51 protein-coding genes and 4 pseudogenes (2 of these 55 cut by a window edge) are annotated in these 55,055 nt (G+C 72.7%); 27 read left to right on the top strand and 28 right to left on the bottom strand.

All coding sequences use genetic code 11. The features are described 5' to 3' along the window. The 3 genes in view from ACQY0Z_RS30235 to ACQY0Z_RS30225 are tightly spaced (at most 24 nt apart) and all read right to left on the bottom strand, a layout consistent with a single transcriptional unit that may run on beyond the window. On the bottom strand, positions 1-328 hold the 5' end (the start) of the coding sequence (locus ACQY0Z_RS30235) for a helix-turn-helix domain-containing protein (RefSeq protein ID WP_439813127.1). The gene continues 1,196 nt to the left of window position 1, outside the view; 328 of the gene's 1,524 nt are visible here — the first part of the coding sequence; it begins with the start codon at positions 326-328; the stop codon falls past the left edge of the window. Further along, entirely contained in the window at positions 325-642 is a 318-nt protein-coding gene (locus tag ACQY0Z_RS30230) for a helix-turn-helix domain-containing protein (protein ID WP_254588219.1), read from the bottom strand. Before ACQY0Z_RS30230 ends, ACQY0Z_RS30235 begins: the two co-directional genes overlap by 4 nt. Positions 643-666: 24 nt before the next feature. Next, the gene (locus ACQY0Z_RS30225) at positions 667-1,116 is read right to left on the bottom strand and encodes a cytidine deaminase (protein ID WP_254588220.1); all 450 of its coding nucleotides are present in this window, start codon (positions 1,114-1,116) and stop codon (positions 667-669) included. A gap of 173 nt (positions 1,117-1,289) precedes the next feature. Between ACQY0Z_RS30225 and ACQY0Z_RS30220 the strand changes: the two genes are divergently transcribed. Next, a complete protein-coding gene (locus tag ACQY0Z_RS30220) occupies positions 1,290-2,042 on the top strand; it encodes a DUF4328 domain-containing protein (protein ID WP_254588221.1) in 753 nt (250 codons plus the stop codon). A gap of 37 nt (positions 2,043-2,079) precedes the next feature. Here the strand turns inward: ACQY0Z_RS30220 and ACQY0Z_RS30215 are convergent, their stop codons facing one another. After that, positions 2,080-2,292, bottom strand: a complete 213-nt coding sequence (locus tag ACQY0Z_RS30215; protein WP_189900709.1) for a hypothetical protein — start codon at positions 2,290-2,292, stop codon at positions 2,080-2,082. A gap of 26 nt (positions 2,293-2,318) precedes the next feature. Beyond that, positions 2,319-2,627, bottom strand: a complete 309-nt coding sequence (locus ACQY0Z_RS30210) for a transglycosylase family protein (RefSeq protein ID WP_381728835.1) — start codon at positions 2,625-2,627, stop codon at positions 2,319-2,321. A 214-nt stretch (positions 2,628-2,841) separates the two neighbouring features. On the opposite strand from ACQY0Z_RS30210, the gene ACQY0Z_RS30205 reads away from it, so the two are divergent. Beyond that, positions 2,842-2,997, top strand: coding sequence for a hypothetical protein (locus ACQY0Z_RS30205; RefSeq protein ID WP_189900705.1), 156 nt, complete (start codon positions 2,842-2,844; stop codon positions 2,995-2,997). 59 nt (positions 2,998-3,056) lie between these two features. On the opposite strand, the gene ACQY0Z_RS30200 is transcribed toward ACQY0Z_RS30205, so the two are convergent. Both ACQY0Z_RS30200 and ACQY0Z_RS30195 read right to left on the bottom strand, forming a co-directional pair. Further along, positions 3,057-3,506, bottom strand: a complete 450-nt coding sequence (locus tag ACQY0Z_RS30200; protein WP_439813126.1) for an SRPBCC family protein — start codon at positions 3,504-3,506, stop codon at positions 3,057-3,059. Next, the gene (locus tag ACQY0Z_RS30195) at positions 3,503-3,946 is read right to left on the bottom strand and encodes a DUF1330 domain-containing protein (protein ID WP_254588223.1); all 444 of its coding nucleotides are present in this window, start codon (positions 3,944-3,946) and stop codon (positions 3,503-3,505) included. The genes ACQY0Z_RS30200 and ACQY0Z_RS30195 overlap by 4 nt, the downstream gene beginning before the upstream one ends. Before the next feature lie 227 nt (positions 3,947-4,173). On the opposite strand from ACQY0Z_RS30195, the gene ACQY0Z_RS30190 reads away from it, so the two are divergent. The 5 genes from ACQY0Z_RS30190 (at position 4,174) to ACQY0Z_RS30170 (ending at position 11,728) form a co-directional block, all read left to right on the top strand. Then, entirely contained in the window at positions 4,174-5,265 is a 1,092-nt protein-coding gene (locus ACQY0Z_RS30190) for a hypothetical protein (protein ID WP_439813125.1), read from the top strand. A 63-nt stretch (positions 5,266-5,328) separates the two neighbouring features. Further along, entirely contained in the window at positions 5,329-7,446 is a 2,118-nt protein-coding gene (locus ACQY0Z_RS30185) for a DUF4139 domain-containing protein (RefSeq protein ID WP_347224721.1), read from the top strand. Between the two features lie 7 nt (positions 7,447-7,453). Beyond that, a complete protein-coding gene (locus ACQY0Z_RS30180; protein WP_347224722.1) occupies positions 7,454-9,028 on the top strand; it encodes a mucoidy inhibitor MuiA family protein in 1,575 nt (524 codons plus the stop codon). Between the two features lie 203 nt (positions 9,029-9,231). Beyond that, a complete protein-coding gene (locus ACQY0Z_RS30175; protein WP_189900696.1) occupies positions 9,232-10,152 on the top strand; it encodes an AurF N-oxygenase family protein in 921 nt (306 codons plus the stop codon). A 46-nt stretch (positions 10,153-10,198) separates the two neighbouring features. Continuing rightward, the gene (locus tag ACQY0Z_RS30170) at positions 10,199-11,728 is read left to right on the top strand and encodes an FAD-dependent oxidoreductase (protein WP_439813124.1); all 1,530 of its coding nucleotides are present in this window, start codon (positions 10,199-10,201) and stop codon (positions 11,726-11,728) included. 46 nt (positions 11,729-11,774) lie between these two features. Here the strand turns inward: ACQY0Z_RS30170 and ACQY0Z_RS30165 are convergent, their stop codons facing one another. Next, positions 11,775-12,263 (bottom strand): hypothetical protein, encoded by a 489-nt coding sequence (locus tag ACQY0Z_RS30165; protein WP_381728468.1) that lies wholly within the window; start codon positions 12,261-12,263, stop codon positions 11,775-11,777. A gap of 214 nt (positions 12,264-12,477) precedes the next feature. On the opposite strand from ACQY0Z_RS30165, the gene ACQY0Z_RS30160 reads away from it, so the two are divergent. Next, positions 12,478-13,557: a DUF475 domain-containing protein gene (locus ACQY0Z_RS30160; protein WP_347224725.1), complete on the top strand. Its 1,080-nt coding sequence runs from the start codon at positions 12,478-12,480 to the stop codon at positions 13,555-13,557. A gap of 12 nt (positions 13,558-13,569) precedes the next feature. Here the strand turns inward: ACQY0Z_RS30160 and ACQY0Z_RS30155 are convergent. Next, positions 13,570-13,764: pseudogene (locus ACQY0Z_RS30155) on the bottom strand (ketopantoate reductase C-terminal domain-containing protein); the annotation flags it as partial. Positions 13,765-13,793: 29 nt separating this feature from the next. Between ACQY0Z_RS30155 and ACQY0Z_RS30150 the strand changes: the two are divergent. Continuing rightward, positions 13,794-14,231 carry a CGNR zinc finger domain-containing protein gene (locus tag ACQY0Z_RS30150; RefSeq protein WP_439813392.1) on the top strand — a complete coding sequence of 146 codons (438 nt, stop codon included), beginning with the start codon at positions 13,794-13,796 and terminating at the stop codon, positions 14,229-14,231. A gap of 68 nt (positions 14,232-14,299) precedes the next feature. Next, a pseudogene (locus ACQY0Z_RS30145) lies at positions 14,300-14,503 on the top strand (ABC transporter ATP-binding protein); the annotation flags it as partial. 65 nt (positions 14,504-14,568) lie between these two features. Here ACQY0Z_RS30145 and ACQY0Z_RS30140 read toward each other — a convergent pair. After that, a complete protein-coding gene (locus tag ACQY0Z_RS30140) occupies positions 14,569-15,015 on the bottom strand; it encodes a DUF2809 domain-containing protein (RefSeq protein ID WP_254588296.1) in 447 nt (148 codons plus the stop codon). A gap of 169 nt (positions 15,016-15,184) precedes the next feature. Here ACQY0Z_RS30140 and ACQY0Z_RS30135 point away from each other — a divergent pair, with 169 nt between their 5' ends. The 4 genes and pseudogenes from ACQY0Z_RS30135 to ACQY0Z_RS30120 all read left to right on the top strand — a co-directional run bounded on the left by ACQY0Z_RS30135 (position 15,185) and on the right by ACQY0Z_RS30120 (position 17,497). Continuing rightward, positions 15,185-15,601, top strand: coding sequence for a DoxX family protein (locus ACQY0Z_RS30135; RefSeq protein ID WP_189900685.1), 417 nt, complete (start codon positions 15,185-15,187; stop codon positions 15,599-15,601). A gap of 85 nt (positions 15,602-15,686) precedes the next feature. Next, the gene (locus ACQY0Z_RS30130; protein WP_189900683.1) at positions 15,687-15,989 is read left to right on the top strand and encodes an ArsR/SmtB family transcription factor; all 303 of its coding nucleotides are present in this window, start codon (positions 15,687-15,689) and stop codon (positions 15,987-15,989) included. Beyond that, the gene (locus tag ACQY0Z_RS30125; RefSeq protein WP_189900681.1) at positions 15,986-16,375 is read left to right on the top strand and encodes a VOC family protein; all 390 of its coding nucleotides are present in this window, start codon (positions 15,986-15,988) and stop codon (positions 16,373-16,375) included. Before ACQY0Z_RS30130 ends, ACQY0Z_RS30125 begins: the two co-directional genes overlap by 4 nt. Before the next feature lie 107 nt (positions 16,376-16,482). Then, positions 16,483-17,497 (top strand): annotated as a pseudogene (locus ACQY0Z_RS30120) (TIGR01777 family oxidoreductase). Between the two features lie 229 nt (positions 17,498-17,726). Here the strand turns inward: ACQY0Z_RS30120 and ACQY0Z_RS30115 are convergent. After that, entirely contained in the window at positions 17,727-20,123 is a 2,397-nt protein-coding gene (locus tag ACQY0Z_RS30115; RefSeq protein ID WP_347224726.1) for an RICIN domain-containing protein, read from the bottom strand. Positions 20,124-20,384: 261 nt separating this feature from the next. Between ACQY0Z_RS30115 and ACQY0Z_RS30110 the strand changes: the two genes are divergently transcribed. From ACQY0Z_RS30110 to ACQY0Z_RS30100, 3 genes are all read left to right on the top strand, one after another. Next, entirely contained in the window at positions 20,385-21,407 is a 1,023-nt protein-coding gene (locus tag ACQY0Z_RS30110; protein ID WP_254588626.1) for a LacI family DNA-binding transcriptional regulator, read from the top strand. A gap of 254 nt (positions 21,408-21,661) precedes the next feature. After that, positions 21,662-22,810 carry a GH12 family glycosyl hydrolase domain-containing protein gene (locus ACQY0Z_RS30105; RefSeq protein ID WP_189900673.1) on the top strand — a complete coding sequence of 383 codons (1,149 nt, stop codon included), beginning with the start codon at positions 21,662-21,664 and terminating at the stop codon, positions 22,808-22,810. A 343-nt stretch (positions 22,811-23,153) separates the two neighbouring features. Further along, positions 23,154-24,242: a lytic polysaccharide monooxygenase auxiliary activity family 9 protein gene (locus tag ACQY0Z_RS30100; protein ID WP_189900671.1), complete on the top strand. Its 1,089-nt coding sequence runs from the start codon at positions 23,154-23,156 to the stop codon at positions 24,240-24,242. Here ACQY0Z_RS30100 and ACQY0Z_RS30095 read toward each other — a convergent pair. Continuing rightward, positions 24,232-24,846: a hypothetical protein gene (locus ACQY0Z_RS30095; RefSeq protein ID WP_347224727.1), complete on the bottom strand. Its 615-nt coding sequence runs from the start codon at positions 24,844-24,846 to the stop codon at positions 24,232-24,234. The genes ACQY0Z_RS30100 and ACQY0Z_RS30095 overlap by 11 nt on opposite strands. Before the next feature lie 298 nt (positions 24,847-25,144). Between ACQY0Z_RS30095 and ACQY0Z_RS30090 the strand changes: the two genes are divergently transcribed. Beyond that, on the top strand, positions 25,145-26,698 hold the full coding sequence (locus ACQY0Z_RS30090) for a vWA domain-containing protein (RefSeq protein ID WP_347224728.1): 1,554 nt from the start codon (positions 25,145-25,147) through the stop codon (positions 26,696-26,698). 117 nt (positions 26,699-26,815) lie between these two features. Continuing rightward, positions 26,816-28,732: an AMP-dependent synthetase/ligase gene (locus ACQY0Z_RS30085; protein ID WP_254586809.1), complete on the top strand. Its 1,917-nt coding sequence runs from the start codon at positions 26,816-26,818 to the stop codon at positions 28,730-28,732. A gap of 61 nt (positions 28,733-28,793) precedes the next feature. On the opposite strand, the gene ACQY0Z_RS30080 is transcribed toward ACQY0Z_RS30085, so the two are convergent. The 4 genes from ACQY0Z_RS30080 to ACQY0Z_RS30065 form a co-directional block, all read right to left on the bottom strand. After that, the gene (locus ACQY0Z_RS30080; RefSeq protein ID WP_254586808.1) at positions 28,794-29,366 is read right to left on the bottom strand and encodes a GNAT family N-acetyltransferase; all 573 of its coding nucleotides are present in this window, start codon (positions 29,364-29,366) and stop codon (positions 28,794-28,796) included. Between the two features lie 65 nt (positions 29,367-29,431). Further along, positions 29,432-30,652: a cysteine desulfurase-like protein gene (locus ACQY0Z_RS30075; RefSeq protein WP_439813123.1), complete on the bottom strand. Its 1,221-nt coding sequence runs from the start codon at positions 30,650-30,652 to the stop codon at positions 29,432-29,434. Positions 30,653-30,680: 28 nt separating this feature from the next. Beyond that, entirely contained in the window at positions 30,681-31,892 is a 1,212-nt protein-coding gene (locus ACQY0Z_RS30070; RefSeq protein ID WP_439813122.1) for an AI-2E family transporter, read from the bottom strand. Between the two features lie 126 nt (positions 31,893-32,018). Continuing rightward, positions 32,019-33,224 carry a glycoside hydrolase family 64 protein gene (locus ACQY0Z_RS30065; RefSeq protein WP_189900654.1) on the bottom strand — a complete coding sequence of 402 codons (1,206 nt, stop codon included), beginning with the start codon at positions 33,222-33,224 and terminating at the stop codon, positions 32,019-32,021. 170 nt (positions 33,225-33,394) lie between these two features. Between ACQY0Z_RS30065 and ACQY0Z_RS30060 the strand changes: the two genes are divergently transcribed. From ACQY0Z_RS30060 to ACQY0Z_RS30050, 3 genes are all read left to right on the top strand, one after another. Further along, positions 33,395-33,595, top strand: a complete 201-nt coding sequence (locus tag ACQY0Z_RS30060) for a hypothetical protein (protein WP_347224732.1) — start codon at positions 33,395-33,397, stop codon at positions 33,593-33,595. Positions 33,596-33,694: 99 nt separating this feature from the next. Continuing rightward, a complete protein-coding gene (locus ACQY0Z_RS30055) occupies positions 33,695-34,447 on the top strand; it encodes an IclR family transcriptional regulator (protein ID WP_189900648.1) in 753 nt (250 codons plus the stop codon). Between the two features lie 91 nt (positions 34,448-34,538). After that, positions 34,539-35,735, top strand: a complete 1,197-nt coding sequence (locus ACQY0Z_RS30050; protein ID WP_439813121.1) for a PP2C family protein-serine/threonine phosphatase — start codon at positions 34,539-34,541, stop codon at positions 35,733-35,735. A gap of 13 nt (positions 35,736-35,748) precedes the next feature. Here the strand turns inward: ACQY0Z_RS30050 and ACQY0Z_RS30045 are convergent, their stop codons facing one another. The 4 genes from ACQY0Z_RS30045 to ACQY0Z_RS30030 are packed head-to-tail and all read right to left on the bottom strand — an operon-like array spanning position 35,749 to position 40,221. Next, positions 35,749-37,128 carry a GH1 family beta-glucosidase gene (locus ACQY0Z_RS30045; RefSeq protein ID WP_439813120.1) on the bottom strand — a complete coding sequence of 460 codons (1,380 nt, stop codon included), beginning with the start codon at positions 37,126-37,128 and terminating at the stop codon, positions 35,749-35,751. 32 nt (positions 37,129-37,160) lie between these two features. Further along, positions 37,161-37,988 (bottom strand): carbohydrate ABC transporter permease, encoded by an 828-nt coding sequence (locus ACQY0Z_RS30040; protein WP_347224734.1) that lies wholly within the window; start codon positions 37,986-37,988, stop codon positions 37,161-37,163. A 5-nt stretch (positions 37,989-37,993) separates the two neighbouring features. Beyond that, the gene (locus tag ACQY0Z_RS30035; protein WP_347224735.1) at positions 37,994-38,944 is read right to left on the bottom strand and encodes a carbohydrate ABC transporter permease; all 951 of its coding nucleotides are present in this window, start codon (positions 38,942-38,944) and stop codon (positions 37,994-37,996) included. Between the two features lie 11 nt (positions 38,945-38,955). Further along, positions 38,956-40,221: an ABC transporter substrate-binding protein gene (locus tag ACQY0Z_RS30030; RefSeq protein ID WP_347224736.1), complete on the bottom strand. Its 1,266-nt coding sequence runs from the start codon at positions 40,219-40,221 to the stop codon at positions 38,956-38,958. A 295-nt stretch (positions 40,222-40,516) separates the two neighbouring features. Here ACQY0Z_RS30030 and yicI point away from each other — a divergent pair, with 295 nt between their 5' ends. Continuing rightward, positions 40,517-42,793: an alpha-xylosidase gene (yicI, locus tag ACQY0Z_RS30025; protein WP_347224737.1), complete on the top strand. Its 2,277-nt coding sequence runs from the start codon at positions 40,517-40,519 to the stop codon at positions 42,791-42,793. Positions 42,794-42,871: 78 nt separating this feature from the next. On the opposite strand, the gene ppk2 is transcribed toward yicI, so the two are convergent. Next, complete coding sequence (ppk2, locus tag ACQY0Z_RS30020) at positions 42,872-43,885, bottom strand: polyphosphate kinase 2 (protein WP_189900633.1); 1,014 nt, start codon at positions 43,883-43,885, stop codon at positions 42,872-42,874. Between the two features lie 243 nt (positions 43,886-44,128). Between ppk2 and ACQY0Z_RS30015 the strand changes: the two genes are divergently transcribed. Next, positions 44,129-44,923 carry an SDR family NAD(P)-dependent oxidoreductase gene (locus ACQY0Z_RS30015; protein WP_254586802.1) on the top strand — a complete coding sequence of 265 codons (795 nt, stop codon included), beginning with the start codon at positions 44,129-44,131 and terminating at the stop codon, positions 44,921-44,923. A gap of 71 nt (positions 44,924-44,994) precedes the next feature. On the opposite strand, the gene ACQY0Z_RS30010 is transcribed toward ACQY0Z_RS30015, so the two are convergent. Both ACQY0Z_RS30010 and ACQY0Z_RS30005 read right to left on the bottom strand, forming a co-directional pair. Then, the gene (locus ACQY0Z_RS30010) at positions 44,995-45,927 is read right to left on the bottom strand and encodes a glycoside hydrolase family 5 protein (RefSeq protein WP_347224742.1); all 933 of its coding nucleotides are present in this window, start codon (positions 45,925-45,927) and stop codon (positions 44,995-44,997) included. Positions 45,928-46,236: 309 nt separating this feature from the next. Then, on the bottom strand, positions 46,237-47,001 hold the full coding sequence (locus ACQY0Z_RS30005; protein WP_189900629.1) for a sulfite exporter TauE/SafE family protein: 765 nt from the start codon (positions 46,999-47,001) through the stop codon (positions 46,237-46,239). Between the two features lie 26 nt (positions 47,002-47,027). Between ACQY0Z_RS30005 and ACQY0Z_RS30000 the strand changes: the two are divergent. Continuing rightward, positions 47,028-47,315, top strand: a pseudogene (locus tag ACQY0Z_RS30000) (N-acetylmuramoyl-L-alanine amidase); the annotation flags it as partial. Between the two features lie 191 nt (positions 47,316-47,506). Here ACQY0Z_RS30000 and ACQY0Z_RS29995 read toward each other — a convergent pair. Beyond that, complete coding sequence (locus tag ACQY0Z_RS29995; RefSeq protein WP_254586801.1) at positions 47,507-49,117, bottom strand: DEAD/DEAH box helicase; 1,611 nt, start codon at positions 49,115-49,117, stop codon at positions 47,507-47,509. A gap of 360 nt (positions 49,118-49,477) precedes the next feature. Here ACQY0Z_RS29995 and ACQY0Z_RS29990 point away from each other — a divergent pair, with 360 nt between their 5' ends. After that, complete coding sequence (locus ACQY0Z_RS29990) at positions 49,478-50,044, top strand: hypothetical protein (RefSeq protein ID WP_347226676.1); 567 nt, start codon at positions 49,478-49,480, stop codon at positions 50,042-50,044. A gap of 7 nt (positions 50,045-50,051) precedes the next feature. Here the strand turns inward: ACQY0Z_RS29990 and ACQY0Z_RS29985 are convergent, their stop codons facing one another. The 4 genes from ACQY0Z_RS29985 to ACQY0Z_RS29970 all read right to left on the bottom strand — a co-directional run bounded on the left by ACQY0Z_RS29985 (position 50,052) and on the right by ACQY0Z_RS29970 (position 53,841). Then, a complete protein-coding gene (locus ACQY0Z_RS29985) occupies positions 50,052-51,230 on the bottom strand; it encodes a Cmx/CmrA family chloramphenicol efflux MFS transporter (RefSeq protein WP_189900623.1) in 1,179 nt (392 codons plus the stop codon). Positions 51,231-51,525: 295 nt separating this feature from the next. Further along, positions 51,526-51,912, bottom strand: a complete 387-nt coding sequence (locus ACQY0Z_RS29980) for a VOC family protein (protein ID WP_347226677.1) — start codon at positions 51,910-51,912, stop codon at positions 51,526-51,528. After that, the gene (locus ACQY0Z_RS29975) at positions 51,913-52,719 is read right to left on the bottom strand and encodes an SAM-dependent methyltransferase (protein WP_189900621.1); all 807 of its coding nucleotides are present in this window, start codon (positions 52,717-52,719) and stop codon (positions 51,913-51,915) included. 129 nt (positions 52,720-52,848) lie between these two features. After that, positions 52,849-53,841, bottom strand: coding sequence for a substrate-binding domain-containing protein (locus tag ACQY0Z_RS29970; protein ID WP_189900856.1), 993 nt, complete (start codon positions 53,839-53,841; stop codon positions 52,849-52,851). A 358-nt stretch (positions 53,842-54,199) separates the two neighbouring features. Between ACQY0Z_RS29970 and ACQY0Z_RS29965 the strand changes: the two genes are divergently transcribed. After that, positions 54,200-55,055, top strand: partial view of a carbohydrate ABC transporter permease gene (locus ACQY0Z_RS29965; RefSeq protein ID WP_189900619.1) — the 5' portion only. Its footprint extends 71 nt past the window's final position; 856 of the gene's 927 nt are visible here — the first part of the coding sequence; its start codon is at positions 54,200-54,202; the stop codon falls past the right edge of the window.

Genomic DNA, 55,055 nt, shown 5'->3' with positions numbered 1-55,055 from the left:
CGTCGGCGGCGGGAGCAGGGGTCGGTGCGTGGGCTTCCCCGGGGTCGGAAACCGGCTGCTCCGGTGCGTCCGCCGTGGTGGTCGCGTCGGCCAGCTTCTTACGGGCCCCGTCGAGGAAGTAGGCGTACCGCTCCCGTACCTCGCCCGCGGGTTCGCGGCCCGCCTCCCAGCCGCCGACCGTGGAGGGACTGACGCCGAGGGCCTGGGCGACCTGGGTGCGCGACAGGTTGAGCCCTTCGCGCAGGGCGCGGCGCTCCTCGGCCGGCGGGAGGGGCACCTCCTGCCGAGCGGAGTCGAGCAGGGCGTCGATCGCCTCGAAGTCCGTCATCGTCCGCTCGCCTCCCGGACCGGCGCGGTACGGCGCACGCGACCGGAGGCACGGTCCGCGGAGCGGCGGCGCTCGGGCGGCAGCGCCTGGGTGGCCGCGGTGGGCCCGGCCAGGAGGTCGAGGGTGCCGATGCCGAAGTGCGCGGCGACCGCATCGCAGTCGGCGAGGCTCCACGCGGCGGTGCCCGCCTGGCGGCGGCTCACCTGCGCCTGGCTCACTCCCAGGGCGGCGGCGAGGGCCGTCTGCGACTCCCCCGCCGCGTGCAGAAGCGCCGCCACGGCGGACCGCACCTGTTCCTCGAGACTCATACGCATGGTGCGTACTTTAGTGCCTCATCCTCATGAATCATGCGAGGGACGCATGACGGGCCCTTCGGACCACGACGACGTGTCGAGCTGGTGGTCCGCCCAGACGTAGGTGTGCGGGAGGAGGGCGGTGACGGGCACCGCGCGGAGGCCGTCGGGGGTGGGGACGATGACCTGAAGGGCCGGGAAGTAGTCGAGGAGGGCCTGGCGGCAGCGGCCGCACGGGGAGATCACTCCGCGGTCGCGGTCCCCCACGGCGACGATGGTCGCCAGGTCGTGGGCGCCCTGGGCGGCTGCCGTGCCGAGGACGACCAGTTCGGCGCACGGGCCGCCGGTGAAGTGGTAGGCGTTCACCCCGGTGACGATCCGCCCGTCCGCGGCGCGGGCCGCCGCGGCCACGGTGTGGTTGTCGCCCCGGCAGCGGGTCCGGGCGACCTCGGTCGCGGCCGCCACGAGTTCTTCGTCGACGTCGTGCGTGTGCATGGTCCGGCGTGCCTTCCGTGACGGGCGTTTCCTGTGGTCAGGAGGTAATAGTCATGGACACGCAGTACCGGTCGTGGGGTAGGGTCCGGAAGCCGATCACTCGGTTGTGATCGTCTCGCGGCGTTCCTGGGGAGAGCGCGCCGCATTTCCACCGCACTTCTCAGGGGGGTCCCATGACTCATCCGTCCTTGCCCAAGCGCCCGATGCTCGGCCCGCTTCCCGTGCTGCGCTCACCGATCGGTCTCGCGCACGCCGTGACCGCGCTGCTCGCCTTCATGATCGTCGCCGACGTGCTGGGCTTCGGCGCGGCGGCGAACATGAGGTCGGTGATGGGGGACGTGGTGTCCGGCTCGGGCGACGTCGATCTGGGCGCGGTCGACCGGGCGGACTGGGCGGTCGTCGCGACCAGCGGGATGTACATGCTCGGCATGCTCGGCACGGCGACGCTGTTCGTCATCTGGTTCCACCGGGTGCGTCACAACGCGGAGGTGTTCGCGCCGGACGTGCAGCGCCGCACGCCGGGCTGGGCGATCGGCGGCTGGTTCATCCCGTTCGCCAACCTGGTCATCCCGCACGGCATCGCCAAGGACGTCCTGCGCGCCAGCCAGCCGGACCCCTACGCGTCCGAGGTACGGCACCAGGGCCTGCTCAACGCCTGGTGGGGCATGTGGATCGTGTCGAACCTCTTCGGCCGGCTCACCACGGACCGGTACGGCGAAGCGAGCGACCCGCAGGCGATCCACGACGCCGCGGGGTGGCTGATGGCGGGGTCGGTCCTCGACATCGTGTCCGCGGTGCTGGCCCTGTTGTTCGTCCGCAGACTGACGGCGGCTCAGAACGACAAGGCGATGGGGCGGCAGCAGCCGCTCCAGCAGCCCGCGCCGGAGTATCCGCCGGCGGCAGGTGGCCCGGTTCCGGGCGCGTGACGTGCGGAGCGGGACGTCCTGTGACGGCGCGCTCCGGTCAGCCGGCGCGCGCCTCGCGGACGTGACGCGCCGCGTGGACGTAGCGCGTGGCGTGGACGTAGCGCACCGCGTGGACGTAGCGCATGGCGTGGACGTAGCGCACCGCGTGGACGTAACGCCTGACGTGGACGAAGCGCACCACGTGGACGTAACGCGTGGCATGGACGTAACGCGTGACGTGCAGGCAGCGCACCGCGCGGACATCACGCACCGCGTGAGTTCGACGCACCCGCGGCGCTAGCGCCCCGCGTACGCGCACGCCCACGCGGACATGCCCTGGAGCTGGGCGAGGCGCTTCGCCACCGCGATCTGCTCCTTGCGTGTCGCGAGGTCTGCCCGCGGCGCGTACGTGAGCCCGCCGGCCGCGGCCCAGCTCGACTGCGAGAACTGGAGTCCGCCGTAGTGGCCGTTGCCGGTGTTGGCCTTCCAGTTGCCGCCCGACTCGCACTGGGCGATGGCGTCCCAGTCGGTCGTGGGGCGGGCCGAGGACGACGCCGCCGCCTCGGTCGTGGTCGTGCCGAGGGCGGTCGCGGCGGCCAGGGCCATCACAGCGGCCCTGACCCGCACTCCGGAGGCACGGCGCTCGGTGCCCTGAGGGGCGGTATGTCTTGATGTCATAGGGCCACTGTTATGCCACCCGGAGCCCTGACGGCACGCCGGCCGCCGAGTCGCTACGCCGGTCGGGGGACGCGATGTCCGCCACCGGTGAGCGCGTCATGGTCTAGCCTCCCTGTCATTCCCTTGACCGGAAGGTGAGTTCGTGAGCGCGACACAGAGTGACGTGGCAGGGACAGGCGGCGCGGAGGCTCCGCGCGGACGGACGCACTGGGGTGTGATGACGGCGATCCTGGGACTTCCGGCGCTGGCCGTGGGCGTCTTCCTGCTGATGATGGCGGTCTGGGTGCTGGTCTCCTGATCCTCGCGCGAGGTCCGCACGGGTCTGCGTCAGCCGACTGGTGCGACCTCGCACGTACGTCAGGCCGACGACTCGACTGCCTCCTTGATACGGCGGCCGAAGGCGGGGGCGTCCCTGCGGGCCGCGCCCGCCGCGAGCGGCAGCAGCACCTTGCCCACGCCGTGTCCTTCGAGCTTGTTGTACAGGCGCACCCTGGTGCCGCCGTCGGGTGTGGGTTCGAGGTCGTACCCGCCCTCCTCGGCGGTGATGGAGTTGTGCGACACCTCGTGCCAGCGCATACGGGTGGGTGCGGTCAACTCGTAGACCTCGAAGTCCCGTTGGGAGCGCATCCCGGCGTCCTTCACCGTGCTGTGGAACACCGTGCCCACATGGGTGTCGCCGTCGGGGCTCTTCTCCATCGTCAGGACGCGGGGGCTGAACTCGGGGTCGTTCCGGCCGTCGGCGAGGTAGGCGAAGACGTCCTCGATGGGCCGGTCGACGTCCACGACGACCTCGAACTGATTACTCATGGTCTCTCTCCCGGATACTCCGGGGCGACGCCCCGAGCGAAGGGGACATCTCCACCGTAACCGGACGCGTCGGGGGTGCCCAGCGGTCGGTCGGCGGCGGCGTCGAGTTCCTTGCGCAGCGCCGCCGCCGTGACGGCGGGGTCGTAGCCGTCGGGGACACCGTCGATCAGGATGATGTCGCCCTCGATGTGCCGGGAGCGCAGCGGTGCGATCTCCCGGTAGGCGGGCGAGTCCCACCAGTCCCGTGCCTCGGTGATCCCGGGGAAGGCGATCACCACCACATCTCCGGGCCAGGTGCCCTCCTTCACCTCGTGACGCGTGACGTGCACCAGGAAGCGGCCGCCGAACGGTTCCAGCGTCGCGGGGATGCGCTCCATGTACTCCGCGATGTCGGGGTGCGGTGCGGCCGGCCGGAGACTGGCGATGGCGTACGCGGTCATGGTGTCCTCCACGGTGCGTCGGTCGTTCGTACGCGGTGATCGTGGCACCGGGCAGGGGGCCGGGTCGATGACCTCGGAGGTAAGGGAACGGGGTTCTCCGTACGGCCGGGGCGGCACGGCCGGTCGGCGGTGTCCGTCACCCGTACGAGCGCACTGGGCGGACGGGCGGCAGGGCAGCCGGACCATGCGACAGGCGGCCCGCCGGGGTGCATAGGACAGTGGTGACCATGAATCGTCACCGTCGCCCGCCCCGGCGCGCCCCATGGATCGCCGGCGGCGCCGCCGCGCTGGTCCTGGGCGGCGTCGGCGTGTGGGTGTGGGTGGCGCAGGACGACGGCACACCGAGCCCCAGGCCGTCCGCCTCGAACGACCTGTCGCTGCCGACGCTGGGCCCGCTGCCGACACCGACCGCCGAGACGACGTCGCCGGGGCCGGCCGGCACCGGCGGGACCGGTGCTCCCGTGCCGACCGCGTCCCGTCCCGGCGGGGCGGGCCGGCCGAGCGGCGGTCCGGCGAGGCCGACGTCACCGCCCGGGCAGGGGCGGACGCAGCCGCCGGGCGTGCCGGACCAGGGCGCCGGGACCGGAGCGGCCGTACCGGACCAGGGCGCCGGGACCGGAGCGGCCGTACCGGACCAGGGCGCCGGGACCGGGCCGGCCGTGCCGGACGGCGGGGCGGCCACCGGACCTCCGCGGGTGGCGGGCACGTCCGGGGTCGCGCCGCCCAGCCGGCCGCCGGGGCTCGTGCCTCCGCCGCCCACCTCGACGGGCGGGGCGGGAACGGGGACCGACACCGGCACGGGTGCGCCGGAGGGGCCCAGGACGCCCGCCCGGTCGGCGGCGCCCGCGGTCCCGCCCCGGACGGGCGCCCCTGAGCCGGCGGCGCCCACGGCCCGCCTGACCCCGACCGCGGGAACGACACCCGGACCGCGTATCCCTCCGCCGCCGACGACCGGGACGCGCGTACCCCCAGCACAACCGCCGGTCACCCCCACCGCGCAACCGCCCGCCGAGACGGCCAAGCCCGCGACGAAGGCGCCGACCGCGAAGCCCACCTCGAGCCCCACCGCGAAGCCGACCAAGGGGCCCACCACCGGGCCACGGCCCTCCCCCACCCCCAAACAGCCCGACACCCCCACCACCACCTGGTCCACCTCCCCCGCGGCCACCGACGCCGCCCGCCGCATGTCCGCCTCCGGCACCGTCGGTGACCCCGCCTGCACCATGTCGGCGGTGGGCCGGCCCGACCCCGCCCTGGTGCCGCACGAGAGCCGGATCGGGATCGGGCACCACGGCCGGTACTGGTGCCTGATCTGGTGATCCCCACCGGCCCGTCTCCGCGTAGGCTGCCCCGAGGACGAACACGGCTGCGCGGGGGAGCACATGACGGCTGGGACGGCACCGAGGTGGGACTCGGCACTGGAATCGGTGACGGTGTACGCGCAGGGCGCCCTGTGCCGTCGCGTCGCCCGGGGCACGGTCCCGGCTGACGGACAGGTCAGGGTGCCCGGACTGCCGCGCTCGCTCGACCCCCACTCGCTGCGCGCCCGCGTCCTCGGCGCACCGGGTGTGCGGGTCACCGAGGCTCGGGCGGAGGTCGACGCGGAGCCGGTGGCCCCGGAGGCCGTCGCCGAGGCGCGGCGCGAGGTCGACCGGCTGGCCGAGGCGTACCAGGCGGTCGACGCCCGACGCGACCGGCGACTGAAGCGCATCGAGGAGGTCGCCGCGCTGCGTCCGGTGCCGCCCGGCCGTAAGCGGGACGACCCTCATCATCGCCGTACCCCGGTGGACGCCTGGCTGGAACTGGCCGGCTTCGTCGACGAGCGCCTGACCGTGCTGCACGACGGGCTCCGCGAGCTGGAGGACCAGCTCCGGCGCCTGGAGCACGAGATGGATCTGGCGCGCGACCGGCTGGACCGCGCGGGCACCGACGCCCCGGCGTCCGGGGTCGCTTCCTCGTACACGGCGGTGCTGACCCTGCGGGGCGGGGCCGGGGCGGAGGCCGAGGTGGAGACCGAGTACGGGGTGCCCGGCGCCGTCTGGGTGCCGACGTACCGCCTCACGCACCGTCAGGGCGAGGTCAACGGGCGGCTGCTGCTGCGTGCCTCGGTCGCGCAGCGGTCCGGTGAGGACTGGACGGGCGTGCGGATCGCTTTCGCCACGGCCGATCTCCGGCGTCGCACCGATCTGCCCCGTCTGCGGTCGGTCCGTATCGGACGCAGCCAGCCCGCGCCGGCCCCGTCCGGCTGGCGCGAGCCCCCGGCGGGGCTGACCGACCTGTTCGCCGGGTACGACGCGGCGGGTCCCCGGCCGGAACGCGACGTCTTCGCGGAAGCGAGGGCGGGCGGGTGGGTCGCGGGCGGTCCCGTCGAGAACACCTCGGTCACGGTCGGCGCGGCCCATGCCGCTCCGCCCACTCCCCCGCCTCCTCCGGCGCCCGCCGCCCTGCCCGCCCCCGGCGCCGCGTACGGCGCGCCTCCTCAGGGCTTCGCCGGTCCGGCCACGCCGGGCTCCGCCCCCGCCCCGGACCGTGGACGGCCACGGTCCCGTCCCGGTTCCGGCTCCCGTTCGGCCGCCGCACCCCGCGCGGGCGGCGGGGCCTACGCGCCCGCCCCGGAGTCCACGGGCGCCGCCCCGTACGCACAGCCCCCGGCCGTCCCGGGCCCGCCCCGGCCCGACGACGCCGAACTCGACTACGCGGCACTCGTGTTGAGCGGCCCCGATGAGCCGCGTGACCGCCGGGGCCGGCTCTTCCCCGACGCGGGCTTCGACCCGGTGACCGCCGAGTACCAACGGCGCGCCGAGAAGCCCGCCGCTCTGCCGCTGCCCGGGCACGCCGTGCGACCGCGCGAGTCGGCGGGCTCGTTCGACCACCGTTACGACGCGGCGGCACCCGCCGACATCCCCTCCGACGGCACCTGGCACACCGTCACGGTCGGCGAGATCGCGGTGGGTCTGCGCACCGAGTACGTGTGTGTGCCGGCGGTGGAGCAGACCGTGTACGCGACGCTGGTGCTGTCCAACGCGACCGATCAGGCGCTGCTGGCCGGGCCGGTCGAGGTGAGCGTCGACGGGGAGTACCAGCTGACCGCCGCGCTGCCCACCCTCGCGCCGGGCGGTGTCCGTCGCCTCGGGCTGGGTCCCGCGGAGGCGATCGGCGTCACCCGCCGGACGCACCTCACCGAGTCGACGGCGGGGCTGCGCAACAACGTGACCGTTCTCGACCACCGCGTCCATGTGGAGCTGGCCAACCGGCTTCCGGCCGCTGTCCGCGTCGAGGTGCGTGAGCGTGTGCCGGTCACCTCGGAGGCGGACGTACGGATCGAGGAGCGGGCCGACTGGGCCGAGCCCGAGGACCGTGCGGACCGGGAGCGGCACGCCCCGGGCACCCGGATCTGGCGGGTCGACCTGCCGGCCGGCGGCACCGTCGCCCTCGACGGCGGCTACGAGATCAGGATCCCGGCCGGCAAGGCCCTGACCGGCGGCAACCGCAGGAGCTGACCCAGACATGTCTACGTCACCGGCATCGGAGCCGACCGCCCCGGTCCCCCTCCCCGTCACCGCCGTCACCTGCACCGAGGACCGCGCGCACGTCGAACGCACCGCGACGCTCGAACTGCGGCCCGGAACCCAGCAGTTGAGGCTCGGCCCGATCGGCGCGCCGGCCGTCGACCGGACCCTGCACGCCGAGCTGACCGCCGGCTTCCCGGCGACCGTGCTCGACGTGCGGATCGTGCGCGCGTGGACGCCGCGCGGGCCGGAACCCGCCGACGACGACTCGCCGCTGCGCCGCCGCGTGACCGCCCTGGAGGAGGAGCGGCCGGTGCTGGAGCAGCGCCGGGACCGGCTGGCGGCGCGCGGGGACGCGCTGGGCCGGCTCGCCGCCGACCTGCTGCGGGAGATCGGCGAGGGCGCCGGGTTCGGCGAGGCCGAAGGGGAGCGCTGGGCGCGGGAGTTGGACCGCGTCGACGAGGAGCGTGAGCGGCAGGCCGAGCAGCTGCGCGAGGTGGAGGCGCGGCTGCAGGCCCTCTCCGACGAGCTGCGCGAGGCCGAGCAGGCCCTCGCCGACGCGGAGACGGAGCCCGCCGAGCTGGTCGGGCATGTCGAGCTGACCGTGGAGGCCTCGGGCGAGGGGACGGCGGAGCTGCGGCTGAGTCACCTCACGCCGTGCGCGCTGTGGCGGCCGGCGTACCGGGCCACCCTGGCCGGCGACGCGCTCACCCTGGAGACGGAGGCGATGGTCTGGCAGCGCACCGGCGAGGACTGGTCCGGCGTGCGGCTGACGCTGTCCACGGCGCGTTCCTCGGCGGCCACGGAGCCGCCGGTGCTCGGCGAGGACCGGCTGACGCTGCAGGACCGCTCCCCCGAGGAGCGCCGCACCGTTCGTGTGGACCTGCGGGAGGAGGAGATCGCGGACCTGGGTCCCGCTCCCGTGCCGGGGCTGCCGGGGGTGGACGACGGCGGCGAGGTGCGCGTGCTGCACGCCCCCGACCCGGTGTCCGTGCCGGCCGACGGGCGCGCGCACCGCGTGCCGGTGTCGTCGTTCACCACGGCCGCGCGCAGCGAGTACGCCTGCGCGCCGGAGCTGTCGCCGCTGGTCACGCAGGTGGTGCGGGCCGACAACCGGTCCGGGCACGCGCTGCTGGCCGGGCCGGTGGACCTGATCCGGGGCAGCGGGTTCGTCGGTCGCGGAACGCTGGAGTTCACCGCTCCGGGGGCCGCCGTCGAGCTGGCCTTCGGCAGCCGGGACGACCACCGGGTCGTACGGGAGACGGAGGAGACCCGGGACACCACGGGCCTGACCCAGCGGACCGTGCTCACCCGGACCGTGCGGCTGCATCTGTCGCGGTTCTCCGCGCCGGACGAGCAGGACGACCGGGTGGTCGTCGTCCGGGAGCGCATCCCGGTGTCCGAGATCTCGGCGGTGGAGGTGCGTCTGCGGGAGGAGGCGTGCTCGCCCGCGCCGGACTCGGTGGACGCGGACGGCATCGCCCGCTGGGACGTGAAGCTCCCGCCGGGCGGCCACCGCACCCTCACGCTGGTCCACGAGGTCTCGGCGAGCAGCAAGGTCACCGGCCTCTGAGCGCACGCGCCCCACGTCACGGAGCGACGCACCCCACGTCACACCCCACCCCGGCCCGCACGGTGAACACGCCGTGCGGGCCTTCACATGAGCTTGACGAGCACAGGGGTGGGAAGACGAAAGGTCTTGCTATACAGTTCGTCAGCAAGCGGGCCGGTTACCCGTGGTAATGGCGTATGGACTCGACTCGAGGAGGCCCCGGCATGGCTCTGACCACCTCCCGGGCACAGCACCCGGATCACCCGTCGGACGACGGCGTCGACGTGGCCCGTCGGCTGCTCGACTCGTCCGCGCAGCTGTCCTACGACCCGCTCACCGAGGTCGACTGGGACACCCCGCTGGACAAGGACTTCCACGGCGCCAGCCCGGAGTGGAGCACCCTCTACGGCACCGCGTACTGGGACGAGATGAGCGACGCGCAGCGCAAGGAGCTGACGCGGCAGGAGGCGGCGTCGGTCGCCTGCACCGGCATCTGGTTCGAGATGATCCTCCAGCAGATGATCCTGCGGGACATCTACTCCAAGGACCCCACGGACGAGACGTTCCAGTGGGCGCTGACCGAGATCGCCGACGAGTGCCGGCACTCGATCATGTTCGCCCGCGGCGCGAAGAAGCTCGGCGCTCCCGCCTACCGCCCGGACCGGGTGGCGGTCGAGCTGGGACGGCTGTTCAAGACCACCGCCTTCGGCGAGGCCGCGTACGCCGCGATCCTCGTCGCCGAGGAGGTCCTCGACGTCATGCAGCGCGACTGGATGCGCGACGAGCGGGTCGTGCCGTTCGTCCGCACCATCAACAACATCCATGTGGTCGAGGAATCGCGGCACATGATGTTCGCGCGCGAGGAGACGCGGAAGCACCTCGCCCGCGCGGGGCGCGTGCGCCGCCGCATCCACGCGGTGATGATCGCGATCGCCGCGTACGTCATCGTCACCAGCATGGTGAACCGCAAGGTGTACGCGAACGCCGGCCTGGACGAGAAGCGCGCGCTGCGCGAGGCCCGCGCCAACGAGCACCACAAGTCGATGGTGCGGGCGAGCTGTGCGGGACTGATGGAGTTCCTGTCCTCCGTCGGACTGCTCACCCGGCCCGCGCTCTTCTTCTACAAGCGCGCCCACCTCATCTGACCACGTACATCCTGCCCACCCCGGGCCCTCGGCGGAGCGGACGACCATGGCCTTCGCGATCACCCAGACCTGCTGCAACGACGCGACCTGTGTGTCCGTCTGCCCGGTCAACTGCATCCATCCGACGCCGGAGGAACGCGCCTTCGGCAGCACGGAGATGCTGCACATCGACCCGAAGAGCTGCATCGACTGCGGCGCCTGCGCGGACGCCTGCCCGGTGGACGCGATCTTCCCGGTCGAGCGGCTGACCGGAGCACAGCGGGAGTACGCCCGGATCAACGCGGCGTACTACGAGAACGACGCGAACGAGGAGCACCGGCCCGAACGGCCCGTCCCGGGACCGGTGTTCCACGACTGGGGCGCGCCGTCGTTCGACCGGGTGCTGCCGCCGGACTTCGGACCGCTCAGGGTCGCGGTCGTGGGCACGGGCCCGGCGGGGATGTACGCGGCGCGGGACCTGCTGCTGCACACCCCCGCCGAGGTGACCCTGATCGACCGGCTGCCGGTCGCCGGCGGTCTGGTCCGGTACGGGGTGGCGCCCGACCACCCGTCCACCAAGAAGGCCGGCGAGAGCTTCGCCCGCTTCCTCGCCCATCCGCGGGTGCGGCTCTGTCTGGGCCTGGAGGTGGGCGAGGGCGGTGTCACTGCCGACGAACTCGCCGCCCACCACGACGCGGTGATCTACGCCGTCGGCGCGCCGGAGGCCCGGCGGCTCGGCGTGCCGGGCGAGGAGCGGCCGGGCAGCGTCGCCGCGACCGAGTTCGTCGCGTGGTGCAACGGGCACCCCGACGTCGCCCCGGACGCCTTCGGCCTGTCGGCGGACCGGGTCGTCGTGGTGGGCAACGGCAATGTCGCCCTGGACGCCGCACGCCTGCTGGTGTCCGACCCGGCCACGCTCGAAGGGACCCCCATCGCCGCGCACGCGCTGGCGGAACTGCGGCGCAGCAAGGTGCGCGAGGTGGTGGTGCTGGGCCGGCGCGGCCCGGAGCACGCGGCGTACACGCGCACGGAGTTGCTCGCCCTGAAGCACCTGCCCGGCGTCGACCTGGTCGTCGACGACCACGACCCGGCCGTGGGCGCGGCGGTCGACGCGGCGGCGCAGCGGGACAAGGCCGCGGTGCTGAAGGACGTACGGCGGGAGGCCGTCGACTGGTCGCTGCCTCCGGCGGCGGACGGTCCGCGCCGCATCGTGTTCCGCTTCCTGTCCGCACCCGCGGAGGTGTGCGGGGAGGAGTCGGTCCGTGCGGTACGCGTCACCGGCGCGGCGGGCGAGGTGGAGATCCCGGCCGGGCTGGCCCTCCGGGCGGTGGGCCACCGGGGGGCGCCGCTCGCCGGGCTCCCGTTCGACGAGTCCACGGGCACGGTGCCCCACGACCGGGGCCGGGTGACCGGCCGTCCCGGCACCTACGTCGTCGGCTGGATCAAGCGCGGCGCCTCCGGCGGCATCGGCGCCAACCGCGTCTGCGCGACGGAGACGGTCGGCTCCCTGCTCGACGACGCGGCGGCGGGACGCCTGCCTTCGCCGACGGGCAGCGCCCGGTCGTTCCGCCGGCTGGCGCGGCGGAGGGGGCGCTGACGTCCCGGCCCGGGCCGGGCCCCGGCGCCGAAGTCCGGCGTTGGGCTCAGCCCACCGTTTCGGGGTCCGGCACGCGCACCTGTCGCGTCGTCCGCCGACGGGTGGCGCACCGGGCCCCCGCCGCCAAGAGGGCGGAGACCACCACGCAGGTGACGGCGAGCCCGTTGAGCCACCCGTACGGGGGACCGGGGTACGTCGTCCCGTCCTCCAGGACGCAGTCGAAGGCCGGAGGCAGGTACGACGCGCGATGGCCGACGATCTGCTCCACCAGGTGAGGGGCGGCGTCGCGGCAGGCGGGCGGGGGGAAGGAGTCCGTCCCCGAACGGGACTCGTGGTCGGACAGCTGCACGGCACCGAGGGCCATGACCAGAAGCATGACCGCGGCTGCCGCCGCCATGCCGGCGCCCCAGCGCAGCAACGGCACGCCCCAGTCGGGGCGCCGGCCCGGCAGGACGACGGACAGCAGTCTGATGACCACGGCGACGGCCCACACAGGAGTGGCGACGAGGGCTGCGAAGCCGAGCAGGGCGAACACGATCGATCCGGCTCCCTGCGTCAACTGCCGTACGGGCGTTCGGCACAGCCTAGCGGTGCTCCGGCCCTCCGGCCGCCCCCAACGCGGTGAGCGCGTGACACCGTGCCGGTGATCGGTGGATGCGCGCGGTCCTCGCGTTACGGAGGCCGTGGGAAGGGGCACTGGAGCCCAATCCGTCGTCCGAGCGAGGGCGAGGGAGAAGGGAGAGTGCCGGGTGCTGTGGAAGACCTTCCGGTGGGCGTTCGCCGTGACGGCCGTCGGGCTGGTGGGCGGGGTGCTGTACGACGGGTGGGCGGCGCTCGGGATCGTCGCCATCCTCGCCGTACTGGAGATCTCGCTGTCCTTCGACAACGCGGTCATCAACGCCGGCATCCTCAAGAAACTGAACGCCTTCTGGCAGCGGATCTTCCTCACCGTCGGCATCCTCATCGCCGTGTTCGGCATGCGGCTGCTGTTCCCGGTGGTCATCGTGTCCGTGAGCGCCCGGCTGGCTCCGCAGGAGGCCGTGCATCTGGCACTCACGGACAAGGAGCGCTATCAGGAGCTGGTCACCGACGCCCATCCGTCGATCGCGGCGTTCGGCGGCATGTTCCTGCTGATGATCTTCCTCGACTTCATCCTGGAGGACCGGGCGACCAAGTGGATCGGCCGGGTGGAGCGGCCCCTGGCGCGGCTCGGCAAGATCGACATGCTGTCGGTGTGCGTGGCGCTCGTCGTGCTCCTGGCGACCGCGATGACGTTCGCCACCCAGGCCCACCAGCACGGCGGCCACCATGCCGACAAGGCGCAGACGGTGCTGGTCTCGGGGGCCGCGGGACTCGTCACCTATCTCGTGGTGCACGGGCTGTCGGGCTTCTTCGAGGCCAGGCTGGAGAGGGAGCAGGGCGGTGAGGAGGACGGCGAGGCCGGGGGCGGGCGTTCCGGGGTCGCGCTGGCCGGCCGGGCCGCCTTCTTCACCTTCCTGTACCTCGAGGTGCTGGACGCGTCCTTCTCCTTCGACGGGGTGATCGGCGCCTTCGCCGTCACCAACGACATCGTGCTGATGGCGCTGGGCCTCGGCATCGGCGCGATGTACGTCCGGTCGCTCACCGTGTATCTGGTGCGCCAGGGCACGCTGGACGACTACGTGTACCTGGAGCACGGCGCGCACTACGCGATCGGCGCCCTCGCGGCCGTTCTGCTCGTCAGCATCCGCTACGAGGTGAACGACATCGTGACCGGCCTGATCGGGGTCACCCTCATCGGCGCGGCCTTCTGGTCGTCCGTGCGTCTCAACCGGGCCACGGCCGACTGACCGACGGCTTCCTCACGAGTCGGCCGGGGCGCCGTCGACGTACGGGGAGAGGATGTCGGCGACCGTGCGGTTGCGGGGCGCGGGGACACCGAGTTCGTCGGCGAGGTCGGCCACTCCCCCGCTGAGCCAGGGCAGTTCGAGACGGTGGCCGTGTTCGAGGTCGTTGTGCATGGACGACGTCATGTCGGCGGGCAGGGTGTCGCAGAACTCCGGCGCCCGGGTACGACCCGGACGCGCTGCTGCGGTCGCTGCACGCGTTGCGGGACGCGGCGTACGACATCGCGTCGTCGCTGCTGGACGGGCGCCGCCCCTCCCCCGCGTCCGTGAACCTGGTCAACGAACTGGCCGCCCCTGAACCCCCCGCACCCAGGCTGGAGTTGACGCCCGACAGCGTGCGACCGGCACCTGGGAGCGCCCTGCTCCCCGAGGACGCCCTGCTGTCCGTGGTCGCACGGGACCTGATCGACCTCGTGTCCGACGCGTCGCGCCGGGAGCGGCTGACGAGGTGCGCGTCCGAGGTGTGCCGGATGCTCTACCTCAACCCGCCCTCGGGCCGGCCCCGCCAGTGGTGCTCCATGCGGCGCTGCGGCAACAACGCGAAAGCGGCGGCGCACCGGCGGCGAAAGGCCGCGACGGACGAGGGCCGCCGGGCGCCGGAATCGGGCTCTACTTGAGACGAGGCGGATCGCCTTGTCAAGGTGGGCGCGTGCGCCTCTACTTCCGTCCGCCCCGGTGCGCGGGCGGTCAGCAACGGCGGTTGCCGATCGCCCGGTTGGTGACCCGCCCGGCGGACCTGCTCGTGCTCGACGAGCCGACCGACCGCGTGGCGCTGGACCTCGTCGAGGACCTGGAGGCGGCGCTCGCCGCGTATCCGGGCGCCGTGGTGGCCGTGTCCCACGACCGGGGCCTCCGGTCACGCTTCCCGGGGAGCCGCTTCGGCTGCGGGACGGACGGCGGGTCCGAGGCGCTCCGTGCCGCCCGGCTCCCGTACGAATCGCGGGGGCGGACGGCCTACGCCGAGGGTCTGCGGCGGGTGACCGCGCGCAGTACGAGCCCGCCTGCGCTCGCGCCGGCCGCGTACCAGAACAGGTCCGGTGCGTTGAAGGTCGAGCCGAGGACCAGGCGGGCGGCGGTGCTGCGGGCGGACAGGTCGGCGGGGACTCCGGTGAGCTGGAACAGCTCCACCGCCCAGCTCACCGCGAGCGCGATGCCCGCCGCCCGCGCGGGCGTCGAGCGCGGGGCGAGCAGGACGACGAGAGTGAGGATCAGAAGGGTGTACAGGGCGTCCCCGCCGTACTTGGCGACGTCGCCCGTCGTCACCGCGCGCAGGGCCAGTCCCGCCCCGACGGTCAGCAGCGCCGCGACCGCTGCCAGGAGCCGTGTCCGTCCCGTCGTGTCCGGTGAGGTCGGCCCGCTCCCACCCGCGGGGCGGGCCGGGCGGACAGCTCTGTCGCTCATGGGGGACGAGTCTGCCGGCCGCCGCCCGGAGGACTGTTGCCGACCTGTGTCCTACCAGGCCCTGAACCGCTGAACAGCGCGCCCGGCACGCACGTTAGTGGGGGCGGACGGCCTCCGCGCCGTCCCCTTTTCCCTGCCCTGCGCACCGGCCACTGCAAGGAGTTCCACCATGGGCATCACCGACCGGCTCGACCGTCAACAGCCGATGGTCCTGGGCCTGTTCCGTATCGTCATCGGGCTGCTGTTCACCAGTGAGGGCGCGGCCACCCTGTTCGGGGTGCTGGACCGGGACGCCACGCCCGCCGGCGACTGGCCGTTCTGGTACGCGGGGGTGATCGAGCTGGTCTGCGGCGCGCTGATCCTCCTCGGGGTTCTCACCCGGGCCGCCGCGTTCCTCAGCTCGGGCGCCATGGCCTTCGCCTACTTCACCGAGCACCAGCCGGACGGGCTCTTCCCCCTCCAGAACGGCGGACTGTCCCCCGCGCTGTTCTGCTGGGGCTTCCTGCTGCTGGTGTTCTTCGGACCGGGGGCACTGTCCCTGTCGGGACTCTTCCGCAGGGACGCCGCGTCCGGAGGCCGCGGCTGACGCCCACCCGACCGCCGCCCCCGTCTGCTCGGCGGGGGCGGCTTCCGCATTGATAGGCAAGTAAGCACTTGCCTATAGTGGAGGTATGGCCGACGACCTCTTCAAAGCTCTGGCGGACGGGACCCGCCGCACGATCCTCGACGAGCTGACGGAGAAGTCCGGGCAGACACTGTTCGAGATCTGTGCGCGTCTGAGCATGAAGCACGGGCTCGGCATCTCGCGTCAGGCGGTGTCGCAGCACCTCGCCGTCCTGGAGGCCGCCGGGCTCGTCGAGACCCGGCGGGAGGGCCGGTACAAGTTCCACGACCTGAACGTCGCGCCGCTGCGGCACATCACCGAGCGCTGGCTCGACCCGCACACCCCCACACCGGAGAAGGACCCCTCATGAAGATCCATCTGACCAGTGTCTTCGTCGACGACCAGACGAAGGCCCTGCGCTTCTACACCGACGTCCTCGGCTTCGTGAAGAAGCACGACGTGCCGCTGGGCGAGACCGACCGGTGGCTCACCGTCGTCTCACCCGAGGAGCCGGACGGCACCGAGCTGCTCCTCGAACCGTCCCACCACCCCGCGGTCAAGCCCTACCGCGACGCCCTCGTGGCCGACGGCATCCCCCTCGCGTCATTCGCGGTGGACGACGTGCGGGCGGAGTACGAGCGACTGCGGGGGCTCGGCGTCCGCTTCACCCAGGAGCCGCTGGAGATGGGCCCGGTCACGACCGCCGTCTTCGACGACACGTGCGGGAACCTGATCCAGATCGCCTCGCAGGCGTAGGGGCCGGCCTCCGCTCTCCGGCCGTTCTCGGTCCGTCGAGGCCCACTGTTGAACGCGTTCAAAAATGCGGGATAGGGTGAGGACACCCAAGAGGCCGGAGGGGTCCGATGAAGATCGTCATGCCCGGGGGAACCGGACAGGTGGGCACGATGCTGGACCGTGCGCTGAGCGCGGCCGGGCACGAGGTGGTCGTGCTGACCCGGCAGCCTCGCCGCCCTCAGGACGTCGCGTGGGACGGGGTCAGCCTGGGGCCTTGGGCCGAGGTGGTCGACGGCGCGGACGTCGTCGTCAACCTGGCGGGGCGCAGCGTTTCGTGCCGGTACACCCCGGAGAATCTGCGCGCCATGATGGACTCACGTGTCGGCTCCACGCGGGTCGTGGGTGAGGCGATCGCCTCGGCTCGCCGGCCGCCGAAGGTGTGGCTCCAGATGAGCACCGCGACGATCTACGCTCACCGGTTCGACGCCGCCGACGACGAGGCGACGGGTGTCATCGGCGGCACCGAGAGCGGCGTGCCGGACTACTGGGCGTACAGCGTCGAGATCGCCAAGAACTGGGAGCGGACACAGGCCGAGGCGGCCACCCCGGACACGCGGAAGGTCGCCCTGCGGGCGGCGATGGTGATGAGCACCCGACCGGGGCGGGGTGTTCGACGTGCTGTCGCGGCTCGTCCGGCTGGGGCTGGGCGGGCCCGTCGCCGGCGGTGCGCAGTACGTGTCCTGGATTCATGAGGACGACTTCGTGCGGGCGGTGGAGTTCCTGATCGCCCGGGAGGACGTGGAGGGCGCGGTGAACCTCGCCGCGCCCGGTCCGCTGCCTCAGCGGGAGTTCATGCGGGTGCTGCGGGGGGCTTGGGGGGTGCCGGTGGGGTTGCCGGCGAGCCGGTGGATGGCGGAGGTGGGGGCGGTTGCGCTGCGCTCGGACACGGAGTTGTTGTTGAAGAGTCGGCGGGTTGTGGCGGGGCGGTTGGCTGATGCGGGGTTTGAGTTCAGGTGGCCTGGGTGGGAGGGGGCGGCGGGAGATCTCGTGCGGGGCGCTCGGGCCGCGCGGGGTAGGGTGGGGCGTCCTGGGGTGCGGGTGAGTGGGGGCCGGGGCTGGTTGCGCGGTTCCCCGCGCCCCTGAGGGTGATGGCCTGCGGGTGCGCGGGGGGGCTATCGCGCAGTTCCCCGCGCCCCAGAGGGTGATTGCCTGCGGGTCCGTGGGGGCTTATCGCGTACTTCCCCGCGCCCCAGAGGGTGGTTCCCTGCGGGTCCGTGGGGGCTTATCGCGTACTTCCCCGCGCCCCAGAGGGTGGTTCCCTGCGGGTCCGTGAGGGCTTATCGCGCACTTCCCCGCGCCCCTTCGGGGCGCTTCAGATGAAGCGCCACAAGTGGTCCGGTGTGCCGTTGTCCGTGAACTGGACCACCTGCGCGCTGTCCGCTGTCGACATGCCGTCCACTCCCAGAACCTTGTCGCTGTGGCGGTTGCGGATGCGGTACCAGCCGTCGCCGTTGTCGACCAGGGTCCAGAGGTGGTCGGGGGTGCCGTTGTCCTCGTCCTGGACCACCCGTGCGCTGTCGGCCGTGGACTTGCCGTCGACACCCAGCACCTTGCCGCTGTGGCCGTTGCGGATCAGGTACCAGCCCTCCCCCTGGTCGATCAGCTGCCAGGCGTGGTCGCCCGTGCCGGTGTTCGCGAACTGCACCACGCGGGCGCTGTTCTCGGTGGACATGCCGTCCACGGCGAGAACCTTTCCGCTGTGGCGGTTCTCGATCCGGCGGTACGGCGGCTCCGGCGTCCAGGGCCGGCCGTCCGGGGACGCCGTGGGAAACGCGGTGATCCGCAGCCGGGCCGCGCCCATCGGGATGAGCGTGACCCGTTCCACCGGGGCGTCGCTGCGGGCGGGGCTGTCCTGGAGCGGTGTGACGACATGCTCGTTGTCTGCGGTCCACTCGGCGATCCGGCGGGCGTCGGCCGTGATGCGGACGGGGGTGGCCGCGGGGGTGAAGGGGTTGTCCGGGACCGGACCGGGAGTGCGGGTGAACTCCGGTCGAGGCAGAGGCGCCAGGCCGTAGTTCCACGGTGTGGTGGCGTGCACCTCGTACGCGGGGAAGGTGTCGTCACCCCCGTAACGCTCGTACCGCTCACCGATCTCGAGGGAGTACGTCAGCGGCCCGTGCCGGACGGTCACGGCGCCGTGCTGGTCCGGCAGGGTCCGCACCTCCGTGCGCTGCGGCAGGCGCAGGGTGACCACGTCGCCGTCGCGCCAGGTGCGTGTCACCGTCGCCCAGCCCGGTCCGTCCGGCGCGCTCACCGGCCGTCCGGCGACCCGGAGTTCGGGTGAGCGGCACCATCCGGGCACGCGCAGGCGCAGCGGGAAGCGAACCGGGCGTGGGGTGGAGACGGTGAGGCGGACGGTGTCGGTGAACGGGTAGCCGGTGTCCTCGGTGACCGTGACCGTGGTGCCGCCGGCGACCTGGGCGCGGACCCGGCTGGGCGCGTACATCGCGGCGGCCAGGCCCCCGTCGTCGGTGCCGAGCCACAGTTCCTCGGTGAAGTAGGGCCAGCCCATGCCGTAGTTGTGGGGGCAGCAGCGGTACTGGTCGACGCCCGCGTGGTACGCCTGCATGGCGAAGCCGTTCTGGAACTGGCCCTGCGTCTTGACGCGGTCGTCCAGGTCGACGCTGTTGGCGCTGGTGATGTAGTGGACGGCCCTGCCCCGCGGGTCGAGGGAGGCGGGGAGCATGTTGAACGCCAGGTCCTCGCAGCGGTCGGCCCACACGGGGTCGCCGGTGATGCGGGTGAGGAGTTCGTGGGAGGCCATGAACTCGACGACGCCGCAGGTCTCGAAGCCCTGCCGGGGGTCGGTGAAGCCGGGCCGGTAGTTCTCGTCGCCGGCCATGCCGCCGCCGGGGAACCTGCCGTACTCGGCCATGACGGTGTCGTAGGCGTGGTAGGTGGCGCGGGTCAGCTCGTCGGAGCCGGTCACCTGGGCGTACTGGGCGGGTTCGCGGAAGCCCTGGGCGATGTTGACGTTGTGCCGGGAGGGCGTCGGGCCGGTCCAGTCGGCGCCCAGGGTGTGCATCTTGAAGGCCAGGTCCAGCAGGAAGGGCTCCGCCGTACGGCGGTGGAGCCAGACGGCGATGTCCAGGCCGTCGCCCCAGCGGTAGGAGATCCAGCTCGTGTCGAAGGCGCCGGGACCCTGGGCGTTCATGTAGCGCAGGAACTTCAGGAGGCAGGGCACGACGCGCTCGTCGTCCGTGAACTCCTCGTGGGTGCGCAGGGCTTGGAGCAGCGGCAGGTACGGCCAGAAGTCGGGGCCGCCGTTGAGGGAGGTGCGCAGGGCGCGCGGTCCGAAGAAGCCGTCGGGCTGCTGGGTGGCGAGGATGGCGTCGACCCACCGGCGCGCGTTGGCTAGGGCGGCGGTGTCGCCGGTGGCCACGGCGAGCGGAACGTATCCGCGCAGCCAGTACGGCAGTTCCTCCCAGCCCGGTCGGTCGGGGTGGACCCAGCCGGTGGTGCCGAAGTCGAGGAAGTGGGACATCTCCTCGTAGCGGCCGCACAACCCGTTCAGCTGGAGGCGCAGTTGGCCGTCCAGCCAGCCGCGCGGGGTGACGCTGCCGGCGGGCAGTCTGCGGAATGCGTCCGGGAGGGTGCCCGCGGTACGCCCCGGGGACGCGGAGGCGGGGAGGGTGAGGGGGCCGCCGAGTGCGGCCGCGCCGAGACCTGCGGCTCCGGCGCCCAGGAGGGTGCGTCTGGTGACGGGCATGCGCGGGCTCCAGTTCATCGTCGTCCGTGGTGCCGCGGAGGGGTGCGCGGGACGGGCGGGGTGGCTCGCCGTTCGGTCTTCACAACGTTGCAAGGCCCAGTCGGGATGAGAGCACGGCGCCGGGAGGCCTGTCCAGGGTCCGGACACGCCGTTCACTCCGTGCGCGGGATGCGAACGGCCCCGCGCCGCTTGCGGGTTGCGGGACAGGTCGATACGGGCATGACTGGGGCCGTAGGATCAGGTGATCTCGTGGGGGTGGTCATGCTCAGGCGGCGTCCGGGGACACCGACGCTCGAGGAGGTGGCGGCGCTCGCCGGTGTGGGGCGGGGCACCGTCTCCCGCGTCATCAACAACGCGGCGGGGGTCAAGGACACGACCCGCCGGGCCGTGCAGCAGGCCATCGCGGAGCTGGGGTACGTCCCCAATCTGGCCGCCCGGACGCTGGCCGGACGGCGCGCCGACGCGGTCGCGCTGGTCATGACGGAGCCGGACTGGCGGCAGTTCGGCGAGCCGTTCTTCTCCGAGATCGTGCGGTCCGTCGGGGACGCCCTGACCGAGACCGAGGTGCAACTGCTGCTCACCCTGGTGCGGACGGACGCCGAGCGGCAGCGGCTCGTGGAGTACGCGCGCGGCGGCCGGGTCGACGGCGTGATGCTGATGTCGGTGCACGCGATGGACCCGCTGCCCGACATGCTGGCCGAAGTGGGCCTGCCCATCGTGCTGTTGGGGCGGCGCTCGGGGGACGAGAGCGTGACCTACGTCGACGCGGACAACGCCGGCGGGGCGCGCGCCGCCGTGGCGCATCTGCTGGACACCGGCCGCCGCGCGATCGCCACCATCACGGGTCCGCCGGACATGTACGTGGCCCAGTGCCGGCTGCGCGGTTACCGGGAGGCGATGGAGCGGGCGGGCGTCGAGGCTCCGGAGTCCTGGACCGTGCAGGGTGACTTCACGGCGGACAGCGGGCGCCGCGCGATGGCCGAACTCATCGAGCGGGCACCGGAGATCGAGGGGGTGTTCGCCGCGTCGGACACCATGGCCGCGGGCGCGTTGGGAGCGCTCCGGGCGGCGGGCCGGCGGGTGCCGGACGACGTGGCGGTGATCGGGTTCGACGATTTCCCGCTCGCCCAGCACACCGACCCGAAGCTCACGACGGTCCGTCAGCCGCTGGAGGAGATCGGCCGCACGATGGTGCGGCTGCTCCTGGAGGAGATGGAGGAGCCGTCGACGGCCTGGCGGCACGTCATCCACCGCACGGAGCTGGTGCTGCGCGGCTCCGCCTGACCCGGTGCGGAATCCCGCGCCACCGCCCGCGCGTCGAAACTTTCGGGAGCGCTCCCGTCGTCCGAGGTCAAGTGGATCATCGCGCTGACCTGCGACTTCGAAAGACGTTCGACGGGTTCCCGCGCACAGGGTTGTCAGGGACATGGACGCCTTCTACAGTCCCCTCCCGGAACACCATTGGGAGCGCTCCCATCAATGGGGAGGCGGGAGCGCTCCCGCCGGTATCCCGCCCCCCCTCCCGAGAGGTCCCCCACATGCCACGGTTACGGCACCACCCCCGCACCCTGCGCTCCGTGTCGGCCGCGCTCCTCACCGCTCTCGCCGCGCTGGCGGCGCTGCTGACCGCGACCGCCCCCGCCCAGGCCGACACCACGATCTGCGAGCAGTTCGGCTCGACCGTCGTCCAGGGCCGCTACGTCGTCCAGAACAACCGCTGGGGCACCAGCGCCACCCAGTGCGTCACCGCCACCGACTCCGGTTTCCGGGTCGCGCAGGCCGACGGCTCGGTGCCGACCGACGGCGCGCCGAAGTCGTACCCGTCGGTCTTCAACGGCTGTCACTACACGAACTGTTCGCCGGGCACCGCGCTCCCCGCGCGGATCAGCGGCATCTCCTCCGCGCCCAGCAGCATCTCGTACAGCTACGTCGACAACGCCGTGTACAACGCCTCGTACGACATCTGGCTGGACCCGACGCCCCGCACCGACGGGGTGAACCGGACCGAGATCATGATCTGGTTCAACCGGGTGGGGCCGATCCAGCCGATCGGCTCGCAGGTCGGCACGGCCTCCGTGGGCGGGCGCACCTGGGAGGTGTGGTCCGGCGGGAACGGCACGAACGACGTCCTGTCGTTCGTCGCTCCGTCCGCGATCAGCAGCTGGAGCTTCGACGTGATGGACTTCGTCCGGGCGACCGTCGCCCGCGGGATGGCGGGCAGCGACTGGTACCTGACGAGCGTCCAGGCCGGCTTCGAGCCCTGGCAGAACGGCGCGGGTCTCGCGGTCAACTCCTTCTCGTCGACCGTGAACACGGGCGGCTCGCAGAACCCGGGCGACCCGAACGGCCCGGGTGACCCGGGCACGCCGGCCGCCTGCACGGTGTCGTACGCGACGAACGTGTGGCCGGGCGGCTTCACCGCGAACGTCACCGTCACCAACAACGGTCCGGCTCCCGTGGACGGCTGGCGGCTCGCCTTCACCCTGCCCTCCGGGCAGAGCGTCGTGCACGCGTGGAACGCCTCCGTCTCCCCCTCCTCGGGCGCGGTCACGGCCACCGGACCCGCCGACAGCGCACGGATCGCCGCCGGCGGCAGCCAGAGCTTCGGCTTCCAGGGCAGCTACAGCGGCAGCTTCGCGCAGCCGGACGCCTTCCAGCTGAACGGCACCGCCTGCCGCACCGCGTGAGGGCCGTGGCGGGCCGCACCCCGCCGTGACCCCCTTCGCTTCCGGGGCCCGCTCTTCCCTCCCCGCGCCGACGGGGCGGGCCCCGCAAGCCCGTACGTCCCGCCGAGGGGGCGGCCCGTGAGCCGCGACCGCCGCCCCCGCCCGTCCGCGCCGCGGACGGCCGTACCGGCGACGGGTGCCCACGCACCCGCCGCCGGACGGCCCCGCTCCGTGGCGCGACGGCCCCTGGATCCCCCCGCCCGTCCGGCTGGCGCCCTCCCCGGCCGGGCGGGGGCCTCAACCCCCGGCTCCCCACCCCTCTCGCACCGCCCATGAAGCACTCAGCATCGGGACAGGAGACTCCATGGCTCTGAGAAGCAGACTGGTCTCTCTGGCAGCGGTACTGGCGACCCTCCTCGGAGGGCTCGGTCTCAGTTTCCTCTGGCAGAAGGACGCGCAGGCGCACGGCGTGGCGATGATGCCAGGGTCGCGCACCTACCTGTGCCAACTGGACGCCGTCACCGGCACCGGCGCGCTCGACCCGACCAACCCCGCCTGCAAGGCCGCGCTCAACCAGAGCGGCGCCACGGCCCTCTACAACTGGTTCGCCGTCCTCGACTCCCAGGCCGGCGGACGCGGTCAGGGATACGTCCCGGACGGCACGCTGTGCAGTGCGGGCGACCGCTCGCCCTACGACTTCTCCGCCTACAACGCGGCCCGCTCCGACTGGCCGCGCACGCATCTGACGTCGGGCTCGACGATCAAGGTGCAGTACAGCAACTGGGCCGCCCACCCGGGTGACTTCCGGGTGTACATCACCAAGCCCGGCTGGTCGCCCACCTCGCAGCTGGGGTGGAACGACCTGCAGCTGATCCAGACCGTCACCGACCCGCCCCAGCAGGGCTCCCCGGGCGCCAACGGGGGCCACTACTACTGGAACCTGCAGCTTCCCTCGGGCCGTTCCGGTGACGCGCTGATCTTCATGCAGTGGGTGCGCTCGGACAGCCAGGAGAACTTCTTCTCCTGCTCCGACGTGGTCTTCGACGGCGGCAACGGCGAGGTCACGGGCATCCGCGGCTCGGGCACGGACCCCGGCACCGATCCCACCCCCGACCCGACCGACCCCACCGACCCGCCGCACACCGGTGAGTGCATGGCCGTCTACAGCGTGACCAACTCCTGGAGCGGCGGCTTCCAGGGCTCCGTCGAGGTGATGAACCACGGGACGTCCCCGCTGAACGGCTGGGCCGTGCAGTGGAAGCCCGGGCAGGGCACCACGATCGGCAGCGCCTGGAACGGCACCCTGACGACAGGTTCGGACGGCACGGTGACGGTGCGGAACGCCGACCACAACAGAGTGATCCCACCCGACGGGAGTGTGTCGTTCGGCTTCACGGCCACGTCCAGCGGCAACAACTTCCCGGTGGGCACGATCGGTTGCGTCAATCCGTAGCGCCCGCGCGACGCACGGGTGAGATGAACGGGTGACAGGTCGCAATCCGGTGCGCCGTCCGCCACTCCCCCGGCGGGAGGGCGGACGGCGCTTCGCCGTTCGGGGCCCGGTGCTCCTCCGGGCCCACTCCTCCGGGGCCGGTTCCCGCAGCGGTGCGGCGGCGTGCGGCCTCGCGGTCGGCCCGGTGCAGGGGTGTCAGCACGGCCAGGCCGACGACCGCGACGAGCACGAAGAAGCCGCCGGCCACGGCCGCGCCCGTCACCAACTCGCTCATCAGCCCGTGCGCGGTCACCACGGCGCCGAGCGCGGGCGCTCCGATCCCCTGGGCGGCGTACCCGTCGAGGTAACCGCCGGAGACCCTGCCCGCCCGGTGCGGGGCGGGCGCGAACCGGCTGAGCACCGTGAGCCCGCCCGCGAAGTCGAAGGCGTACGCGGCCCCGGCGACGGCCGACGCCAGGAAGAACAGCGCGAGCGAGTCGGTGGCGCCGGTGAGGACGAACAGCCACACCGCGGCGGCGGACATCACCGCTCCGATCAGCACGAGCACCCGGATGTGCAGGCGCCGGCCCAGGAGCGCGAAGAGCGTGATGCTGCCGTCCGGCACGTCGTCGACGACCGGGACAACCCGTCCAACTCCGCCATGAACATGGCCAACTTGGTCAACCACCCGTGGTGCCGACGTCGTTCGCGGCGAGCGCGGCCGGGGACTCCACCCTCGGTCGCACCGCTCCCTCCGCGTTCCAGGCCCCGCGCAGGTCAACGGAAGATCACCGACCGGTCTCGCCGGGACATCGCTGTTCCCGCATCGAGACGCACCTGCAACACCCCGTACCGCACGATCCCGTCCGCCGCGCCGTCACAGTCACTGACAGCGGCGTCGACCGGCACAGGGGGTACACAGGATGAAGCGGCACGGAACACGACGGCCGGCCGGGGTGCTGGTGGCACTCGGCGCGGCCTGCGGGCTGCTGCTCACCGGATGCAGCGGGGGCGGCGACAGCGGGGCGCACAAGAGCGACGCCTCCTACGACGGCGGCACCCACGACGTGCCACGCCCGCCCGCCGGCCCTGAGGGCTCGGGCCGGTACGAGGGCGGTGAGCGGGAGGGCGGGCAGGAGTCACGGGACGTGGCCCCGGAGCCGGACCATCTGTCGACGTTCGCACTGGACGTCGACACCGCCTCCTACGGTTACGCCCGGCGCACCCTCGACGAGGGCCGGCTGCCCGACCCGTCGACCGTGCGCCCGGAGGAGTTCGTCAACAGCTTCCGGCAGGACTACCCGCGCCCCGACGGCGACGGCTTCACGGTCACCGTGGACGGCGCCCGCACCGACGAGGAGGGCTGGTCGCTGGTGCGGGTCGGGCTCGCCACCCGGACCGCCGACGCGGACGGTGAACGGCCGCCCGCGGCCCTGACGTTCGTCGTCGACGTCTCCGGATCGATGGGCGAACCGGGACGGCTCGACCTCGCCCGGGAGGCGCTGGGCACCATGACCGACCGGCTGCGCGACGACGACTCGGTCGCCCTCGTCACCTTCAGCGGCGAGTCGGAGACCGTGCTGCCCATGACCCGGCTCGACGGCAACCGGGGCGAGATCCACGACGCGATCGACAGCCTGGAGCCGACCGACTCCACCAACCTCGGCGCCGGCGTGGAAACCGGCTACCAGACCGCCGTGGAGGGACTGCGCAAGGGCGCCACCAACCGGGTCGTCCTGGTGTCCGACGCCCTCGCCAACACCGGCGAGACGGAGGCCGGCGCGATCCTGGAGCGGATCTCCGAGTCCCGGCGGGAGCACGGCATCACCCTGTTCGGCGTCGGCGTCGGCAGCGACTACGGCGACGCGCTCATGGAGCAGCTCGCCGACCGGGGCGACGGGCACACCGTGTACGTGTCCGACGAGGAGGACGCCCGCGAGGTGTTCTGCGAGGAGCTGCCCCGCAACATCGAGCTGACCGCCCGTGACGCCAAGGCGCAGGTGGCCTTCGACCCGGAGACGGTCGCCGAGTTCCGCCTGGTCGGCTACGACAACCGCAGGGTGGCCGACGACGACTTCCGGGACGACCGGGTCGACGGCGGCGAGGTCGGCCCCGGCCACACCGTGACCGCCCTGTACGCGGTACGCACCCGGCCCGGCGCCGAGGGGCACCTCGCCACGGCGACCGTGCGCTGGCTCGACCCCGACAGCCGTACCCCGCACGAGGAGACCGGCGACCTGGAGGCCGACGGGCTCGCGGAGTCGGTGTGGCGGGCGCGGCCCCGGCTGACGGTGACGGCGACCGCCGCGTACTTCGCCGACGCGCTGCGTGCCGACGGCCACCGGGAGGGCTCGCTGCCCGGCGCCCCCGGTCTCGGTGAGCTGTCCGAGCGCGCCGAATCGCTGGCCGCGCGGACCGAGGACGCGGACGTGCGGGAGCTGGCGGAGGCGATCCGTACGGCGGACGGCCTGGACTGATCACCCCCGGACCGTTGACTCGTCCTTACGCACGGGTAAGTTGACTCCCGAGTAAGTAAGCACGGAAGCAAGTACGGACAGCACCAGCAGGACAGTCAGCCGCGACCGGGAGCCGTCATGGGCGTACGCAAGGATCTGAAACGGGCGAAACGACGGGCCGATCTGGCGGGCCGCACAACGGTCGAGACCCTCAAGGACGAGCGCGGCACGGTCCGCGAGGTCCGCACGGAGGTCCTGGCCGCGCATCCCGTCACGGGCACGACCGCCGACATCCCGTTCACCAACGCGGACGAGGCGCCCGACGCGGTCGTGCTGCGCCGCGAGGAAGGGGGCGCGTGGCGCCCGGTCACGGCGGCGGCCTTCGCCGGGGAGGTCACCGCCGTGGCCAAGGGCCTGGTCGCGGCCGGTCTCGAGCCGGGCGACCGGGTCGCCGTGATGTCCCGCACGCGGTACGAGTGGACACTGCTGGACTTCGCGATCTGGGCGGCCGGCGGGCAGACCGTGCCGGTGTACCCCACCTCCTCGGCCGAGCAGGTGGAGTGGATCGTCCGGGACGCCGGCGTCCGGTACGTCGTCGCGGAGACAGCGGACAACACCGCCACGGTCCGCGCCGGCACCGCCGCCGTGGACGCGCCGCCCGAGGTGTGGGAGCTGGAGGCGGGCGCCGTGGACGACCTCGTCGCCCGGGGCCGGGACGTCCCGGACGAGGAGGTCACCAAGCGGCGCGCCGCCCTCACCGCCGACACGGTGGCGACCGTCTGCTACACCTCCGGCACCACCGGACGCCCCAAGGGCTGCGTGCTGACCCACGGCAACCTGTACGCCGAGTCCGCGAACACGGTCGAGCTGCTGCACCCCGTCTTCAAGGCGGTCACCTCCCAGACCGCCTCGACGCTGCTGTTCCTGCCGCTCGCCCACATCCTGGGCCGCACCCTGCAGATCTCCTGTCTGATGGCCCGCATCGAGACCGGCCACTGCCCGAGCATCAAGCCGGACGAACTGCGGCCCGCGCTCAAGTCGTTCCGCCCCACGTTCGTGGTGGGCGTGCCCTACCTGTTCGAGAAGATCCACGACACCGGGCGGGCCACCGCGGAGAAGATCGGGCGCGGGGCATCGTTCGAGCGCGCCCATCGCATCGCCGTCCGCTTCGCGCGGGCGCACCTCGACCGCTTCCTCGGCCGCGGCAAGGGCCCCGGCCTTCGCCTGTACGCGGCGTGGGCGCTGTACGACCTGCTGGTCTACCGCAGGGTCCGCAAGGAGCTCGGCGGGCGCCTGCGGTACGCGATCAGCGGCGGCTCCCCGCTGGAGAAGGACCTCAACCTGTTCTTCTACGCGGCCGGCATCATGATCTACGAGGGCTACGGCCTCACCGAGACCACCGCCGCCGCGACCGTCGTCCCGCCGCTGTCCCCGCGCCCCGGCACGGTCGGCCGGCCGGTCCCCGGCACGGCGGTGCGCATCGCCGACGACGGCGAGGTGCTGATCAAGGGCGGCATCGTCTTCGGGTCGTACCGGAACAACCCGGCGGCCACCGATGAAGTGCTGCGCGACGGCTGGTTCGCCACCGGGGACCTCGGCGCGCTCGACGAGGACGGCTATCTGACCATCACCGGCCGCAAGAAGGACATCATCGTCACCTCCGGCGGCAAGAACGTCTCCCCCGCCGTCCTGGAGGACCGGCTGCGCAGCCGTCCGCCGGTCGGACAGTGCCTGGTCGTCGGCGACAACCGTCCCTACGTGGCCGCGCTGATCAGCCTCGACCCGGAGACGGTGGCCCACTGGCTGTCGGTGCGCAAGATGCCCGCCGGCACCCCGATGTCCGAGGTGATCGCCGACCCGCGTATGCGGGCCGACGTGCAGAAGGCCGTGGACTACGCCAACGAGGCCGTCTCGCGCGCGGAGTCCATCCGCGAGTTCGTCGTCGTCGCGGGCGAGTTCAGCGAGGAGAACGGCCTGCTCACGCCGTCGCTGAAGGTCAAGCGGAAGGCGGCGCAGGAGGCGTACGCGGAGGAGATCGCCGCGCTGTACGCGTGAGGCGGGCGCCCTCGCGTGCCGCTCTGCCGAGCCGGGCCGCCCGTGCCGTGCGCGTCCGCCGTCAGCCCAGGTCGAGTCGCATCAGCACGCGGGGGTGGCCGGCCAGCACCGAGGTGGTGTCGGCGGCGTGGGTGAAGCCGGCCCGCTCGAAGTTCTCGCGGAGCCCGGGATAGGCCATCGTCAGGTCGACGCGGGCGTCTCCGTTGTCGAGGGGGTAGGCCTCGACGGCGGGGGCGCCCTGCGCGCGGGCGTACTCGACGGCGCCGACGATCAGGGCGTGCGAGAGGCCCTTGCCGCGGTGGCCGGGGCGCACCCGTATGCACCACAGGGACCACACCGGCAGGTCGTCGACGTGCGGGATCTTGCGGTTGCGGGCGAAGGAGGTGTCCGCGCGCGGGGCGACGGCGGCCCAGCCGACGGGCTCGCCGTCCTCGTGGGCGAGCACCCCGAGGGGGGTGCCGGAGCGGAGCAGCTCGGCGACGTACTCCCCTCGGGCGGGGCCGCGCAGCTCACGGTTGCGCGTGGAGGGGATGCGGTAGCTCAGGCACCAGCAGACGTTCGCCTGCGGGGACTTGGGACCGAGCACGGCACGGACGTCCTCGAACTCCGAGGCTGGGCGGACTTCGACGGTCATGCGTCCACGATGGCACGGACGGCCCGCCGGCGCCGCCGGATGTACGGCGCCGGCGGGCCGTCGTGTCAGTGCGCGGCCGGGGTCTGCTTGAGGAAGTCGCCCAGGCCGTCGAGCAGACGGTCGACGTCCTCGTCGGAGGTGTAGCAGGCGAGGCCGACGCGCAGGCCGCCGGTGTCGCCGAGGCCCAGGTGGCGGGAGGCCTCCAGGGCGTAGAAGTGACCGGAGGGCGCGTGGACGTTGCGTCCGGCGAGGAAGCGGTAGGCGTCCTCGGTGCTGCGGCCGTCGAAGGTGAGCAGGAGGGTCGGTGTGCGGCGCGCGGCCCGGGAGTGGACGGTCACCCCGTCGAGGGCCGCCAGGCCCTCCTCCAGGCGGGCCCGCAGCCGCGCCTCGTGCGCCCCTATCGCCTCGTACGCCGCGCCGAGCCGGGTCCGGCGGCCGCCGTCGGCCGGCCCGCCGAGCCCGGCGAGGACGTCGACGGCGGCGCGGGTGCCGGCCAGGAACTCGTAGGGCAGGGTGCCCAGCTCGAACCGCTCGGGCACCGCGTCCGAGGAGGGCAGCAGCTTGTCCGGGCGCAGGGTCTCCAGCAGCTCGGGGGATGCGGCGAGGACGCCGTGGTGCGGGCCGAGGAACTTGTACGGCGAGCAGACGAAGAAGTCCGCGCCCAGTACCCGCACGTCCACCGGCGCGTGCGCCGTGTGGTGCACACCGTCGACGTACAGCAGGGCGCCCGCCTCGTGCACCAGCCGCGCGATCTCGGTGACCGGGGGCATGGTGCCGATGAGGTTGGAGGCGGCGGTGACCGCGACCAGGCGGGTGCGGTCGGAGAGCTGGGCGCGGATGTGGTCGGCGGTCAGCTCCCCGGTGGCCGGGTCGAAGTCGGCGCGGCGGACGGTGACGCCGGCCCGTTCGGCGGCCTGCACCCACGGACGGATGTTGGCGTCGTGGTCGAGCCGGGTGACGACCACCTCGTCGCCCTCCGACCAGCCGGCGGCGAGGGTGCGGGCCATGTCGTAGGTGAGCTGGGTGGCGCTGCGGCCGAAGACGATCCCCGCCGGGTCGGCGCCGAGCAGGTCGGCCAGGGCCTGGCGTGCCTCGACGACGAGGGTGTCGGCGTGGCGCTCGCCGGGGAGCAGGCTGCCCCGGTTGGACAGCGGGCGCGCCAGGGCGTCGGCGATCGCCTCGATGACGGGGCGCGGCGTCTGGGTGCCGCCGGGGCCGTCGAAGTGGGCGGTGCCGGCGGCCAGCGCGGGGATGCCGGCGCGCAGGGCGGTGAGGTCGTACGTCACGGAAGCTTCCCGGGGGGTCGGAGGGCGGTCAGGCGGCGGGGGCGCCGGGCGCAGGGGACTGCGGCGCGGAAGGCCGCGGCGCCGAGGGCTCCGGCGCGGACGGTTCCGGCGCGGACGGTTCCGGCGCGGACGGCTCCGGAGGTCCGGGCGACGACGGGGCCGGGGGCTGGGGCGCCGGCGGGTCGGTGAGCTGTTCGCGCAGGTAGTTCCAGACGACCGCGACGAGCGCGGCGGCCGGCACGGCGAGCAGGCTGCCGACGATGCCGGCGAGGCTGCCGCCCAGGGTCACCGCCAGCAGGACGACCGCCGCGTGCAGACCGAGGCCGCGGCTCTGGATCATCGGCTGGAAGACGTTGCCCTCGAGCTGCTGCACCACCACGATGAGGACCAGCACCAGCAGCGCGTCCATGAAGCCGTTGGACACCAGCGCGATCAGCACGGCGACCAGTCCGGCGAACAGGGCGCCGACGATGGGCACGAACGCGGACACGAACGTCAGCACCGCGAGCGGCAGGACCAGCGGCACGCCGAGGATCCACAGGCCGAGGCCGATCAGCACGGCGTCGATCAGGCCGACGAGCGCCTGCGACCGCACGAACGCGCCGAGGGTGTTCCAGCAGCGCGCGGCGACGGCCGGCACATCGGTGGCGAGCCGGCCGGGGAGCTGGCGGCGCAGCCACGGCAGGAAACGCGGCCCGTCCTTGAGGAAGAAGAACATCAGGAAGAGCGCCAGGACGGCGGTGACGATGCCGCTGAAGACGGTGCTCACGCCGGTGACCGCGGTGGTGGCGATGGACCCGGCGCTGTCCTGGAGGCGGGCGGTCGCGGCGTCGAAGGCGCCGGTGATCTGGGCGTCGTCGATGTTCAGCGGCGGGCCCTCGGCCCACTCTCGCAGCTTCTCCACGCCCTCGACGACGCCGTCGCCGAGTTCGCCGGCCTCCGAGGCGACAGGCACGGCGATGAGTGCCACGGTGCCCGCGCCGACCAGCAGGAACAGCACGGTCACCAGGGAGGCGGCGACCGCGGGGCGCAGTCCGCGCCGCAGCAGCCAGCGGGTCGGGGGCCAGGTGAGCGTGGTGAGCAGCAGGCCGACTATCAGGGGCCAGACCACCGACCACATCCGGCCCAGCAGCCAGAGGGCCACCCCGGTGGCCACCAGGACCAGCAGCAGTTCCCCCGAGATGCGTGCCGAGGTGCGCAGCGCGGCGCTCGTTTTACCGGCGTTCAGCGAGGCAGACATGGTGGCAACCCTATGGTGCCCGCGCGCCCGTGGTGATCGCGGGACACAAGGGACGTCCGCCGACGGTGCGTCAGGTGCGCCGTGTCCGGCCGGAGGTCCGGCCGGACACGGCGCGGGGAGGTGCGGTCAGTCCAGCGGGTCGAGCGTCAGGGACGCCCCGCGCGGGTCGCCGTCGTGGACGAGCGACTCGTGGGCGCCGACGTCGTCGAAGGCGAAGGCGTACGCCTTCCCGTCGGCCATGTGCGCGTGGACGATGCGCGCGTAGTGGTTGGTGACCGGGTCCTGGTAGAAGCCGGCCGCGCTCCGGTCGGGCTGGTTCGGGTTGGTGAGCAGGGTGGTGCGGTTGAAGCCCGCGCAGAGGGTGCGCGAGATGGGGCCGCGCACCTGGTCGTTGGGGGCGTCGAGGAGGCGGTGGCAGCCGAAGACGGACGAGGCGTCCGGCTTCTGGAAGGCGGTGACCTCGTTGCCGGAGCCGTCCCTGAAGCGCAGCATGCCGCCGGAGACCCGGCCGGTGTACCGGACGTCGGGACGGTCGGTGAACGGCGTGACGATCAGGTCCGTGCCCGTGTACTTGTCCCAGACGCGGTTGATGTAGTCGTCCATGACGGACGCCGGGAGGGCGCCGGTCTCCACCCCGTAGAGCGGGGACAGGGCGCGCAGCACGGTGCCGTCGGAGCGGGTCTGGACGAGGTTCCCCCAGCCGCCACCCTGCGCTCTGAGCGAGTTGAACACGCCGTTGTACCCGCCGGGGCGCAGTTTGCCGGCGGTCAGCGTGGAGCCGTCACCGCGCCGCACGCCGACCGTGTAGGGCGCGGAGAACATGTCGACCTGGGTGCTGTTGATCCACAGTCCGGAGTCGTTGAGCGTGTACTCGGACCAGTTGAAGAGGATGTCGCGGTTGGGGTCGGTGGGGTTCTGCACGGCGGGCTGCACCAGGCCGCCGGTGGTGAGCCGGAACTCCATCTTGCGGCCGTAGGAGAAGTAGATGCGGCCGGAGAACTTGGGCATCTGGATGGTGGTGGACTGGCCGGGCGCCGGGCCCGGGATGGAGGCGTCGGGCGCGGGGGTCGGCGGGTTGCCGCCCGCGGGCCAGGGGTGGAAGGCGCCGCTCGCGTCGGCCCAGCCCTGCCGGCCGGACGACAGCTCGGTGCCCAGGTTGTAGATGTGGATCTGCTCGGCGCGGCCCGAGTTGTTCGTGATGGTGAGCGGGATGGTGGCCGGGACCGCGGCGTGCGCGGGGGACGGGACCCCGGCGGCGAGCCAGCCGCCGCCCAGCGCGGTGGCGATGCCCAGAGCCACGGCGGTGACCCGGCGTCTGAGGGTGCGCAGCATGGTCGTTCTCCGTTCGACGAGTGGCCGACTACGGGTGTGAGAGCGCTCTCACGGAGCCTCCCGCCCTGGTATGGACCTGTCAACGGTTCAAGCAAGAATTGGGGAGGAGAAGGTTCCACATCTCGTGTCCGCGCGCCGCGCGTCGTGGCTCAGCCGCTCTGGACGACGCCGTGGGCCGTGAAGGCGACCGGGCGGCGGGCGGCTCGGACACCGCGCAGACCAAGGTGTTCGGGACGCGGCCCGTGGCGCTGGACCCGGCGAAGCGGATGGCGGCCGTCGTGCTGCCGCGGAGCACCGACCGGGGAGTGATGCACGTCTTCGACGTGGCGCTCAGCGACCGGCCGGCCGCGGCAAACGGGCAGGACGGCTGACCTGCCGGCCGTGTCCCCGCACAGCGCTCGGAAGCCCCCGTTCCGAATGGAGCAGGGGCTTCCCTTGCCCTCGGCGGACGGGGGGCGCACGCTGGACACATGGGTGCCAGCCCGACGCTCATCTCCTCCGTGCAGCGGGCCTTCCGGCTGCTGGAGGCGGCGAGCGCGCACGAGACGGGCGCGCCGGCCAAGCAGCTGGCGCGGGAGACCGGACTGCCCCTGGGCACCGCCTACCATCTGCTGCGCACCCTGGTGCACGACGGCTACCTGCGGAAACTCGACGACGGCAGCTTCGTCCTGGGCGACCGGCTGCAGACCCTGTACTCCGGCGGCCGCAGCCAGGCGCTGCTCGCCCGGGTCCGGCCCGCCCTCTCCGCGCTGCGCGACGAGCTGGACAGCGCCGCCTACCTCACCTTCTACGAGGACGGCGAGATCCGGGTCTCCGAGATCGTGGACGGACCGCGCACCCCGCGCGTCGACCTGTGGGTGGGGTTCGAGGACGCCGGCCACGCCACCGCGCTCGGCAAGGCCGTGCTGCGGGAGCTGGACGACGAGTCCCGCAAGGAGTACCTGTCCCGGCACACGCTGAACGACCTCACCCCGCACACGGTCACCACCCCGGTGGAGCTGATCCGCCGGCTGGAGTCGACGCCCCTCGCCCCGGCCGTGACGGACCTGGAGGAGTACGCGCTGGGCACGGTGTGCGTGGCGGTGCCGGTGTACAGCGGGGGCACCCTGGGCTCCATCGGCGTGTCCATGCCGCGCACCCGGCTCGACCGGATCGACGAGGTCCGCGAGCGGCTGCTGCCGACCGCCCACCGGGTCACCCGCAGCCTGTCACTCACTATGTGAAATCCGCGTTCTTGTGATGCCGGGCACCATCACCTTTGCTTGAAGAAGCACGCAATCCGGACACGCGCACAGGTGAGGAACCCGACAGCACATGAGTCACGCCCGTCAGCATGGACGCGACCGCTCGGCCATACGGCCGTACCCGCGCGGACTGGCGTGCCTCCGATCGCCCCGCACCCGGGCGTGCGCGCACCGGGTCGCCGAGACGCCGGCTCTGCCCGTGGCGATCCTGGTCATCATCGTGTCCATCGACATGGCGGCCGGCACCGGCCGGATCTGGCTGCCGCTGCTCGCCACCGGTCCCGCGCTGGCTGCCGCCACCAGCCGGCCCCGCGGGGTGCTGGGCGTAGGCGCCCTGGCCATCCTGCTCGGCGCGAGCATCGCCTACCGGCACGACATGGCCGTGCCGCACCTGGCCGTCGTGCTGGCCGCCCTGGTGACCGTCACCCTGGCGAGCGCCCTCGCCAGCGCCCTGCGGGCACGCCGTGAGCGGGTGCTGGCCGCCGTGCGCTCCGTCGCGGAGACCGCGCAGCACGCGCTGCTCCAGCCGGTGCCGGGGAGGGTCGGCCCGTTCCAGGTGGCGGTGCGCTACAGCGCGGCCGCCGCCGAGGCCCGGATCGGCGGCGACCTCTACGCCCTCGTCCCCACTCCGCACGGCGTGCGGATGATCGTCGGCGACGTGCGGGGCAAGGGGCTGCCGGCCGTAGGGACGGCCGCGCTGGTGCTGGGTGTGTTCCGGGAGGCGGCGTACGACGAGCCGGACCTGCTGGACGTGGTGTGCCGGATCGAGCGGAGCCTGGCGCGCAACCTGGGCGGCGACGACTTCGTCACCGCGGTGGTCGCCGGCTGCCCGGAGCCCGGGCGGCTGGAGATGGTCAACTGCGGTCACGCTCCCCCGCTGCTGATCCACGGCGACGAGGTGACGGCCGTCGAGACCGACCACCCCGCGCCGCCGCTCGGACTGCGCGCCCTGTCGGACCATTCCCCCCGCCTCCAGGTGGTGCCCTTCGGCGACGGCGACCAGCTGCTCCTCTACACCGACGGCGTCACCGAGGCGCGGGACGCCGAGCGCGCCTTCTACCCCCTGACCGAGGGGCTGACCCGGCATCTGTGCGACGAGCCGGACCGGACGCTGGCCGCGCTGCACGAGGACCTGCTGGACCATGTGGGCGGCCGGCTGCACGACGACGCGGCGCTGCTCCTGCTGCGCAGGCCCGCCGCCGTGCAGCCCGGGGAGGCCGCCGGGGTGCGCCCCGTGGCGGACGTGGACGGCGCCACGGCCGCCTGAGGCGCGTTCCCCGTCAGGGCCGCTGGGCGGCGATCAGACGCCGGTACCAGTGGTAGCTGTCCTTCGGCGTGCGCCGCTGGGTGGCGTAGTCGACGTGGACGATGCCGAACCGCTTGTCGTAGCCGAAGGCCCACTCGAAGTTGTCCAGCAGGGACCACACGTAGTAGCCGCGGACGTCGACGCCCGCGTCCAGCGCGGCCCGCAGCGCGGTGAGATGGCCGCGCAGATAGTCGACGCGGTCGGTGTCGTGCACCGCCCCGTCGGGGCTCACCCGGTCGTCCTCGGCCGAGCCGTTCTCCGTGATGTGCACGGGCGGCAGGGCGTCCCCGTACTGCTCCTTCAGCTCCACCAGGAGGTCGGTGAGGGTGCCGGGCGCCACCGGCCAGCCCATATCGGTCCGCCGGACGCCCGGCATCGGCACCTCGGCGTACCGGTTGTCGGTGGCCACGCGCAGGGCGGGGTCGCTCTCGCGGTGCGGGGCGTCGGCCACGACGATCGGGCGGTAGTAGTTGACGCCGAGGAAGTCCAGCGGCCGGGCGATCAGCTCCAGGTCGCCGTCACGGCGGAAGTCCTGCCCGGTGATCAGCTCGCCCCAGGTCTCCTCCTCGGTGTCCGGGTAGCGCCCGGCGAGGATCGGCTCCGTCCAGACCAGGTTGTGCAGGGTGTCGGCGCGTACCACCGCGGCCCGGTCGGCGTCGGAGTCCGTCGCGGGGAGGTGGTGGTCGAGGTTGAGGGTGATGCCGGCCTCGCGCACCCCGGCCGCGCGCAGCGCCTGTACGGCGAGTCCGTGGCCGACGAGCAGGTGGTGCGCGGCGGCGAGCGCGCCGCGGCCCTCCTGGGCGCCGGGGGCGTGGCGGCCGACGGAGTAACCGAGGAAGGCGCTGCACCAGGGCTCGTTGAGGGTGATCCAGCGGGGCACACGGTCGCCCAGATGGTCGGCGACGACGGCCGTGTACTCGGCGAACCGCTCCGCCGTCTCCCGTACGCGCCAGCCGCCCCGGTCCTCCAGGGCCTGCGGGAGGTCCCAGTGGTAGAGGGTGACGGCCGGTTCGACGCCGGCGGCGAGGAGTTCGTCGACCAGCCGGGAGTAGAAGTCCAGGCCCTTGGGGTTCACCGGTCCCGACCCGTCGGGCACGATCCGCGGCCAGGCGACGGAGAAGCGGTACGAGCCCACGCCGAGGTCGCGCAGCAGGGCCACGTCCTCCGGGTAGCGGTGGTAGTGGTCGCAGGCGACGTCGCCGGTGTCGCCGCCTGCCACCCGGCCGGGGGTGTGGCTGTAGGTGTCCCAGATCGACGGGCCGCGTCCGTCCTCGCGTGCCGCGCCCTCGATCTGGTAGGAGGCGGTGGCGGCGCCGAGGACGAAGCCGGGCGGGAACCGGGGGAAGTCGTTCATGCGGTTCGGGTCCATATCGGTTGGTTCTGCGGTCACTTGACGGAGCCTCCGGTGATGCCGGCGGCGATGTACTTCTGGGCGAGGACGAGCAGGATCGCGGCGGGCACGGTGGAGAGCACGGCCGCGGCCATGACCGAGCCCCAGTCCCCGACGTGCGCGCCGATGTACTGGTAGATGCCCAGCGTGATCGGCTTGACGTCGTCCGTGGTGTTCAGGGTGAGGGCGAACATGAAGTCGCTCCACGCGAACAGGAAGGCGAACAGGCCCGAGGTGATCAGGGCGTTGCGGCTCATCGGCAGCACCACCCGCAGGAACACCCGGACCGGTCCGGCACCGTCGATCTCGGCGGCCTCGATCACCTCGCCGGGGACGGACACCATGAAGGAGCGCATCAGCACGATGGAGAAGGGGATGCCGAGCGAGGCGTCCGCGAGCATCAGCCCGGCGTAGGAGTTGACCAGGCCGAGGTCGACGTACGAGGTGTAGAGGGCGTTGGCGATGACGATGCCCGGGACCATCTGGGTGATCAGGGTGCCGAACACGATGGTGCGCGAGCCGCGCAGGCCGAAGCGGGCCAGGCCGTAGGCGGCGGGCGCCGCGACCGCGAGGCAGATCACGACGGCGCCGGCGGACACCAGCAGGGAGGTCAGCAGGTTGCCGCCCTGGTCGGTGAGCGCCTTGGTGAAGCCGGAGAGGTCGAGCCCCGGGGGGACCGGGTCGACCTGGAGGAGGCCGGAGTCGGGCTGGAGCGCGGTGTTGAGCATCCAGTACAGCGGGAACAGCATCACCGCGAGGACGAGCAGACCCGCGACGGTGGAGCCCCAGCGGCGGCGGGGCGCGGTGGGCGCGTGGACGGCCATGGCGGTCACTTCCCCTCGGTGCGGTTGGCCCGCAGGTAGAACACCGCGAACACGGCGGAGATCAGGATCAGGACGTTGCCGACGACCGCACCGGCGCCGAAGTCCAGCTCCACGAAGGAGTTCTGGTAGGTGAGCGTGCCCAGGGTCTGGGTGGCGTCGGCGGGGCCGCCGTCGGTGAGGGCGAGGATCAGGTCGAGGATCTTCACCGTCGACATGAAGCCGAGCACCAGCACGACCGTGATCACCGGCTTGAGCAGCGGCAGGGTGACGGAGCGGAAGGCGCGCCAGGCGGAGGCGCCGTCCAGGGAGGCCGCCTCGTACAGCTCCTTGGGGATCTCCTGGAGGCCGCCGTAGAGGATGACCATGTTGAACGGGATGCCGATCCAGACGTTCACCAGGATCACCGAGAGCAGCGCCGTGCCGGGGCTGGTCAGCCACGGGGTGTGTCCGCCGAGGCCGAAGGTGTCGAGGAAGGTGTTGAGTACGCCGGTGTCCTGGTCGAGGATGCGGCGCCAGACGACGCCGGACACCACCATGGGCACCAGCCAGGGCAGCAGGATCAGGGAGCGCAGGACGCCGCCGAGGGGGAAGCGGCGGTTGAAGAAGACGGCGAGGGCCAGGCCGACGCAGAACTGGCCGAGCAGGGAGCCCGCCGTGAAGACGAGGGTGTGCCAGAGGGCCTTGCCGAACAGGGCGTCCTGGAAGACGGACGACCAGTTGTCGGCGCCGTTGAAGGGGGCCTCGCCGGTGAAGAAGGTCTTCGGCGTGTAGTGCTGGAAGCTCATCACGACGTTCCGGACGAGCGGGTAGCCGAAGAACAGCAGCATGAAGACGACGGCGGGGGCGACGAAGCCCCAGCGGGTGAGCCTGCGGCACAGCCGGGCGCGGGCCGGGCCGGGCGCGGCGCTCTTCCTGGGCGCGGCGGCCGGCGGGGCGGTGGCGGTGGACGTGGTCATGGGCGCTTACCTCAGTTCCCGCTCGTGGCCCGCTGCTGGGCGCGCTTCAGGGCGGCCTCGCTGGACTGTCCGGTGAGGGCGGACTGGAAGGCGCTCTGCAGGGCGAGGGAGACGGCCGGCCAGCCGGCGCCGACCTGCGCGGTGCGGGAGCGCGCGGTGGCCACCTGGTCGGCCAGCGCGTCCAGTTCGGGCACCTTCGACCGCCACACGGCGGCGGCCCGCTCGTCGGCGGGGACCATCCAGCTGTTGAGGGCGTAGCTGAGCTGTTCCTTCTCGCCGGTCAGACAGGCGACGATCCGGCCCGCCATGCGCTGGCGGCCGTCGTCGCCGGTGCGGGGCACGGTGAGCACGGCGCCGCCGAGCGGGGCGACCGAGTCGGCGCCCGCCTCGGGGACCGGGATCTCGGCGAGACCCCAGTTGAGGTCGGGGTCGCTGTTGAGGGTCTCGACCTGCCAGGGGCCGTTGATCATCATGGCGGCGTTTCCGGCCATGAACTGGTCGTTGACGTCGGCCTGGGTCCAGTTGACCGTGGACCGGGAGAGCGAGCCGTCCTTCAGCAGCGCCTTCCAGAAGTCGAGCGCCTCGACGACCTCCGGGCTGTCGAGCTCGCGTTCGTCGCCGCCGTTGGACCACATGAACGGGGTGAACTGGAAGACGCCGTCCTCGGCGCCGCCCGCGCTGAGCGCCAGGCCGTAGCGCTTGCCGCGGGTCAGCTCGCGCGCGGCTTCGCGCAGATCGTCCCAGGTGGCGGGGGTGCGGATGCCGGCCTCGGCGAGGACGTCCTTGTCGTAGAAGAGGGCGAGGGTGTTCACGGAGCGGGCGGCCCCGTAGTACGTGCCCCGGTAGGAGCCGAAGTCGACGATGCCGTCGGGCACATGGTCGGTGGACAGGCCGAGGGTGCGCAGGTCGGCCAGTCCCCCGGCCTCGGCGAACACCGGCATCTCGGAGGCGTCGAACTGGACGACGTCCGGCAGTGACTTGGACGAGGCCATGCGCAGCGCCTTGGTCATGACCTGGGACGCGGGGACGCTCTGCTGCTCGACGGTGACGCCGAGCCGCTTGCCGCAGCGGGCCATCGCCTCCGCGTCCCAGCGGTGGTAGGTCTCGTCGGTCGAGGAGTTCAGGACGGTGTACACGTCGTCGTCACGCCCGGCGGCGCAGCCGGTCAGCGCCGCCGTGGCGACGAGGGCCGACGCGGCGGCGAGCGAGGTGACGGCTCTGCGGGCGCGTCCGCGGAGGCGCGGACGACGTGCGGCAACCGTTGGATGTGCTGTCACGGTGGGTGCCCCTGGGTGGGACCGGCCCGGCGGGTACCGAGGCCGGCGGCTCTGTGGAAGGGTAGGTGAAGCGCTTCGACAACGGGCCGCCGCGGTCGGGGTCTCGTCTGGCGCTGCACCGGGGTGTAATTTGTTTGGCCTGTTTACTAATACGTCAGCGCGAGTCTGTCGCGCTAGCCCCCCAGCGGCACGATCTCCTTGCGCCAGGGCGTGACAGGTTCCGCGGATCCTGTCATAGTTCCTGGTCAGAGGTTCCCCTCGCACCTCCTTCGCCCTCCCCATCCCGAGGAAGACCATGAAATTCACCGACGGCTTCTGGCGCATCCGCGACGGCGTCCAGATCTCGTACGCCACCGAGGTGCGAGATGTCCGCGCGGAATCGAAGCGCTTCACCATCTATGCGTCGACGAAAAGGGTGACGCGTCGGGGCGACACCCTGAACGCCCCGCTGGTCACGGTCGACTGCTTCTCCCCCGCCGAGGGCGTCGTCGGCGTGCGGGTCACCCATCACGCCGGGAAGCGCAGGCCCGGACCTGACTTCGCGCTGGCCTCGGAGGCCGGTGGCGCGGGCGAGGTGCGCCGGGACGGCGCGGTCACGGAGCTGACCAGCGGCCCGCTCACCCTGCGGCTGGACACGGAGGGCGGTTTCGGGCTCACCTTCCTCGACGCGGACGGGCGGGAGCTGACCCGCGCGGGCGTCAAGAGCACGGCGTACGCCACCACCGCCGACGGGACGCACCACGTGCTGAGCCGGCTGTCCCTCGGCGTCGGCGAGAACGTCTACGGCCTGGGCGAGCGCTTCACCCCGTTCGTGAAGAACGGCCAGACCGTCGACGTGTGGCAGGCCGACGGCGGCACCAGCAGCGAACAGGCCTACAAGAACGTCCCGTTCTACCTCTCCTCACGCGGCTACGGCGTCTTCGTCAACCACCCCGGTCAGGTCTCCTTCGAGGTCGGCTCGGAGTCCGTCGGGCAGGTGCAGTTCAGCGTCGAGGACCAGACGCTGGAGTACTACGTGATCGCGGGCCCGACGCCGAAGGAGGTCCTGGGCCGGTACACCGCGCTCACCGGCCGCCCGGCGCTGCCGCCCGCCTGGTCGTTCGGCCTGTGGCTGAGCACGTCGTTCACCACCTCGTACGACGAGGCGACGGTGACCTCCTTCGTCGACGGCATGGCGGAGCGCGGCATACCGCTGTCGGTGTTCCACTTCGACTGCTTCTGGATGCGCGAGTACCAGTGGTGCGACTTCCGGTGGGACCCGGAGGTGTTCCCGGACCCGGAGGGCATGCTGGCCCGGCTCAAGGACAAGGGCCTGCGGATCAGCGTGTGGATCAACCCGTACATCGCGCAGAAGTCGCCGCTGTTCGACGAGGCCGCGGCGCTCGGGCACCTGGTGCGCCGGGCCGACGGCGACGTGTGGCAGTGGGACCTGTGGCAGGCCGGCATGGGCCTGGTCGACTTCACCGGCCCGGACGCCCGCGCCTGGTTCCAGGGCAAGCTGAAGGCGCTGCTCGACCAGGGGGTGGACTGCTTCAAGACGGACTTCGGCGAGCGCATCCCGACCGACGTCGTCTGGCACGACGGCTCGGACCCCGAGCGGATGCACAACTACTACACGCACCTGTACAACCGCACCGTGTTCGAGCTGCTGGAGAAGGAGCGCGGACAGGGCGAGGCGGTCGTCTTCGCCCGGTCGGCGACCGCCGGCGGGCAGCAGTACCCGGTGCACTGGGGCGGCGACTGCTGGTCGTCCTTCGAGGCGATGGCGGAGTCGCTGCGCGGCGGTCTGTCGCTGTCGCTGAGCGGGTTCGGCTTCTGGAGCCACGACATCGGCGGCTTCGAGGGCACGCCCTCCCCGGAGGTGTTCAAGCGCTGGCTGGCCTTCGGTCTGCTGTCGTCGCACAGCAGGCTGCACGGCTCCACGTCGTACCGGGTGCCGTGGGAGTTCGGCGACGAGGCGGTGGACGTCGCCCGGCAGTTCACGCTGCTGAAGCACCGGCTGATGCCGTACCTGTACGGCGCGGCGGCCGAGGCGCACCGCACGGGCGTGCCGGTGATGCGGCCGATGCTGCTGGAGTTCCCGGACGACCCGGCGTGCCGCCCGCTGGACCGCCAGTACATGCTCGGCCGCGACCTGCTGGTAGCGCCCGTGTTCAGCGCGGACGGCGACGTGGAGGTGTACGTGCCGGAGGGCACCTGGACGCATCTGCTGAGCGGCGAGCGGGTGACGGGCCCGTGCTGGCGCACCGAGCGCCACGGCTACGACAGCCTCCCGCTGTACGTCCGTGAGGGCGCGGTGCTGCCGCTCGCCGGGGACGACTCCCGCCCGGACGGCGACTGGCTGGACGCGCCGGTGCTGCTGGTCCACCCGTCGGACGCGTCCGACTACACGGCGGAGGTCACCGTGCCGGACACGGCGGGTCTTCCGGCGGCGACATTCCACGTCCGGCGGGACGGGGACATGCTGAGGGTGACGGCGTCGGGCACGGACCGGCCGTTCACGGTGCGGGTGCCGGGCGGGGCGGAGGCGTCGGGAGCCGGTGAGGTGACGGTGGCCGTGGCCTCGGGGTGAGCGTGTCGGGGTCGGCTGGGTGAGCCTGCCGGCCACGGCTAGGTGAGCCTGCCGGCGCGGCCGCGCCGGCTCGCCCTGTCAGTACGCGTCGTCCTCCGGGTGGCTGCCCGGGCTGTGCCCGGGGCCGGCCAGGGGCGTCGGGGAGAGGGCCTCCGGCTCCTCGCCGGGCTCCAGCAGGGTGTCCGCCGCGCCCACGATCAGCGGGTCCGGCTTGCCGAGCGCCTCGTGGTCCTTGGCCGGGTAGTCGCAGCGGTCGAGGAGACTGCGCATCGCCTCGAGGCGCCCGCGCCGCTTGTCGTTGTTCTTCACGACCGTCCACGGCGCGTGCGGGGTGTCCGTGGCGCGGAACATCTCCACCTTGGCCTTGGTGTAGTCGTCCCAGCGGTCCAGCGACTCCAGGTCCATCGGCGACAGCTTCCAGCGCCGCAGCGGGTCGACCTGGCGGATGGCGAAGCGGGTGCGCTGCTCGGCCCGGGACACCGAGAACCAGAACTTCACCAGCATGATGCCGTCGTCGGTGAGGAGCTTCTCGAACAGCGGGGTCTGCTCCAGGAACAGCCGGTACTCCTCCTCCGTGCAGAAGCCCATGACCCGCTCGACGCCGGCCCGGTTGTACCAGGAACGGTCGAAGAAGACGATCTCGCCGCGGGCCGGGAGGTGGGCCACGTAGCGTTGGAAGTACCACTGCCCCGCCTCCCGCTCGGTCGGCTTCTCCAGGGCGACCACGCGTGCGCCGCGCGGGTTGAGGCGTTCCATGAACCGCTGGATGGTGCCGCCCTTGCCGGCCGCGTCGCGTCCCTCGCAGACGACGACCATCCGCTGGCCGGTGTCCTTCACCCACCGCTGCATCTTCAGCAGCTCTATCTGCAGGACGCGCTTCGTGCGCTCGTACTCCGACCTGCGGATCTTGCGGTCGTACGGGTGGTTCTCGCGCCACGTCTCGATGGGGGTGCCGTCGGCGTCCAGCAGCACGGGGCGCTCCGGCCGCCGGGCGTCCACCTCCAGCCCGTGCAGCAGGTTCTCGCCGGTGGTGCGTGGCTCCTTCGTTCCCGTGTCACGCCCCTGTCGCTCGTCCGGGTGGTCGGCCGTCACGTCGTCTCCCGCCTTTCGCGTCCCGTCTCACCGGGCCCCCTTGTGCAGCGTATGCCCGGACGGGCGCGCGCGGTGATGCGTGGGCGGGTGCCCGCGCGGGGCGCGCCGAAGCAGGGCTGCGGGCGGTGATTCGGCGGCGGGCTGAGGGGAAGTCGGGGCGGGCCGAGAGGCGCGCGCCCGCGCGGGCGGTGGTCCGCCGCCCCCGAGGCCGCGCTGTCCTGTCCGGCTGGGAGAGGTGAGGACGTGCAGATCGATCTCAAGGGCCGTACGGCGCTGGTCACGGGTTCCACCCAGGGCATCGGGGCGGCGATCGCCGCCGGGCTCGCGCGGGCGGGGGCGCGGGTAGCGGTGAACGGGCGCTCGGAGGAGCGGGTGCGGGAGGGCGCGGCCGCGCTGGAGCGGGAGGTGCCGGGGGCCGAGGTGGTGCCGGTCGCGGCGGACGTCACCACGGAGGAGGGCGCCCGGCGGGTCGTGGAGACGCTCCCCCGGGTGGACGTCCTGGTGAACAACCTCGGCGTGTTCGGCTCCGCCGACCCGCTGGAGATCAGCGACGACGAGTGGCGCCGCTACTTCGAGGTGAACGTCCTGTCGGCGGTCCGCCTGATCCGTCTCCTGCTGCCCGGGATGACGGAGCGCGGCTGGGGCCGGGTGCAGAACATCGCCAGCGACTCGGCGATCGTCACCCCGGCCGAGATGATCCACTACGGCATGTCGAAGACCGCGCTGCTCGCCGTGACCCGCGGCTTCGCCAAGCAGGCGGCGGGCACGGGCGTCACGGTGAACTCGGTCATCGCGGGTCCGACGCACACGGGCGGGGTGGAGGACTTCGTCCACGAGCTGGTGGACCGCGACCTGCCGTGGGAGGAGGCGCAGCGCGCCTTCATGCGCGAGTACCGGCCGCAGTCGCTGCTGCAGCGGCTGATCGAGCCGGAGGAGATCGCCAACATGGTCGTGTACCTGTCCTCCGAGCAGGCGTCGGCGACGACGGGCGGCGCGGTGCGGGTGGACGGCGGGTACGTGGACTCGATCCTGCCGTGAGGTGACCCCCGCCTCGCGTGGGGGGCCGGCACCCGCGGGGCAGGTGCCGGCCGTCGGGCGTCCGTACGGTCCTACGCCCTGATCCGGTCGCGGATCCAGACGCCGGCGGGCTTGAGCGACTGCGTGCCGGTCCAGGGGCCGTGGGCGGCGCAGGTGCCCGGGGTGAACACGGCTCCGCTGCGGTGGTCGTCGGAGAAGTTCCAGTTGACCCAGCTGATCTTCTTCTGCGCCATGAGGTCGAGGTAGCGCTGGGACATCGCGAAGTCGTCGGCGCCCTCACCGGCGTAGTTCTGCGTGCCGAACTCGGTCACGAACACGGGGATCCGGTCGGCGGCGCGGGAAAGGGCCGCGAGGTACTCGTCGCGGTGCGAGGCGGCGTAGAAGTGGAACGTGTACATGATGTTGGAGGCGTCGACCGGGTCGTTCACGACCTCCGACTCGTCGGCCCCCTCCGACACGCCGAACGACGACCAGGCCCGGGTGCCGACGAGGACGGGCGCGTCGGGGTCCTGGGCGCGGACGACCGGGATGATCCGCTCGGCGTACTCCTTGATGCGGGACCAGCTGACGCCGCTGGGCTCGTTGGCGATCTCGTAGAGGACGTTCACGCGGTCCTTGTGGCGGCTCGCGATGTCGGTGAAGAACCTGGTGGCGCGGTCGAGGTTGGCCGTGGGGTCGCCGGGGGTCAGCATGTGCCAGTCGACGATCACGTACAGGCCGCGGTCGCTCGCCTGCCGGATCAGCCGGTCGGCGAGGGCGGTGAAGTGCGCGGGGTCGGTCTCGTAGCCGCCCTCCTGGACGTAGGTGGAGACCCGGAGGACGTCGGCGCGCCAGTCGTGGGCGAGGGCGTCGAGGGAGGCGTCGGTCAGGCACTGGGCGTACCACTGGGTGCCGTGGCTGCTCATGCCGCGCAGCTGGACGGGGGCGCCGTGCTGGTTGCAGAGCTGGGTGCCGCAGACCTGGAGGCGGCCGTTGGCGTCGACGGGGGTGGTGGCGCGGTTCATGATCGGCACGTCCGCACGGTACCCGGTGGGGCGGGCGGTGGCGGGCAGGGCGGCGGTCAGGAGGAGGAGAAGGGCGCCGGCGAGGGCCTTGAGGAGAGCGCCGGGGCGCGCACTCGCTTTCGGACGCGGTCGCGGAGGTGGTTTCGGACAGGCTGATGCTGTGTGGGGGACCGGTGTCATGTGGGGGGACTCCGTCCGGGACATGGGTGGTTAGGAAAGTTTCCTAACGGGATGAAACTGCGGCCGCACGCGGACGGCAAGGGGCGTGACGGAGCCTTCCGGCTCGCGGGCGCGTGCGCCCGCTCGCCTTCAGCGCAGGACGAGCTGGACGAGAGCGACGCCGCCGACGGCGATGACGAGGGCGCGCAGGACGGCGGGCGGGAAGCGGCGGCCCGTCGCGGCCCCGAGCTGTCCGCCCAGCGTGGAGCCGGCCGCGATGAGGGCGACGGCGGTCCAGTCGAAGTCGGCGACGAAGAGGAAGAAGACGGCGGCGACCGTGTTGACGACGGCGACGAGGACGTTCTTGACGGCGTTGAGCCGCTGGAGAGGCTCGTCGAGGAGCAGTCCCATCAGGGAGATGTAGATGATTCCCTGGGCGGCGGCGAAGTAGCCGCCGTAGACGCTGGCGAGTGTCAGCCCGGCGAACAGCGTCCGCCCGCCGTCCCGCTTCACGGGCCGGTCCGCGGACCGGCGCTCCCGCACCTTGCGGCTGATCAGCGGCTGGAGGGCGACGAGGACGAGGGCCAGCCCGACCAGACAGGGCACGATCGTCTCGAACGCCTCGGCGGGCAGGGCGAGCAGCAGGACGGCGCCGGTGATCCCACCGAACGCGCAGCCTACGGCCAGCCTGCGGACGCGGCGGCCCTGCCCTGCCAGTTCACGGCGGTACCCGACGGCCCCGCTGACGGCGCCGGGCACGAGTCCGAGGGCGTTGGACACGGTGGCGGTCAGGGGCGACAGCCCGGCGGCGAGCAGCACGGGGAACGTGACGAGCGTGCCGGACCCGACGACGGCGTTCAGGGCCCCGGCCCCGGCCCCGGCGCCGAACACCCCGAGCATCTCGAGGGGGGTCATGCCGCACCTCGGGCGGGTCGCGTGGAGTGGTGGCGGTCGGAGGGGGCGGCGGGGACGCTCATGAGGGCACGCTAGCTGGCGGTTGGTTCGGCGCCTGCCGAAACGTGGCCGCCGGGGTCCCGCAGAGCGTGCTGCTGGGCGTCTCCTATCTGCAGTCCCGCTGGGACGCGCACGACGGCGCCCCGAGCGTCACCGGCGGCTACGGGCCCATGCACCTGGCCGACGCCCGTACGGCGCCCGCCTCCGCCGGGCACCACGCGTCCGGCAGCGAGGACCCGCGCGGCGACGACGCCCGTCCGGCGCTGCGGCCCTCTCGTCCTGTCGCCTTGTCGTCTACCAGCTCTGCCGACACGGACCGTCGGCGGCGCCGCGCGGCGTCCACGCAGGCCGGGCGCCCTCGCGTCCACCCCATCGAGGTGGTGGACGACGAACGGCGGTGGCCGGCGAAGTCGCCGGCCACCGCCGTTCCGTACCGGACGACTACGCGCCCGGTACCGGGGTCCTGCTAGGCCGCGCGGTCCATCGACGGCTTCGTGCGCGGCTTGCGGCGCGGGGCCGCGTCGTCGCTGCGGCGGGTGCGGCCGGCGGCGCGGTCCTGGCCGGCCTGGGCGCCGCCCTTGGCCGTGCCGCCCTGGCCCTGGCCCTGCCCCTGACGGCCCGGTGCGCCGCGACGGCGACGGTTGCGGGACGGGGAGGAGGAGGTGCGGCGGGGGCGTTCCGCGACCGGGACCGTGATGACGACCGGGACACCGGAGGGCGTCCGCGCGCCGGTGATGCGGGTCAGCTCCTCGTCGCCCGGGCGTACCTGCGTGATGCGCGGGGTGATGCCCGCCTGGGACATCAGCCGGGCGACGTCGCGCCGCTGGTCCCGCGTGACCAGGGTGATCACGCTGCCGGACTCGCCGGCGCGGGCCGTACGGCCGCCGCGGTGGAGGTAGTCCTTGGGGTCGCCGGGCGGGTCGACGTTGACGACCAGGCCGAGGTCGTCGACGTGGATGCCGCGCGCGGCGACGTTCGTCGCCACCAGGACGGTGACGTGACCGTCCTTGAACTGGGTGAGCGTCCGCGTCCGCTGCGGCTGCGACTTGCCGCCGTGCAGGCCGGCGGCGCGCACGCCGTTGTTCAGCAGGTGCTTGGTGAGGCGGTCCACCGCGTGCTTGGTGTCGAGGAACATGATGACCCGGCCGTCGCGCGCGGCGATCTCCGTGGTCGTCTGGCGCTTGTCCGTCTCGTCGACGTGGAGCAGGTGGTGCTCCATGGTGGTCACCGCGCCCGCGGACGGGTCGACGGAGTGCACCACCGGGTCGCTGAGGTAGCGGCGGACGAGCTGGTCGACGTTGCGGTCGAGCGTGGCCGAGAAGAGCAGGCGCTGGCCGTCGGGCCGGACCTGGTCGAGCAGCCGGGTGACCTGGGGCATGAAGCCCATGTCGGTCATCTGGTCGGCCTCGTCGAGCACCGTGATGGCGACCTCGTCGAGTATGCAGTCGCCCCGGTCGACCAGATCCTTCAGCCGTCCGGGCGTCGCGACGACGACCTCGGCGCCGGCCCGCAGGGCGGACGCCTGCTTGCCGATCGACAGGCCGCCGACGACGGTCGCGATCCGCAGCCGCACGGAGCGGGCGTACGGGGTCAGCGCGTCGTTGACCTGTCCGGCGAGCTCCCGGGTGGGGACGAGGACGAGGGCGAGCGGCTTGCGGGGCTCGGCACGGCGGCCGGCCGTGCGGGCGAGCAGCGGCAGGCCGAAGGCGAGGGTCTTGCCGGAGCCGGTGCGGCCACGGCCGAGGACGTCACGGCCGGCCAGGGAGTTCGGCAGCGTGGCCGCCTGGATGGGGAACGGCGCGGTGACGCCTTCCTTGCCGAGAGTGGCGAGCATCTCGCCGGGGAGGCCGAGGTCCTCGAAGGCCTCGACGGCGGGGAGCGCGGGGGTGATCGTCTTGGGGAGGGCGAACTCCCCCGACGTCACGTTCCTGCGGCCCGAGCCGCCCTTGCCCTGCCCCTGGCGGGGCGCACCGCCGCGGCCGCCGGCGGCGCCGAAGCGGCGGCCGCCGCCCTTGGGGGCGCCCTTGTAGGCGGAGCGGGTGCGGGCGGATCGATCGTTCGCGCGTGCCTGTGTCACGGAGAACCTTCCTTGATGTGGCGCGTCTCAAGGAATGTCCGCCGCAGTGGGGCACGGGGAATTGCAAGAACGAGCCTGGGTGAAGGGGGCCGCGGGGGCGGTTCCGCCCGGTGAGGGCGCGACCCATGAGAAGCAGCGACGGGAGTGTGCACCTCTCCGTGTGATCCGTGTGAGATCTTGCTGCGCAGTAGGCGCCGGTGCTGGCGCAGTGCCGGTCCCTCCGACCCCGCGGGTCGATGACCGCACGACTACAACAGAGATCGACACTAGCACGGCGATCGCGGAAGCACTGTGACGGGCGTCGCCCGCCCCTCTCCCCGGGGCTGGAAATCGCCGCCCTGACCGGGAAGGATCCGGTAGGTGAAGCGACCGTTGCTGTTCCTGGACGTGGACGGCCCCCTCCATCCCTACGCGGCCCAGCCCGAGAGGCGCCCCGAGGGTTACATCACCCTCAGGGTGCCCCGTAACGCCGCCCTTGTTGACGAGGGGAGCCTGTCGTCCCGCCGGCGGCCCTTGCGGGTCTGGCTCAATCCCGTCCACGGACGTGCCCTGCTCGGGCTGGGATACGACCTGTGCTGGGCGACGACATGGATGGCCGAGGCCAACCACTGGATCGCACCGGCCCTCGGCCTCCCCGAACTCCCCTACGTCGACTTCGGCGACGCGCTCTTCCGGGAGCGCCTCGACGGAGTCCACTGGAAGACCGCGTTGCTGGTCGAGCACGCCGACGGCCGCCCCTTCGCCTGGGTGGACGACGAACAGACCGCACCGGACCGGGCGTACGTCGACGCCCACCACCGCGGGCCGGCGCTTCTGCACCATGTCGACCCGCGCATCGGCCTCCGCGACGACGACTTCCGCGCCCTCGCGGACTTCGCGCGCTCCTTGGACGACTCACAGGGCGCCGGCCCTCGGCTGTTCCGCTAGGCCAGGGTCACAGCCTCGCCGCTCCGCTCCTGGTACCCCCGATGACGGGCAGGAAGGGGAACGCAACAAGCAGCGCCATCGCAACGAGGAGGCCGGCCGTGTAGAGCGGCCCCATGGCGCCGGCTTCGGTGCCGAGTGCGGCCCCGGCCGCGACCGGGCCGACCGCGGCGCCCACGTTGAGCGCCGCCGTCGCGTACGAGCCGGCCATCGTCGGTGCGCCCGCCGCCTCGTGGAGGACGCGGGCGATCAGTGTGCTGCCCAGCGCGAACGACAGCGCGCCCTGCACGAACACGAGCGGGAACAGGGCGACCGGCTCATGAGCCAGCAGTGCCAGAGCCGGCCAGCCGATCAGCAGCAGGGGGCCGGCGACCGCGACGACCGTGCCGGGGCTGCTGTCGGACAGCCGTCCGGCGACGGTGACGCCGGCGAAGGAGCCCGCGCCGAAGAGCACCAGAGCGACGGACACCCACAGCTCGTCCAGCCCGGCGGCGTCGGTCACCACGGGGGCGAGGAACGTGAGGCCGCCGAAGGTCGCCGCGTTCACCAGCGCGCCGAGCAGCATCACCAGGAGCAGCCGGGGCCGCGCGAGTTGGGCGAGTTCCGTGAGCAGTGCCGGCTTGCCACTCCCCTCGTGCGCGGCATCCCCGGCCGGGACGCCTTTGAGGATGCCGACAGCCGCCGGCAGGCAGAGCGCGGCGACGGCCCAGAAGGTGGCCTGCCAGCCGAACACCGTGCCGAGCACCGCACCACCGGGAACCCCGGCGATGGTGGCCAGCGTCGTGCCGGACAACAGCACCGCCAACGCGCGTCCCTTCCGGTCCGGCGGGACCAGGGCCGCCGCGGCTGCCAGGGCGACGGCGAGAAAGCCGGCGTTCGCGAGCGCGGCGACGACCCGGGTGGCGAACAGGAGCGCGAGGCTCGTGGACACCGCACCCACCGCGTGGGCCGCGGCGAAGGCAAGGAGGAAGCCCAGCAGGGCAGGACGCCTGGGCCGGTTGCGGGCGGACGCGGCCACCAGGGGCGCTCCGACGGTCATGCCGATCGCGTAGGCCGAGGTGAGCGCGCCCGCTGTCCCGACGCTGACGTCGAGATCCAGGGCGATGTCCGGCACGAGGCCGGAGAGCATGAACTCCGAGGTGCCCATGGCGAAGATCGCCAGGGCGAGCAGGTACAGCGGGAGAGGCATCGAGTGGCTCCGAGGTGAGGAGAGGCACGAGAGGGTCATCTCGTCACCGCGGCCAGCCGTGAACACACACGCGCCCCACCGCGGAAGGCGGCGGGACGACGGGACGACGAACTCGGTGGTTCAGGGACTGACGGCGTGACCGACAGCCCCCACCTCGTCCGACTCAGGACTCGACATGCCTCGCACGCTACCCGGCCGGCGGCCCCGGAAGCATTCCGGTTTCACCTCGGGCGCCCCGCCGGTCCGCAAACCGGTCCCGCCGGTCAGCAAACCGGTCCCGCCGGTCCGCGGAACCTCAGGGCGCCAGACTCCGCCGCACACGGAACTCGTTGCCCTCCGGGTCGGCCGTCACCGTCCAGGTGCGGTCCGGGCCCTGGCCGACGTCCACGCGAGTGGCTCCGAGGACCTCCAGGCGCGTCGCCTCCGCCTCCGTGGTGCGGTCGACCGGACTGACGTCCAGGTGGAGGCGGCTCTTGAGCTTCTTCTCCTCGGGGACCCGGATGAAGACCACGGTGGGCGGCGCCTGGCGGGCGCGGACTGCTCCACCGTGGGTTCGGGAGCCTATCTCGGCCCTGTCCTCGGCCCGTTCGAGCACCTCGAAGTCCAGGACCGCGCACCAGAAGGCCGCCAGCCGTTCCGGGTCGTGGCAGTCGACCACCAACTCGGTGAGCCGGCCGGCCACTTACGCCGCCCCGCCGGCCGGCACCCGCGCCACGCCCGCGTAGATCCCGCTGTCCTCCGCCGCCGGCGCGGGCTCCGCGCGGAACCACTCCGGGGCCGTCACCAGGCCCGGATCGACGAGTTCGAGGCCGTCGAAGAAGCGGGCGACCTCGTCACGGGTGCGGAAGCCGAGGCGGATGCCGGCGCGGGCGTACTCCTCGGTGACCTTGGCGGCCAGGTCGGACTGAAGGTCGGACGCGGCGTGGGACAGGACGAGGTGGCTGCCCGGCGGCAGCGCCCCCACCAGCTCCCGGACGATGCCCTGCGGGTCCTGGTCGTCGGGGAGGAAGTGGAGGAGGGCGATCAGGGACAGCGCGATCGGGCGCGAGAAGTCGAGGACGTCGCGGGCGTGCCGCAGGATCTCGCCCGGGTCGCGCACGTCGGACTGGACGTAGTCCGTGGCGCCCTCGGGGCTGCTGACGAGCAGCGCCTCGGCGTGACGCAGCACGATCGGGTCGTTGTCGACGTAGACGATCCGCGCCGCGGGGACCACGCGCTGCACTATCTGGTGCAGGTTCGGCTCGGTGGGTATGCCCGTGCCGACGTCGAGGAACTGGTCGACGCCCTGGTCCGCGAGCCAGGCGGCGGCGCGGTGCATGAACGCGCGGTTCTGCCGGGCGGCGTCCTTGGCCTGCGGCGGGAGCTTACGGCCGACGGCCTCGTCGACCGGGTAGTTGTCCTTGCCGCCCAGCAGCCAGTCGTAGACCCGCGCGGGTTGGGCCCTGCTGGTGTCGGTCCGTGGCGGGGTGGGGGGTGTGCCCGTCGGCATGACACGTCCGTTCCGATGAGTGCGACGGCTCTGGCGCCCTGACGATCATGAGTCTCGCACATCAACGCCCCTGCCGACAGGGGTGGTTGATTCCTCGACGACCGTCAGAATCCATCGACGACGTGCACCTCAGCGCCCTGGCGGCGGTGGCGCGGTGCTCTCCCTGAGGACCAGCCGCGCCGGCACCAGCGTGGTGCCCCCCTCCCACTCCTCCTGCCGCACCTTCCGCAGCACCGCCTGCACGCACAGCCGCCCCACCTCGGCGAAGTCCTGGTGCAGGGTGGTCAGCGGCGGCAGGAACGACGACGCCTCCGGGATGTCGTCGAAGCCGACCACGCTGACGTCCTCCGGCACCCGTCTGCCGTGTTCGTGCAGCGCTCTCAACAGCCCCAGCGCCATCTGGTCGTTGGCGGCGAAGACGGCCGTGCAGTCCTCGCGGGCGGCGAGTTCGAGGCCGGCCCGGTAGCCGGACTCGGCCGACCAGTCGCCGCGCACCAGCGGCGGCAGTTCGCGGCCCGCCTCGGTGAGCGCGGCGCGCCAGGCGTCCTCACGGCGCTGGGCCGCGAACGAGTCCTCGGGGCCCGCGAGATGCCACACCGTGCGGTGGCCGAGGCCGAGCAGGTGCTGTACGGCGGCGCGGGTGCCGCCGTGCTGGTCGGTGTCGACGACCGTGTAGCGGTCGCCGGCGTCGGAGTCGACGACCACCACCTGGACGTGCGGCGGGAGTTGGACCGTCGCCGCGTCCAGGAGGTGCACCTCCATGATGACGATCACGGCGTCGACGGCGAGCTCCTCGAGGCGGGTGAACGCCCCGCGCACCTCGTCCTGCGTGGGCACGGCGACCGGCAGCAGCGTCACCGCGTACCCCTCGCCGGCCGCGGAGTTGGCGATGGCCTCCAGGGTGCGGACGTTTCCGGTGGTCGAGAGCGAGAAGGTGATCACGCCTATGGTGCGGAACTCGCCCCGCTTCAGGGCGCGGGCGGCACTGTTGGGCCGGTAGCCGAGCTCCTTCATCGCGGCGAGCACCTGGCGGCGGGTCTCCTCGGTCACCCCGGGGTAGCCGTTGGAGACGCGGGAGACCGTCTGTGCCGAGACCCCCGCGAGCCGCGCCACGTCCGCCATGGAGGCCGTGGCGCGGGCCCGGGTGCGACGCCGGGGGGCGGGCGAGGCCGTCCCCCCGCCGTCTCCCGCCGTCGCGGCGCCCGGACCGCCCGGGTTCATCGCCGCGTCGTCGACCGTCTCCACGTGCTTCCCCCCGCCTTCCTGTCTCTCGTGTCACGGTCCGTCTGAGGACCCTTGACCGTCGTCATCGGGGCAGTGTAGACATGCCGCCACCGGATGTTTACGTAAACATAACAGCTCACGGCGTTTCCCGGCCGGGTGATGTTTACGCAACCATCCGGACCGGGCGACCTGCCGCCCGGCTTCGTGCCGGGTGCCGAGCCGCTGGTTACCGGAACGCCGAACAGCGAGGAACGACATGACGACGCTGCAACCGCCGGCGGCCGCAGAGCCGCGGCCGGCCCCGCCTCCGGTGAGACGGGACCGGCGCTCATGGAAGGGCTGGGGGTTCATCGGTCCGTTCGCGGCCGTGTTCGCCCTGGTGTTCCTCGCACCGATCGCCTACTCGGTCTATCTCAGCCTGTTCCGCGACCAGCTCATCGGCGGCACGACGTTCGTCGGCCTGGAGAACTACCAGCAGGCGCTGAAGGACGAGCTGTTCTGGGCGTCGCTGGGCCGGGTCGCGCTGTTCCTGGTGATCCAGGTGCCGATCATGCTGGGCATCGCCCTGCTGGTGGCGCTCGCCCTGGACAGCGGCCGGCTCTACGGCACGAACTTCTTCCGCATCACGATCTTCCTGCCGTACGCGGTGCCCGCCGTGGTCGCCACCCTGATGTGGGGCTTCATGTACGGCACCAAGTACGGCCTGGTCGGGGACTTCAACTCCGCCTTCGGCTGGTCGCTGCCCGACCCGCTCTCCGCCGACCTGGTGCTGGCCTCCATCGGCAACATCGTCACGTGGGAGTTCGTCGGCTACAACATGCTGATCTTCTACGCGGCGCTGCGGGTCGTCCCGCACTCCCTGTACGAAGCGGCGGAGATCGACGGCGCGAGCCAGTGGCGGGTGATCACCGCGATCAAGCTGCCCGCCATCCGCGGCGCGCTGGTCATCGCGACGATCTTCTCCATCATCGGCAGCTTCCAGCTCTTCAACGAGCCGAGCATCCTGCGTCCGCTGGCCCGCAACGCCATCACGACGGACTACACGCCGAACTTCTACACCTACTCGCTGTCCTTCAGCGGCCAGCAGCACAACTACTCCGCGACCGTGGCCA

Origin of the sequence: Streptomyces sp. P9-2 (genome assembly GCF_051903975.1) — a bacterium.
Taxonomy (GTDB): domain Bacteria; phylum Actinomycetota; class Actinomycetes; order Streptomycetales; family Streptomycetaceae; genus Streptomyces; species Streptomyces cellulosae.
The sequence above is the reverse complement of the archived record's forward strand: the minus strand, read 5'-3'. Positions and strand labels throughout refer to the sequence as shown.

Coding starts and splice junctions, on each gene's coding strand:
- ACQY0Z_RS30230 (WP_254588219.1), bottom strand. CDS start 642: ATGCGTATGAGTCTCGAGGAACAGGTGCGGTCCGCCGTGGCGGCGCTT.
- ACQY0Z_RS30225 (WP_254588220.1), bottom strand. CDS start 1,116: ATGCACACGCACGACGTCGACGAAGAACTCGTGGCGGCCGCGACCGAG.
- ACQY0Z_RS30220 (WP_254588221.1), top strand. CDS start 1,290: ATGACTCATCCGTCCTTGCCCAAGCGCCCGATGCTCGGCCCGCTTCCC.
- ACQY0Z_RS30210 (WP_381728835.1), bottom strand. CDS start 2,627: ATGGCCCTGGCCGCCGCGACCGCCCTCGGCACGACCACGACCGAGGCG.
- ACQY0Z_RS30200 (WP_439813126.1), bottom strand. CDS start 3,506: ATGAGTAATCAGTTCGAGGTCGTCGTGGACGTCGACCGGCCCATCGAG.
- ACQY0Z_RS30195 (WP_254588223.1), bottom strand. CDS start 3,946: ATGACCGCGTACGCCATCGCCAGTCTCCGGCCGGCCGCACCGCACCCC.
- ACQY0Z_RS30190 (WP_439813125.1), top strand. CDS start 4,174: ATGAATCGTCACCGTCGCCCGCCCCGGCGCGCCCCATGGATCGCCGGC.
- ACQY0Z_RS30185 (WP_347224721.1), top strand. CDS start 5,329: ATGACGGCTGGGACGGCACCGAGGTGGGACTCGGCACTGGAATCGGTG.
- ACQY0Z_RS30180 (WP_347224722.1), top strand. CDS start 7,454: ATGTCTACGTCACCGGCATCGGAGCCGACCGCCCCGGTCCCCCTCCCC.
- ACQY0Z_RS30175 (WP_189900696.1), top strand. CDS start 9,232: ATGGCTCTGACCACCTCCCGGGCACAGCACCCGGATCACCCGTCGGAC.
- ACQY0Z_RS30170 (WP_439813124.1), top strand. CDS start 10,199: ATGGCCTTCGCGATCACCCAGACCTGCTGCAACGACGCGACCTGTGTG.
- ACQY0Z_RS30140 (WP_254588296.1), bottom strand. CDS start 15,015: ATGAGCGACAGAGCTGTCCGCCCGGCCCGCCCCGCGGGTGGGAGCGGG.
- ACQY0Z_RS30135 (WP_189900685.1), top strand. CDS start 15,185: ATGGGCATCACCGACCGGCTCGACCGTCAACAGCCGATGGTCCTGGGC.
- ACQY0Z_RS30130 (WP_189900683.1), top strand. CDS start 15,687: ATGGCCGACGACCTCTTCAAAGCTCTGGCGGACGGGACCCGCCGCACG.
- ACQY0Z_RS30125 (WP_189900681.1), top strand. CDS start 15,986: ATGAAGATCCATCTGACCAGTGTCTTCGTCGACGACCAGACGAAGGCC.
- ACQY0Z_RS30115 (WP_347224726.1), bottom strand. CDS start 20,123: ATGCCCGTCACCAGACGCACCCTCCTGGGCGCCGGAGCCGCAGGTCTC.
- ACQY0Z_RS30110 (WP_254588626.1), top strand. CDS start 20,385: ATGCTCAGGCGGCGTCCGGGGACACCGACGCTCGAGGAGGTGGCGGCG.
- ACQY0Z_RS30105 (WP_189900673.1), top strand. CDS start 21,662: ATGCCACGGTTACGGCACCACCCCCGCACCCTGCGCTCCGTGTCGGCC.
- ACQY0Z_RS30100 (WP_189900671.1), top strand. CDS start 23,154: ATGGCTCTGAGAAGCAGACTGGTCTCTCTGGCAGCGGTACTGGCGACC.
- ACQY0Z_RS30090 (WP_347224728.1), top strand. CDS start 25,145: ATGAAGCGGCACGGAACACGACGGCCGGCCGGGGTGCTGGTGGCACTC.
- ACQY0Z_RS30085 (WP_254586809.1), top strand. CDS start 26,816: ATGGGCGTACGCAAGGATCTGAAACGGGCGAAACGACGGGCCGATCTG.
- ACQY0Z_RS30080 (WP_254586808.1), bottom strand. CDS start 29,366: ATGACCGTCGAAGTCCGCCCAGCCTCGGAGTTCGAGGACGTCCGTGCC.
- ACQY0Z_RS30070 (WP_439813122.1), bottom strand. CDS start 31,892: ATGTCTGCCTCGCTGAACGCCGGTAAAACGAGCGCCGCGCTGCGCACC.
- ACQY0Z_RS30065 (WP_189900654.1), bottom strand. CDS start 33,224: ATGCTGCGCACCCTCAGACGCCGGGTCACCGCCGTGGCTCTGGGCATC.
- ACQY0Z_RS30055 (WP_189900648.1), top strand. CDS start 33,695: ATGGGTGCCAGCCCGACGCTCATCTCCTCCGTGCAGCGGGCCTTCCGG.
- ACQY0Z_RS30050 (WP_439813121.1), top strand. CDS start 34,539: ATGAGTCACGCCCGTCAGCATGGACGCGACCGCTCGGCCATACGGCCG.
- ACQY0Z_RS30045 (WP_439813120.1), bottom strand. CDS start 37,128: ATGAACGACTTCCCCCGGTTCCCGCCCGGCTTCGTCCTCGGCGCCGCC.
- ACQY0Z_RS30040 (WP_347224734.1), bottom strand. CDS start 37,988: ATGGCCGTCCACGCGCCCACCGCGCCCCGCCGCCGCTGGGGCTCCACC.
- ACQY0Z_RS30035 (WP_347224735.1), bottom strand. CDS start 38,944: ATGACCACGTCCACCGCCACCGCCCCGCCGGCCGCCGCGCCCAGGAAG.
- yicI (WP_347224737.1), top strand. CDS start 40,517: ATGAAATTCACCGACGGCTTCTGGCGCATCCGCGACGGCGTCCAGATC.
- ACQY0Z_RS30010 (WP_347224742.1), bottom strand. CDS start 45,927: ATGAACCGCGCCACCACCCCCGTCGACGCCAACGGCCGCCTCCAGGTC.
- ACQY0Z_RS30005 (WP_189900629.1), bottom strand. CDS start 47,001: ATGACCCCCCTCGAGATGCTCGGGGTGTTCGGCGCCGGGGCCGGGGCC.
- ACQY0Z_RS29985 (WP_189900623.1), bottom strand. CDS start 51,230: ATGCCTCTCCCGCTGTACCTGCTCGCCCTGGCGATCTTCGCCATGGGC.
- ACQY0Z_RS29975 (WP_189900621.1), bottom strand. CDS start 52,719: ATGCCGACGGGCACACCCCCCACCCCGCCACGGACCGACACCAGCAGG.
- ACQY0Z_RS29970 (WP_189900856.1), bottom strand. CDS start 53,841: ATGGCGGACGTGGCGCGGCTCGCGGGGGTCTCGGCACAGACGGTCTCC.